Below are 56,717 nucleotides of genomic sequence, written 5' to 3'. Positions count from 1 at the left end.
CTGAGCCTGGCGGTGGCAGTTGCCCAAATTGTCCTTGCCATGAAGATGAAAGAGGGCAAAGAGTGGGCAAGGCTTGCACTGACCGTCTTGGCTGTTGTCTCGTTGCTGCTTGCGATTATCGGATCTGCCAGCGCTGGCGGTTATGGGGCGGGCAGCTTGGGCAGCAACTGGTTCGGATTCCTGGTCAGTGCGGTCGCCGTCGTCCTGATGTGGCTGCCGAACTCGCAGCTCTGGTTCAAGGCAGTGCGGGGTAACGCATAGCGGAACCCGGGCCTCGTCGGAAGCTCGCGACGGAACACCATTCCAAGGCCGCGGCCGTCCCCGGACGGCTGCGGCCTTCATCGTGGAAGTACGCCTTTCATGATGATTTTGCGACGACGGCGGAAAAGGTGCGTGGGATCACGAACACCCTCTGCGCAGGGGGGTACGGTGGAATCAGAACCACGCTGGGGGCAGGGTCGTTTTGCTGATCCCGGCGGCCGAACCAGCAGTCGAACGAGCAAAGGAATGCCATGAGCAACCCGCCCCTCCCGCCCACCAACCCGGGCGACACCAACCACCCCCAGCCACCGGGCGCCCCACAGTACGGTCAGGCGTCCCCGCCCCCTGCCCCGCAGTACGGTCAGGTCTCCCCTCCGCCCGCGCCACAGTACGGCCAGGCTTCCCCGCCGCCCGCCGCGCCGCAATACGGCCAGGCCTCCCCGCCGCCCGCCGCGCCGCAATACGGCCAGGCCTCCCCGCCCCCAGCGCCGCAATACGGCCAGGTCTCCCCGCCCACGGCACCGATGTACAACCAACCGATGAGCTGGCCCAGTGAAGCAGCAGCATCCGCAACGGGCGTGCCCCAGCTGGTCAACGTCTCCTTTTGGATGCTCCTTGGTTGCGCTCTCTTGACGCTGATTTCGCTACCACTCACCATCGTGATGCTCAATTCCAGCGCGGGCCAATCGATGGTGGAACAGGCCATCCAAGCTCAGGGCACGCAGGATCCCGCGGTTACAGTGAGCAACCTCATCAACTTGGCGATTACCTTCCTGGTCATCATTTCGATCATCATGATCGGCCTCTACACTTTGGTTGCCTTCAAGATCCGGCGCGGTAAGAACTGGGCACGCATCCTGGGCACGGTCCTCGCCGCGCTTTCACTGCTGGGGCTTGCGCAGTTGGGCTTGACCACCATCACGATCCTCTTGGGTATCGCCGCCATCGTGTTGCTGTACCTGCCGTCGTCGGCACCGTACTTCCGCAAGGCCAAGCCCTTCAGTGGCGCGTTCCAGAACCCCTACGGCAACTAGGAAGCATCCAGCAACGAACTATCCAGCAACGAACTATCGCGGGCGGAGACCCGGCTCTGGCTAAACGGCCTGGCCCGGCGTCTGCGCCCGCTGTGCGTGGTAGGCCAGAATCTGCAGCTCCGTGGCCATGTCCACCTTGCGCAGGTTGACGTGGGGCGGCACCTGGAGGAGCACCGGGGCGAAGCTGAGGATGCTCCTGATTCCCGCGGCTATCACCCGGTCGCACACTTCCTGGGCAACCGTGGCCGGCAATGCAAGCACCACCATGTTTGTGTGGGTCCGTGCCAGGACACGTTCGAGCTCGGCGGAATCACTGACACGGAGCCAGCCCACCTCGTTACCGATCACCATGGGATCGGCGTCGAAGATCGCCACGACGTCGAAACCCCGGGACTCAAAACCGCCATACCTGGCCAGGGCTTTTCCGAGGTTACCGGCACCGACGATCGCGACCTTCCAGTCGTGTGTCAGTCCGAGCGCAGCCGCAATGTGACGGCTTAAGTACTGGACCTCGTACCCCACACCGCGGGTTCCGTACGAACCTGCGTAGGAGAGGTCCTTGCGGAGGGTGGAGGAGCTGACACCCGAGGCCTCGGCAAGTGCTTCCGAGGATACCCGTTCCACACCTTCAGCCAGCAGGGAATTGAGCGCACGCAAATAGAGGGTCATCCGGGCCACAGCCGCGGGCGGGATCTGCCTCTTGGCAGGATCGTTGCCTTCGGTTGCTGCTCCCGGGGACGGTTCCAGAGCAGTCACGGTACTCTCCATTGCATCGCTTCGTTGTTCCACTCTATGGCTCCGCGGCGAAACTGAACAAAAGCTGCTGCTCCCGGTATCGGAGGGTCAGCGTGCCATGGCCTTCTTGATGGTCCGGGCCAACCTTTGTTCGTCGATCTTCCAGAAATCGCGCTGGATGCCGTCGACCAACACCACGGGAATCTCCTCCGCGTACTGCTCCTGCAAGCCGGCGTCGTCGTCGATCCTTCGCTCCGCCCACGGGACGCCCAGCGCTGCAGTGACACGCTCGACGGCGGTACGCGCCTCGGCGCAAAGGTGGCAGTCAGCTTTGGTGAGGAGAACGACGTCGGGAATGGACATGCCTCAACGGTATCCCCACCACCCTCTTCCACGCCCATCTCATGCACACTGCTCGCGCTCCAGTGCGGCGAAGCACGGGGACCCGGCAATTGACTAGACTCAAGGCATGCCCGAGGAGAAGAACGCCGCTGTGGTCGCAGACGCGCAACTGCAGAAGCACACAGGCGAAGCGGCCTTCTTCGACGTGGACAACACCCTCATGAAGGGCGCGAGCCTTTTCCACGTGGCACGCAAGATGTACGAGCGCAAAGCCTTCACACTCAGCCAGGCAGCCGGTTTCGCGTGGAAACAATTCAAGTTCGTCATGCGCGGCGAGACCTTGCAAGATGTCCATGCCGTGCGCGATTCTGCGCTGACGCTCGCGGCCGGGATCTCGGTGGAAGACATCAAGGCCCTGGGCGAAGAAGTGTACGACGAAATGATCGAATCCCGGATCTGGCCCGGAACCAAGGCACTGGCCGAACAGCACCTCCGAGTGGGCCGGAAGGTGTGGCTTGTGACAGCCACTCCGGTTGAGGTTGCCACTGTCATCGCCACAAGGCTCGGACTCACGGGAGCACTCGGTACCGTGGGCGAAGTCAGTGATGGGATGTACACCGGTAAGCTCGTGGGCGACATCCTGCATGGTCCGGCGAAGGCCGTGGCAGTACAACTAGTGGCGGAGCGCGAAGGACTGGACCTCGATCATTGCTGGGCTTACAGCGATTCCGCCAACGACATCCCCTTGCTCACCATGGTGGGACACCCTGTGGTTATCAACCCCGATGGAAAGCTTCGCCGGCACGCCCGCGACAACAACTGGCCTGTCTACGATTACCGCGCGGGGCGCCGTGCCGCGACCCTGGGACTCAAGGCAGCTACCGTCGGTGGGGCGATCTACGGCTTATGGCGGGGCTTCTCAAGGTTCCGCGGCCCGCGGCCCTAGCCCTCGTTGTCATGACGGGTGGGCGCAAAAATGCCCGCCGCCTCGAAAGGCAACGGGCATTCACGCTTGATGAAGTATCCCTACTTCTTGTTGCGACGCTGGTGGCGTGTCTTGCGAAGCAGCTTGCGGTGCTTCTTCTTGGCCATACGCTTGCGGCGCTTCTTAATAACTGAACCCACGAAAGTTCCTTACAAGCTAGAAGGTCCTGTCTGTTGGAACGCATCCGCGGAAGCAGACAGTACAACTGACAGATTCTTACATTGACGTAAAACGTTCCTTAACAGGGTACCGCTTTCACGGGGCACTCTGTGACCACAGTCCGCGCATCAAAGCCCGGACGGAACATGCAGCGTCAGGCAGTCTCGGATTGCCCGTCCACAACAGCACCCTTGAGGTACTGTGCAACTGCTTCCTCGGGAACACGGAAGGAGCGGCCGAACCTGACGGCGGGCATTTCCCCTGAGTGAACCAATCGATACACGGTCATTTTGGAAACGCGAAGAACGTCGGCGACTTCAGCCACCGTCATGAAACGCGCATTCGAGAAGTTAGTCTCCGCGGACATTTCCCATATTCCTTTGCTCTCAGCCAGTAGGACACCCCAGTTAGACGGTGTGCCGATGCTGAGCCATCAAACAACCCTGTGATAGATACTCTAGAGGCTGCTGGGGCCAATGTGAAAGCATTTCCGACAAGTGGGACACGACTCCGGAACCAGGGCATCCCCGGAACGGGGGGTCGCTGCGGAGAAGGCCGGGCGCACGGCACTTTGCGCAGCGAACCCACGAAACGGGACGCTCGGGCTGGGCTCCAGAGTCCTACTCCGCGGTAGCCTGCCGACGCTTCCGGGCGGAGGCTGCGAGCTGCTCCAACACCGATGCCGTGACGTCCCATTCCATGCAGGCGTCCGTGACACTCTGTCCGTACGTCAGCTCCTGTTCCCCGGCCAACTGCTTGGCGGTATCCAAGTTCTGCGCTCCGCCCACGAGGAAGCTCTCCAGCATGACGCCGGCAATCGGAGAGGTCTCCGCTGCCTCCAGCTGGGCCCCGATTTCCAAGGCAACTTCGGCCTGCCGGTGGTGGCTCTTGCCGCTGTTGGCATGGCTGGCATCCACGATCAGTCGCGGGTTCAGTCCCTTGGCCGCCAGCTTGGATGATGCCGCGGCCACGTCCTCCTGCGAGTAGTTTGGGCCCTTGCGTCCCCCGCGCAGGATCACATGGGTGTCAGGGTTGCCGGAGGTCGCCACCAGGGCTGCTCGGCCGCCGTCGTCGATTCCCAAGAAAGCTTGCTCAGCAGCAGATGCACCGCATGCGTCGATGGCCACTTGGAGGTCGCCGTCGGTACCGTTCTTGAAACCGATGGGCATGGAAAGGCCGGAGGCGAGCTGGCGGTGGATCTGGCTTTCGGTGGTGCGCGCGCCGATGGCGCCCCACGAAACGAGGTCCGCCATGTATTGCGGGCTGATGGGCTCGAGGAACTCGGTGGCCGTGGGCAAGCCCAATGCGGTGACCTGCTTCAGGAAGCCGCGAGCAGCACGCAAGCCGGCGGCAATGTCGTGGCTGCCGTCCAGGTGGGGATCGTTGATCAGGCCCTTCCAGCCGACGGTGGTGCGGGGCTTCTCGAAGTAGGTACGCATCACGATGAGCAGGTCGGCCTTGTGCTTCTCCGCTTGGCTGACCAATCGGCGGGCGTACTCGAGGCCCGCCTTGGGGTCATGGATGGAGCACGGGCCCACGATCACGAGGAGGCGATCGTCCACGCCGTCCATGATGGCGCGGACCTGGTCGCGGCCACGGTCGACGACGGCAGCTGAGTGGGCGTCCAACGGCAGCTCGGCGATGAGGTCCTGGGGTGCCGGAAGCGGTTCGAAACGGGCCACCCGCAGATTGGAGGTGGCGGGCTGCTTTGCCTCTGTGGGCTCGGTGGAATGGAGCGATTCAGGGGATTCGGCGGCGATGCTGGTCATGTCTGGGTCCTGTCCGGTGCGGAGCGGGTCCCGTCTCAGAACCCGCCGGATATGGCGAAGGGCAGAGAATGATCTCTGCCCTGTTGGCTCTGAAGGAAAGTTGGATGCGTGTCAGTTAGACGCGGGCCCCTCCAGAGCCAACGAAAAATACGCATACCAACGGTTAGTCATAGCCACACCATAACCGCGCTTCTTCACACCGGGCAAATCGTGTCCGTCATGATGACAAAAGTTTGCGCAGGAACTGGAGTTGCTTGATCCAGTGGTGCTCCTGGCCGCCCTCGTGGTTGTTGAAGCGATACACCTCGATGTCCTTGTCCGGCGCACTGCCCTTTGCGGAAGAGCCGGTGCCGTAGCTGTTGTAGCTGGCAAAGACCGTTGAGGGCGGGCAAATATCGTCCATTTGCGCGGCGGAGAACAGCGCGGGAACGGTGGCCGCCCGGCCCAGATGCACGCCGTCGAAGTAGTTAAGAACGGCCAGCATAGGCTCGTATTTGTCGCGGTGCCTGCCGAGGAATCCGGCGATTTCCGGGTAGGGACCACGCGGGGCGATGTCGATGGCCCGCGGGAAGTCCTGTAGGAACGGGACGTCGGGCAGTGCGGCGATGACGCCGTCGAGCCTTCCGGCCGTCAGCCCAGCCGTCGCGACCGTGATCCCACCACCTTGGCTCACCCCGGTCAGCACTACTTTGGAGGGGTCGACGGCGGCGTGGCTCTGCGCCGCTTCCACCGCACGGAAGGCATCCACGTAGACCCTGCGGAAGTAGTAATCCTCCTGGTGCCCCGAACCCCGGGTCATGAGTCCGGCGAAGTTGACCTCGCCCGCCGAAGGGTGCGGATCGGGCGTATCGCCTGACACACCGCCGTACCCCTGACCGCGGGTGTCCATGATGAAATGCGCGTAGCCGGCCTGGGCCCAGCGGGTGTTCTGGTTGACCAAGCCCCGTCCGCCGGAGTATCCGATGAATTCGACCACGACAGGAAGTTTCTGGCCCGGCTCGCAATTCGCGGGAATGTGAAGCCAGCCCTTGATGCGGTCGCCGCCGAAGCCGGAGAAGGTGACGTCGAAGGTGTTGATCACTGTGAGGTAGTTATCCACGGGTTCGAAAACGGCGTCGAGCGGGAATGCCCGCGCCGCCGAGATGGTGCCGTCCCAGAAGGCGTCCAAGTCGGCCGGCGGTACTGCCGCGGAAGTGTAATCACGGAGTTGCTCGAGCGGGAGGTCAAAAAGAGGCATGAGGGCATCCTACGTCCTCCGCACGGCCTCGCAAGCGAGCCCTGCAACCGGCCACTGGACAGTTTCGAGTGAACCAAGAAATCGTTTACCGAGGCACTATAAGCTTTCTGTCAACGCCTCTGCGTGCGCAGGCCTCGATTCCGGGACCGCGAGGCTTCATTGGCAGGCTGCTCCGGCAGCGTGCGGCGATAGATGGGAGGGCGGCATGGCACGTAACAACGCCAACAAACGCGTTGGCATTGCCGATGTTGCCCTAAGAGCCGGCGTCTCGCACGCCACTGTCTCCCGCGTCATGAACGGCAATGCCGCGGTGGATGCAGGCATCGCTGAACGGGTCCGTGTAGCAGCCGCAGAACTGAAGTATCAGCCCAATCCAGTGGGCCGGAGCCTGGCCTTGGGCAAAACGGACACCATCGGGATTGTGGTCCCGGACCTTGCCAATCCGACCTTCCAGGCCATCCTCCGCGGCCTCAGCATTGCTGCGGGGACAGACGGATACCGGGTCCTCATCGCCGATTCCTCTGAGGTTGCCAGCGAGGAGGCAATCTTGGCGGGCGAGGCCCGGCGTCGATGCGACGGCGTGGTGCTGTGCGCGCCCAGGATGGGCGACGCCCAGTTGGAGGAACTTGCGCCGAGCCTGCACCCGTTGGTGCTCATCAACCGCACGACGGCGGACAACACCCCCAGCCTGAACGTCGACTACGAACAGGGCATACAGGACTTGGCCCAGCACCTTGTAGCGCTCGGGCACAAGCGACTGGCATTCCTCGCAGGACCGGAACACAGCGCGTCCAACAGGCAGCGCCTTGCCGGCTTGGAAGTTTTCCGGGAGCAGAACCCGGGGATCGAACTGCAGCTGCTTCCCGGGGGCTCAAACTTCGATTCAGGCCATGATTCAACCGAGCTCGTTATTGCCTGCGGTGCCACCGGAATCCTTGCTTTCAACGATCTTGTGGCCATGGGGTTGCTGAGTGGCTTGCATGAGCGTGGACTTCGCGTTCCGGATGACATCTCCGTGGCGGGCTTCGACGATATTCCGTTCGCCCGGTACACCACTCCCCCGCTCACCACGGCCGCCGTACCGATCAACGAAATCGGTAGCCTGGCCTGGCGCAGGATGCGGGAACAGATCCAGCAGCCCGGCGAGGCACCCGAGCCGGTCCGGGACGAGTTCCGGCCACGAATGGAGATCCGGAAAAGCACCGCGGCGCCTTCTGTAAGCCGGCGAGGCGGCACGCCTGATCAGCCCGCGTGATCAGTGTTCCGCGTGATCGGGGGCAACTCCAGCTTCGGCATAGAAACCCGTGATGTGCGAGGCCACGAGCTCAGCCGCCCCAGCGCCGTCGCCAGTGTTCACGGCCGCGAGGATGGCACGGTGCTCGGCCCTTAGCCGCTTGGAGGTAGCCTCCCAGTTGGGCAGGTTCCTGGTGAGCTCGCCCGCGTAATTCTCAATGGCGCCTCGGAGTGAGGCCATCATGGCGCTCACGACGGCGTTTCCCGCCGCTTGTGCCAGGGCGACATGGAAGCGTGAGTTCAAGGCGAGGAACGTACCGACGTCCGGGCCTGCATCCATCTCATCCAAGAGCTTGGCGCCCTCCTCAAGCGCAGGCGTGCCGGCTTTGGCGCGTTTGGCTGCCCACGATTCGAGGAGCACGCGGGTTTCCACAATGTCCGCTACCGGCAGATGACGGGTGGCCACGTGGAGGCGCAGGGTGGAACCCAAAGCAGTTCCGGGCTCGGCAATCACTACCGTTCCCGCATCTTTCCCGGACCCGACGCCGGCCCGGACCACCCCCATGGCCTCCAGGATCCGGACGGCCTCACGGACCGAGGTCCGGGAAACCTGCAGTTGCTCAGCCATGGCCCGCTCGCCGGGTAAACGGCCACCCAAGGTGAGCTCGCCGTCGGAAATCTGCTTTTCGATCCATTGCAGGACCAGCTCGTGCGTGCGCATATCCGAATACTACTTGATGTGGTCAGACCACATGCCCTAGAGTGTGGTTAGACCACATGAACCCTAGGGAGACCCGTATGACCGACACGATTGATCCCAAGATCACCGCTGCGCCAGCCGATGCCGGGAGCGACCAAAACGTAACCCGCGCACCCCAGCCGCCAGCCGCCGTCGTGCGGCCGCCGGCACTGAGGCGACGCATACCGAGTGTCGCGGACCTGGCGCCGCTGATGCAGTTCAAGAAGCCGGAGTTCAGCAAGGCCGCCCGGCTGAAGAGGGCCAGCACCGTTTGGGAACTGCGGGACATGGCCAAGCGCCGCACCCCGCAGGCTCCTTTTGATTACACCGACGGTGCTGCTGAGGAAGAAATCACCCTTCGTCGCGCCCGTCAGGCCTTCCAGGACATCGAATTCCGGCCGGGCATCCTGCGGGACGTTTCAAGAATTGATCTCCGCACGGACATTTTGGGCCAGAAATCACGGCTTCCGTTCGGCATCGCGCCAACCGGCTTTACCCGCATGATGCAGTCCGAGGGCGAATACGCGGGCTCACAGGCAGCCGAAGCCGCCGGGATTCCTTACACCCTCTCCACCATGGGCACCGCCTCGATCGAGGATGTGGCAACCGCTGCCCCGAACGGCCGGAACTGGTTCCAGCTGTACTTGTGGACGGACCGCGAGCGCTCCCTTGGGCTGATCGAAAGGGCCGCAAAGGCCGGTAACGACACCCTAATGGTCACCGTGGACACCGCTGTTGCAGGTGCGCGACTGCGGGACGTCCGAAACGGCATGACCATACCGCCGGCGTTGACACTGAAAACGGTGGTGGACGCGTCCTACCGCCCGGCGTGGTGGTTCAACTTCCTCACCCACGAACCCCTGACGTTTGCCTCACTGTCGCGCTACACCGGGACTGTGGCTGAGCTCATCAACTCCATGTTTGATCCGACACTGACCTACCAGGACTTGGACTGGCTGCGTGAAACTTGGAAGGGCAAGCTCGTGGTCAAAGGCATCCAAACCGTGGAGGACGCCCGGCGCGTGGTGGACCACGGCGTCGATGGCATCGTGTTATCCAACCATGGGGGCCGCCAACTGGACCGCGCACCCATCCCGTTCCACTTGCTTCCGGAGGTCACAACGGCACTGGCGTCGGACAACAGCAAGGCTGCCGTCATGTTGGACACGGGCATCATGAGCGGTGCGGACATCGTGGCCGCACTGGCCTTGGGTGCTGACTTCGCCCTGATTGGCAGGGCGTATCTTTACGGTTTGATGGCGGGCGGCCGCGCGGGTGTGGACCGTGCCATCCAGATCCTCGAGAAAGACATGACCAGGACCATGGCGTTGCTTGGCGTCAGCAAGGTTTCGGACCTGAATCCGGACCACGTGCGGCTGCTGCAGCGCTAGCCTCCACCCAACCAGAGGACAGCACCTGTTCGCTCTGAGCGCTCAGAACGGCATGATCTGTCCCCTGGTTGGGCAGGAACCTCAGTTGGGTAGGAACCTCAGTTGGGCAGGAACCTCAGTTGGGTAGCAACCTCAGTTGGCTAGGAACCTCAGTTGGGTAGCAACCTCAGATGAGGCCTTGGGCGAGCATGGCGTCCGCTACCTTGACGAAGCCGCCGATGTTGGCGCCCACCACGTAGTTTCCAGGCGCACCGTACTCGTCGGCGGTTGCTGCGCAGCGATCGTGGATGCCCACCATGATCTCCGTGAGCCTCTGCTCGGTGTGCTCGAAGGTCCACGAATCACGGCTCGCATTCTGCTGCATCTCCAGCGCGGACGTGGCAACACCACCTGCGTTGGCTGCCTTGCCCGGGCCGAACAGGATGCCTGCCTCCTGGAACACGGACACGGCTTCCCTGGTGGAGGGCATGTTGGCGCCCTCGGCTGCAGCGATCAGTCCGTTGCTGACCAACTTGGCGGCAGCATCGCCGTCGAGCTCGTTCTGCGTGGCGCACGGCAGCGCCACCGTGCCGTTGACGTCCCACACGGAACCACCGGTTACGTGGGTTGCACCCCCGCGGCGAGCGGCGTACTCGGTGAGGCGCCCGCGCTCCACTTCCTTGATGTGGCGCAGAAGCTCGACGTCGATCCCCGCCTCATCCACGACGTATCCGGCGGAGTCGGAACAGGCAACCACGGTGGCCCCCAAGGATTGTGCCTTGGCGATGGCATGGATGGCGACATTGCCTGAGCCCGAAACCACCACCCGCTGCCCATCAAAGGACTGTCCCCGGGTCTTGAGCATCTCTTGAGCAAAGATGACAGTGCCGTAGCCGGTGGCTTCGGGACGAACCAGAGACCCGCCCCATGAGATGCCCTTGCCCGTGAGGACCCCGGATTCGTAGCGGTTGGTGATGCGCTTGTACTGGCCAAAGAGGTAACCGATTTCACGGCCTCCCACCCCGATGTCCCCCGCCGGCACGTCGGTGTACTCGCCAATGTGCCTGTACAGCTCAGTCATGAAGGACTGGCAGAAACGCATGATCTCGGCGTCGGAACGTCCCCGGGGGTCGAAGTCCGAGCCGCCCTTTCCGCCACCGATGGGCATGCCCGTCAATGCGTTCTTGAAGATCTGTTCAAACCCGAGGAACTTCACGATCCCCAAGTAGACGGAGGGGTGGAAACGCAGGCCGCCTTTGTAGGGGCCCAGCGCTGAGTTGAACTCCACACGGAAGCCACGGTTGACATGGACCCGGCCGGCGTCGTCAGTCCACGGAACGCGGAAAATGATCTGGCGCTCAGGTTCGCAGAGACGCTCAAGGACTGCGCCCTCGAGGAATTCGGGGTGCCTGTCATGGACCGGGCCCAGGCTTTCAAAGACCTCGATGACGGCCTGGTGGAATTCCTTTTCACCCGGGTTCCGCGCAAGCACGGTGTCCCGGATACCTTCGAGCCTTGAATCCATGGGGGGGTTCCTATCCTCAGTGCGCCCAGCTGTAGCGGACGGTGTTCAGTCCCGCCCATGGTTGCACTTGCTTCCCCGGCAGCTCCATCCGGGGGGAATGTGACCCAACTCGTCAGCTAGCGCTTCCGGCCGAACTTTGGCAGGTTGGGCAGATTCGGAAGGTTGGCCAGCAGATCAGCGGCTTTGGTGGCGGCCCGGCCCACGGTGCGTCCGATGTGTTGCGGCATGGTGTCATCCGGGGCCTCAAGAATCCCTGATGATTCGGAGGCATGCGCCATCACGGCCTGGCCGACGGCGTCCACCCGGGTAGCAGGCATGTCAGCCGCCGATTCGGTCGTCCCGGATTCGGGCACCGCGCCAGCGGGGGCGGTGACGGCCGCAGGCCCGTTGACGGCGGCTGCTGGCTCCCCTCCGGAAGGCGCGACGACGGCGGGCTTGGCCTGTCCGACGTCGAACGTTTCCAGCCACGAGGCGATGCCCGCGAGCGGCTTGGTGTTCAGGGTGTAGAAGCGCTTCTGGCCCTGTGCGCGCATGGTGACGAGGTCCGCCTCGCGGAGCACCTTCAAGTGCTTGGAAATAGTGGGCTGGCTCGCCGCCAGCTCCGCCACGAGTTCCCCTACAGCCTTATCCCCAGAGCGGAGGGAGACCAGGATGTCGCGTCTGGTTGCCTCAGCTATGACGGCAAATACGTCGTCAGTCACCATGCCTCCCACCCTAGCGACATATACGCCTGTTGGCATCCTGTTTCATGCCGCCCGAGTGCGGGACACGTCAGTCGAACCAGGGATCCAAGCCATACAGCGGGAATATCTGCTTACGCGTAGCGATAACGGTGCGGTCCACCTCGTCTGCGGGATCGTAGCCGACCTCCCAGGAACGCCACCAGATGTCCACGTCGTCTCCCATCAACGCGGGGGTGGGCTCGCCGTAGGTTTCCTGCACATAGCTTCGCCACGCCTCCGGCACGGGTTTTGAGAGCGGTACGGGCCGCTGCGTGACCATACCGATCAGATGGCTCCAAGCGCGCGGCACAACGCCAGTGACCTCGTAGCCGCCTCCCCCGGTGGCGATCCAGCGGTTCTCGCAGTAGCGGGCGGCAAGGCCGGCGACGGCGGCAGCGGCCTCGCGCTGGCAGTCGACGCTGAGGTTGAGGTGCGTCAGGGGGTCAAGCCGGTGGGAATCGCAGCCGTGCTGGCTGACGATGACCTCAGGTGCGAAGGCGGCCACAAGCTGCGGCACCACCGCGTGGAAAGCACGCAACCAGGCCGCATCTCCGGTAAAAGCCGGAAGCGCCACGTTGACAGCGGTCCCGATCGCGTTTGGTCCCCCCGTTTCGTTGGCGAAACCCGTTCCGGGGAATAGCGTGAGGCCGGATTCGTGGAGGGACACTGTCATGACCCTGGGGTCGTCCCAGAAGATGCCCTGCGTCCCGTCGCCGTGATGGGCGTCGACGTCGATGCAGACCACGCGCTGCACACCGCCGTCGAGCAGCCGCTGGATGGCAATGGCGACGTCGTTGTACACGCAAAAGCCGCTGGCCTTCCCACGCGCAGCATGATGCATTCCGCCACTGAAGTTCACCGCGCGCACGGACCTGCCGGAAAGGACGGACTCGGCGGCCAGCAGTGAACCGCCGGCAAGCCGTGCGCTGGCCTCGTGCATTCCTGCGAACGCGGGATCATCTTCGGTCCCCAACCCGCGAGCGTCATCGGGGCGAGAAGGATCCGCACCGACGCGACGCACAGCCTGGATGTACTCCCGGCTGTGAACGGTCAAAAGCTCGACGTCGGTTGCCACCGCCGGCGCCTCCACTGCCACATGGCTGTGGTCAAAAAGTCCGAGAGCCTGGGCCAACCGTGCTGTTAGCTCCAGCCGCCGGGGCGCCATGGGGTGACCCGGGCCGAAGTCGTAAGCCGTCATCGCGGGGTCCCACACCACCGTCGTTGGGAGTGCGGACCGCGTAATGCTGGAAGCTGATATCCCAACTCTGGAGTTCACCCTGAACAGGCTACCGGAGGCTGAAAGGCCACATCGCCCGGTCAGGCCCGGGAATAGTGGTTTACTACTCAGGAAAGCTTGTTCAACCGAGGAAGAGCGCCATGTCCCAAAGCCAGTCGAGGTCCCAGAGCCCGGCCAACTGGCAGCCCACGCACCAGGACCGTCAGGGCCTCTGGATTTTCACCCGCGTCCGCGACTTCATCGACAACGTTGCAAACAGCTCACCGGCCCGTTTGGCCTTGGTCATTTTCGCATCCGTCATCGTGCTGTTCACCGGGTTGTTGTCGCTGCCCGCCGCCTCTGCTTCGGGGGAATCCACTCCGCTGCACCAAGCCTTGTTCACGGCGGTGTCCAGTGTTTGCGTGACCGGCCTGACCGTAGTTTCAACAGCTACGTACTGGTCCTTCTTCGGGCAATTGGTCATCCTGCTCGGCATCTTCGTGGGCGGCCTGGGTACCCTCACCTTGGCTTCGCTCCTGGCGCTGATGGTGAGCAAGCGGCTCGGAGTTCGCGGCAAACTCATCGCCCAGGAAGCGATGAACCACGCCGGCAGGCTTGGCGAAGTGGGTACCCTTCTCCGGATCGTGATCGTCACCTCGGTGGTCATCGAAGGCGCCCTGGCTTTGTCCCTGATTCCCCGTTTCCTGGTGTTGGGCGAGCCTTTCTGGGAGGCCGTGTGGCACGGAATCTTCTATGCCATCTCTTCCTTCAACAACGCGGGGTTCACCCCGCACTCGGACGGCGTAGTCCCCTACGAGACCGATCTCTGGATACTGGTCCCGCTGATGCTTGGCGTCTTCCTTGGAAGCCTGGGTTTCCCCGTGGTGATGGTGCTCCAACAAAACGGGCTCAACTGGAAGAAATGGAACCTCCACACCAAGCTCACCATCCAGGTATCCCTCATTTTGCTGGTTGCCGGTGCGCTGCTGTGGGGCCTCATGGAGTGGGATAACGTACGCACCATCGCCAACATGAACTTCGGCGACAAGGTGATCCACTCCATCTTTGCCTCTGTCATGACACGCTCCGGCGGTTTCAGCCTGGTGGACCAGAACCAGATGGAGCCCACCACCAAACTCCTGAGCGATGCCCTCATGTTCGCCGGCGGCGGTTCAGCCTCGACTGCCGGCGGCATCAAGGTAACCACCATCGCCGTCATGTTCCTTGCAATCATCGCCGAAGCCCGCGGCGATGCCGATGTGAAGGTGTACGGCCGCACCATCCCCCAAGGCACCATGCGGGTGGCCATCTCCGTGATCGTTGCCGGGGCCACCTTTGTTTCCGTGGCCGCGTTCCTGCTGCTCTCCATTAGCGGAGCGTCCCTGGATCGGGTACTTTTTGAAACCATCTCCGCCTTCGCCACTGTGGGCCTGAGCACCAACCTCAGTGGTGAGTTGCCGCCGTCGGGCGTCTACGTCCTGGCCATACTCATGTTCGCCGGCCGGGTGGGCACCGTAACCCTCGCTGCCGGTTTGGCCCTGCGCCAGCGCAGCCAGTTGTACCACTACCCGGAAGAGAGGCCAATCATTGGCTAAGACCACGGGGGCGGCAAACCGCCCCGCCCACAACGCCCCGGTGCTGGTCATCGGCCTTGGCCGCTTCGGGTCCGCCACTGCCGAGCAATTGGTCAAGCAGGGACGCGAAGTCCTCGCCATCGAGCGGGATCGCACCCTGGTCCAGAAATGGGCACCCGTCCTGACCCACGTGGTGGAGGCCGATGCCACCAATATTGATGCGCTGCGCCAACTCGGCGCACAGGAGTTTAGTTCGGCTGTGGTGGGCGTGGGGACATCGATCGAATCCTCCGTGCTGATCACGGTGAACCTGGTTGACCTGGGCATTGAACACCTCTGGGTTAAGGCCATCACGCCCTCGCACGGCAAAATTCTCACCCGAATCGGCGCCAACCACGTGATCTACCCGGAAGCCGACGCCGGGGTCCGCGCGGCACACCTGGTCTCCGGCCGGATGCTTGACTTCATCGAGTTCGACGACGACTTCGCGATCGTCAAGATGTACCCGCCCAAGGAAACCGTGGGCTTTACCCTCGACGAGTCCAAGGTCCGGTCAAAGTACGGCGTGACCATTGTGGGGGTGAAGTCCCCCGGCGAGGACTTCACGTACGCCCGCCCCGAAACCAAGGTGTCCAGCCACGACATGCTGATCGTCTCCGGCCATGTGGACTTGTTGGAACGGTTCGCGGCACGCCCCTAGGCGGCTCCCCGCGGCTGGCCGGAACCTTAGCTGAGCTGCTTCGTGATCTCCGCTGCCCGCGCGGCTGCCGCGCGGGCGCCGTCGGCAATGATCTTGGGAATCCCGGCGTCGTCAAAAACGGCGATGGCGCGCTCGGTGGTGCCGTTGGGACTGGTTACTCCCACACGGAGGGCAGTGGGGTCGGCACCTGGTTCTGCGAGCATGAAACCTGCTCCGGCCACGGTCTCCCGCGCCAACATCACGGACAGCTCAGGATCGAGCCCCAGCTCGGTCCCCGCTGCCGCCATCGCCTCGGCCAGGTAGAAGGCATAGGCAGGCCCTGAGCCGCTGATCGCGGACAACGCATCCACCTGGTCCTCGGGGACCTGCACTACCTTGCCGGCACCGGCCAAAGCGGTCTTCACCATGTCCAGCTGTTCAGGTGTGCAGTGAGTTCCGGGAGAGACAGAAATGACGCCGCGGCCCAACCGTGCCGGCGTATTGGGCATAGTCCTGATGACGGGCTGCCCCTCCGGCAACGCCGCTTCGAGCTGGGCGATGGAAACAGCGGCCGCGACACTGACCACGATGGTGTCCTTAGCCAGCGCCGGGCTGATCTCGCGGGCAAGGTCCGCAATCCCCACGGGCTTGACGCCGAGGATGACCATCCCCGCGCCCTTGGTAGCCAATTGGTTGTTATCCGGCTCCTCATCACCGGCGATCGCCATGACTCCGTGACGGTGGGCAAGCTCCTCCGCGCGGGCAGCCCGCCGGACAGTTGCGACGACGTCGGACGGGTCTTTCCCGGCGGCCAGCAGGCCGCCCAGGATAGCCTCGTTCATGGATCCACAGCCAAGGAATGCGATTCGGTTGCTCATTGGTCCATCATTGCAGTTCGCCAAGGATCGGGTCTAACGGTCTCCGGATCCCGGATTCCCAGCTTGTTCCCAAGGTTATTGCAGGGGACACCCATGCTTGGTCCCTAGCGTTGGTACTACCTCATTGAGGGTGCGAGTGATGAGGCGGGCATGGGGATGTCCGCCAGCAGCACCGGTGGCCGGGCGGGTTTTCCCCCATTTCCCGATTCGGCCGCCGGTGCTTTCGCTTTTTTAACCCGCCACTCGACGCGGGGCCGGGCCGACCCAGGAACGGGCGCGCCCCCTTACTGGTCTGCGCTGCCTCACTGGTCTGCGCTGCCTTACTGGTCTGCGCTGCCTTACTGGTCTGCGCTGCCTTACTGATCTGCGCTGCGCACCAGCGGCACGCTCAAGTGCTGCCGCGCGAAGCGCAAGGTCTCAGCCAGCATCTCCTCGCGTTCCCCGGCTACCTTCGCTTTTCGGGTGGAAATCTCCGCCACTACAACGCCGTCAAAACCGCTCGACGCCAAATGCTGCAGCGCGTCCGCGCACTGCTGGGTGCCGGTACCTGGAACCAGATGCTCATCTTTCCCCGACCCCGAACCATCCGTGAGGTGGACGTGCCGGAGTTTGCTGCCCAGCGACTTGATGGCTTCCAAACTGTTGGCCCCCGCTGTGGCGGCGTGCGAGAAGTCCCATGTGACATCGTCGTAATCCTGGCCCAACGGGTCCCAGTGCGGCAGGTAGGCCACGGCTTCCCGCCCGCGAACGCGCCACGGGTACATGTTCTCCACCGCGATGCGTACTTGGTATGTGTCCGCGAGTTCCTTGACGCCCTCAACGAAGTTTTCGGCGTAGTTGGATTGCCACCTGAACGGCGGGTGCGCCACCACGGTGTCGCACCCGACTTCCACGGCCATCTGGCAGGATTTTTCGATCTTGTTCCACGCCGTACCCCACACTTGTTGCGTCAGCAGCAAAGTGGGTGCGTGGATGGAGACAATCTCCTGATGGTATCGATGGCTAAGTTGAATAAGGGCCTTGGGGTTCTGGCTCACAGCATTGTTGGTGACCATCACCTCCACGCCCTCGTAGCCCAGGTCCTGGGCCACGGCAAAGGCATCGTGGACGCTGAGCGGGTAGACGGAGGCGCTGGACAGCGCCACAGGGATCTGGCGGTCATTCAGTTCGGGTTCGACGTCGTTACTCATCTCAGGAGACCAGCCCGCCTGCAGCAGGGGCTGGGATAGGGGCAAGGGGCGGGGTGTCTGCGGGGGCCGGAAAGTCGAGCGACTCGTGGCGGGATTGGTCGATATCCAATATCTTCTTGGCTTCCTTGGCTGCTTTCTTTTTGGACTTGTCCTTGCGTTTTCCAACGTGCGGGGCGGGGTCCAGCGCTTCTTCGAATACCAATTGATCCAGGCGGCGGAGGATCAAGCCCTCACGCAAAGCCCACGGGCAAATCTCCATCTTCGGGAACTCAAAGAGTTCCAAGGCCGCCTCGGCAACCAGTGCACCGGCCAAGAGCTGGTGGGCGCGGGCGTCCGAAACGCCCGGCAGATATAGCCTGTCCTCCACCCTCATCGCCGAGATCCGTTGCGCCCACAAGCCGAGGTCGGCTGCGTGCAACTCCCGCTTGACGTAGGGTCCAGCGGCACTGGGGGCAGCCCCGGCGATCCGGGCCAGGGAACGGAATGTTTTGGACGTCCCGGCCACCAGGTTTGCCCGTCCAACCTCCTGGAAGCTGCGGGCAACGGGCTTCAACGTAGAGCGGATGTAACGCCGAAGTTCCTTGACGCTCTTGGCCGTGGGCGGGTCATCCTGCAGCCAATCCCTGGTCAAACGGCTCGCACCTAGCGGAACAGAGGTGGCAAACTCAGGAAGCTCGTCGGTTCCGTACGCCATTTCGAAGGAGCCGCCGCCTATGTCGAGGTCCAGGATCGGACCGGCGCCCCAGCCGTACCAACGGCGGACTGCGAAGAAGGTCATGGACGCTTCTTCGCTTCCCGTCAGTTCCTGGAGCGTCACGGTGGTCTCGTGCTTTACCCGGGCCAGGACATCGGCGCCGTTGGTGGCCTCACGGATGGCTGATGTACAGAAAGCCAAGAGGTCCTGGGCTTTGTGGGCGGCCGCGAACTCCCACGCCTCCAACACGAACTCAATGAGCTCATGCTGGCCAGCATCGCTGATATTGCCGTCGCCGTCCAGGTATTGAACCAGCGAGAGTGGCCGTTTGTGCGAAGCGAACGGTACTGGGCGCGCGCCGGGGTGGGCGTCCACCAGCAGGAGGTGGACGGTGTTTGACCCGATGTCGAGAACGCCAAGACGCATTCTGCCATTATTCACCGATTCGAAGCCCGGGAAGTAACTTGCGGCCACGTTTCGCGCCTCCGGTGGCATAGCTGTGCAGGTCCGGGCGGTGGGGGCTGATGCTTGCGCGCCTATTCCGCAGGCTCTCCGGCGTCGTCTGCCCGTTTGAAGTCCCGGCGGATGTTCGCGATGCCCTCGGGGTCGATTTCGAACCCGTACTCGCTGCCCGGGTTGATGACCATGCCCAGCTCATTGCCAATGTTCCCAAGAATGGCCGAACCCAACGTACCCAGGACATGCGGGGCAGCCTCAAGGAACCTCTCGTCCACCCGGCTGGGGTGGCTGAAGACCGCCAGGACCGGCTGCCCGTCCGCGTTGGCAAGAACCAAGGGTTCCACAGAGGAATCCGGACCGTCCACAGCTTCGGAGCTCACCAGGTAGACCTCGTTGTTGAGGAAGGCAAGGATGACCTCCACGGGGTTCGCATCCGGCTGCTCGGCGGCGGCCAGCTTCAGCTCCAGTTCGTTCAGCGGCTGCGCGTCGTGCTGGCCGCCCCCTGTTGCCTCGGTGCCGCCTGCGGGCTCGTTTTCCGGTGAAACGGTCTGTTCAGTCATAGTCCTACTCGACCACGATGCCGGCCGGGACGCAATTCACGGGAACCGGCCCGCCAGCCTCTGGGACCGGGAAATCCTATTTCCGGGCCACGGCTTTCTTGGCCGGAGCCTTCCGGGTGGTGGTGCGCTTGACAGGCCCCTTGGCACGTTTTTCCGCCAAAAGTTCGACGGCGCGTTCCCGGGTCAGCTCCTCCAGCGAGGTGGAACGAGGCACGGTGATATTGGTGACGCCATCGGTGATGTAAGGACCGAAACGGCCTTCCTTGACCACGATGTTCTTCTCGGACACCGGATCAGGCCCAAACTCCGCGAGCGGTGGAACTGCGGCACGCGCGCCACGCTGTTTGGGCTGCGAATAGATCTCCAGCGCTTGTTCCAACGTGATGGTGAAGATCTCTTCTTCGGACCCGATGGAGCGTGAATCGGTGCCCTTCTTCAGGTAGGGACCAAAACGGCCGTTTTGAACCGTGATCGGGTTGCCATCCGCATCTTCGCCCAGGACGCGCGGCAAACTCATGAGCTGGAGCGCCTCGTCAAGGGTCACGGTGTCCACCGTCATGGACTTGAAGAGGGATCCCGTGCGCGGCTTGGCCTTGACGGGCTTCTTGGGCGGTTTGGGCTTGCCGTTCTTGTAATACTCCACCGGCTGGTTGGCCAACTGCTCTTCGGTCATCTCGGGGATGATCTCGGTGACGTAGGCTCCATACCGGCCGTTCTTGGCCACCACCGTGTGTCCTGTGTGCGGATCGGCACCCAAGACGCGCTCCTCCGGGGCAGCGGTCTCCATGAGTTCCTTGGCTTTAGCCGCTGTGAGCTCGTCCGGAGCCAGATCTTCGGGCACGTTGGCCCGGGCCGACTCCACTACCTCGCCGGTCTTCTCATCCAGGGTTGGAATAGAGCTTTCCAGGTAAGGACCGAACTTACCGACGCGCAGCGTGATGCCTTCCGCGATGGGCACGGAGTTAATCTCCCTGGCGTCGATTTCACCGAGGTTGTTCACGATGCTCAACAGGCCGGGGTCCGCGTCTTCGCCGTAATAGAAGTGCTTGAGCCATGCAGTTCCGGCTGCTTGGCCGTTGGCGATCTTATCCAGATCGCCTTCCATATCCGCCGTGAACTCATAATCCACGTAGTCCGTGAAGTGTTGCTCGAGCAAACGGATCACGGAGAAGGCGATCCAGCTGGGAACCAGGGCGGACCCTTGTTTCCGGACGTAACCGCGGTCTTGGATGGTGGAAATGGTTGAAGCGTAAGTGGATGGGCGTCCAATGCCGCGCTTTTCCAGCTCTGCGGTCAGAGATGCTTCCGTGTACCGAGGGGGCGGTGAGGTCTCGTGGCCCACGGCCAGGATTTCCGAGGCCGTCAGTTCATCATCTTTGGCGACGTTCGGCAGGCGCCGTGCTTCGTCGGAATCGTCATCCCCGCGGCTTTCGTCCTTGCCCTCTTCGTAAGCGGCCAAGAACCCCGGGAAAGTGATGACGGTGCCGGACGCGGAGAACTCGGCGTCGCGGCCATCCGCGGCGGTCGCACCGAGACGAATGGTGGCCGTGGAACCCTTGGCGTCTGCCATCTGGGAGGCGACCGTGCGCTTCCAAATGAGTTCGTAGAGCCGGAACTCGTCGCCGCTCAGCTGCTTGGCCACCTGTGCCGGGGTGCGGAAGGAGTCACCGGCGGGGCGGATGGCCTCGTGGGCTTCCTGCGCGTTTGCGGCTTTGTTGGCATAGACGCGGGGGCTCGTGGGGACGTACTCGGGCCCATAAAGCTCAGACGCCTGACGCCTCGCAGCCGTGACGGCTTCATTGCTCAGTGCTGACGAGTCAGTACGCATATAGGTGATGTAACCGTTTTCATACAGGCGCTGCGCTACCTGCATGGTGCTCTTGGACGAGAAGCGAAGCTTGCGCCCGGCCTCCTGTTGCAGCGTGGAGGTGGTGAACGGTGCTGCGGGGCGGCGGGTATACGGCTTGGTATCGACGGACCGGACGCGGAAATCCGAGTTCTCAAGGCCGGCAGCCAAGGACGTTGCCCGTTCCTCGTCGAGGTGTACGGCGTTCGATGAGGTGAGCTGGCCGTTGTCATTGAAGTCACGGCCGCTGGCAACTTTGGCGCCGTCCACGGCCGCAAGCTTGGCCTTGAAGGATCCAGAGTCCGCACCGAACTGCCCGGTCAGGTCCCAGTAGGAGGCTGCCCGGAAGGCCATGCGTTCACGTTCACGGTCCACCACCATGCGGGTGACCACGGACTGAACGCGTCCGGCAGAGAGGCCGCGGGCCACTTTTCGCCAGAGGACCGGGGAAATCTCGTAGCCGTAGAGCCGGTCAAGGATGCGCCGGGTCTCCTGGGCGTCCACCAGTGCGGTGTCGACGTCGCGAAGGTTGTCCATGGCGCGGTGGATTGCTTCCTTGGTGATTTCACCGAAGGTCATCCGGTACACCGGAACCTTGGGCTTCAAAACCTCCAGCAGGTGCCACGCAATGGCTTCACCTTCGCGGTCCCCATCGGTTGCGAGGTAGAGCGCGTCGGCGTCTTTGAGTTGGGCCTTGAGTTCGGCGACCTTTTTCTTCTTGTCCGGCGAGACAACGTAGTAAGGCTTGAAGTCGTTTTCGACATCGACGGCGAACTTGCCCAGCGAGGTCTTCTTCAGTTCTGCAGGAAGGTCCGAGGGTTGGGGAAGGTCCCGGATGTGGCCGATCGAGGCCTCGACAATGAAGCCCTCACCAAGGTACTTGGCGATGGTCTTACTCTTGGCGGGAGACTCCACGATCACGAGTTTCTTGCCGGTTTTTGCCTTGCTGGGCACGGTGCTCCTACAGAAAAAATGTGTGATTGGGCTGGTGCCCATACTGGCCTAGTTCACCATAGATTGCAGAATCCTGCGTTTTCGGCCGGGAACCAGGAGGGTCTTTCAGAGGTCCATCCGGGCAGTTATTGCCCCGGTGCCACGCGGTCATCCGGGATCATCGACCACAGGGTGGCCATGCGCTCGGCGCCCTCAGGTATACGACTGGGATCCTCAAGTTCGTACTCGCGCAAGACCTCACGAATGCGTTCCGAAAGCTCCTTGCGCTGCGCTTTGGTAAGGTACAGCAAATTGCTCGCCAAGACCACCGCCGCCGCTTCCTCGGCCGCTTGTCCCTTTTGCTTACGTTCCCCGCGGGCCTTGGCAAATGCGGATGCCCGACGGCGGAACGCGTCGAGCTCGAGGTCCACAACTGCAATTTCCGGGCTGGCTATGCTGCCTCCCGAAATAGTGAAATCGGTGCCGGCAGCTCTCCAGCGGCGTTCCCGGGCATCACCGGAATTTTCGGCCGGCGCCACGATACCCCACTTCTGGAGTGCACGGAGGTGATAGCTCATGGCGCTGGGGGTGAGTCCCGTCCTCGCTGCCAGTTCCGTGGCGGTATGGCTCACCTGTGTGGCGTAGAGCTCCGAGATCACCTCGAGGCGGGCAGCGTGGGCCAAGGCGCGGATAGCTTTTGGATCAGTGATCTCAACCGTCTTCTCGGCGCGCTTGCCCCGAGGCACCTCGTGGTCCGGCTGGGATGCTGGGTTGTTGGCTATCACTCCCTCAGTGTAGTCAGCGTCACACCGAAGGAGGCGGGTACCTACCGGCAGCGGCGGTGCGTTGCCGGTCATGCCGTGGCCTGAGTCGCGGTGGCCTGAGTCGCGGTGACCTGAGTAGGGGTGACCTGACTCGCCTGATCTGTGTCGGGGAGCAGGAAGCCCTCCAGGACCAGGTTGGTGACGTCCTGCAACAGGCGGTCCCGGAAGCCTTGCTCGTCGAAGTCCTCCGCACCTCCCAGAAGCGCTACCAAGGCCGAGATGATCTGGCCAACGGTGAGCTGACCATCACATGCGGAGACAAATCCGGCGAGTTCGGTGCTGAGCAGGTTGGTCCGGCGCAGGCCGGCGCCTTGGCGCAAAAGGATGACTCCTGGATGCTCCGCCCCGGGCCGTTGATGGCGTTCCTCGGTGACGTCCTCGGCAACCAGCAGATGAGCTTCCGCCAAGACGTTGGCCGCCACCCAATCCGCACGGTGCACAGCTGCTCGAAGATGCGGGCCCACCGGCTGCTCGATCGGATGCGTAATTTCTTCAAAGCGATCAAGGATGGGGACGGAGGACCGGGACGGCCTGCGCAGAAAGATCATGCCGAACCCGATGCCCTGGACACTCCTGGAGGCGAAGTCGTCAAGGTAGGCCGCGTACGACGCCTTATAGTGGCCGTCGTCGCGGTTTTGGGAGGCATCCTGCAACCACGTCTCCGCGTATTGTTCAGGCCCTACCTGCTCCCGTTGGATAAACCAAGCATCCTGGCCGGAGTCCCTTACCCAGTCGGTGGGACGGTCCATCCATCGGTTGCCCGAGGGGATCTCCCAGTTGCCCAGCATCTGGGCGATCCCACCAGGTTCAAGTACGTGGGCCAATGACGTCACAAGGGCAGCCACGATTCCGTCCCCTGCAAGCCCGCCGTCCCGGTACGTGAATTGGTCAGCAACTGATTCGCCGCCCGTACGTGGCGTGATGACAAAAGGAGGGTTGGAGACGACGAGCCCGAAGTGTTCCCCCGCCACTGGTTCCAGAAGAGATCCACGGCGAAGCGTGACACGCCTGTCCAGATGATCCGGATCCAAGCCCAGTTCCCGAGCGTTCAACAACAGGTTGAAGCGCGTGAAAGCAAGGGCCCTCTCCGAGATGTCTGTGGCTGTGACATGTTCGCAGTGATGCAGCAAGTGGAACGTTTGGATGCCGCACCCAGTGCCGACATCCAGTGCGCGCTTGACGTTTTCCCTGATGGTGGCCTGCACGAGGGTGGTGGACGCACGCCCGATCCCCAAGACGTGGTCGTGCCGGAGCACACCCGGTTGCTGATGCGCGGCAAGATCGCTGGCTACCCAGAGATTCGCTCCCCCGCTCCCATCCGAATTGGCGTCCCAGCCATAGGGGCGAAGATCTACCTTGGCGCGCACGATCCCCGAATCCACTGTCGCAAGGCCCAAATCCGCCAGCCCTCGCGTAAGCACGCCCGGGAGCGCAGCATCAACGTCTGCCTCGGATTGAGGGACTGCCAGCAGCCACAACCCCACCAACACCGCGAGGGCGCGGACGGCCGGGTCCTCCGACGTTGAGCGCCGTTCCGTCACCACCAGAGCGGGGACCAATTGATCCCGGCTGAGCGCCTCCGAGGCCGATTCTCCGAGGAACTCGGCGACGCCATCCACCGTGTAAGAAAGGGTGCGAAGGTCCGAAGCCAGAGCGGCCAGAAGGCCCGGCTGGTCGCTGCGGGGGGCATCGGGAGTATTGCCTGAAGTAAACGAGGTGGCTGCGTCAATCACCCTGCAAGTCTAGGGCGGGTACGCCGTGCCCCGGCTCCCGGCCATGGCGTATGTGGACAAAGGACCAGATCCAAAACCGGTAGCGTTAACACATGCTCAAATTCTCCTTGTCCCGGCGGCGCATCGGCCTTGTCGGCATAGCTGCGGCCACCGTGCTGGCTGCCAGCGCGTGCCAAGCACCGGCCACGATCGAAAAGGCCGACGTTGCTGCCTGGAGGGCAAAGGTTCTCCCCACCGTGAGCGGCACCGTAGTAGAGGACGCCGGGAAGATCCTGAACAGGGAACCCTTGACTAAAAAATCTGCCCGCATCCCGGCAGGGACCTACACGTTCACCATGATCTGCGACGGCGGCGGCAAAGCCTTTTTCGCTATTTCGGCAGGCAGCAGCAAAATCGCAGACGCGACCGCGGCCTGCAACGCGAACTCCGACGTTGTGAAAATCAAAGTCCCCAGTGCCTCGGCGCTCACCATTTCGACAACCAGCGTGGACGTGCCGCAAATCTTCGGGTATCGCCTTGTCCCGGCAGCCGGCTAAAGCCGCTTAGCCTTTATGGCAGAGCTGACGCGGGCGTAAAGTCGGTGCATGGGCAGCAACGCAGCTCGCTCGGTAACCATTCAGCGCCTGGTGCGGGCCGCCGTCGGACTCTTAATCGTGGCGTCCATGGTCAGTGCCTGCGAGTATGCCTACGACGAGTCCGGTGGCCCAGGAGCAGCCGTGAGCACTGCTGCTGTTAGCCCTACCGTTCCACCCGACCCGACGCAGGAACAAGCAGTCACCGGTGAAGACTTGGACGCATGGGCTCGGGCCGCGCTGCCGGAATCCCAAGGACAATCGTTCTACGCCAGCAGCGGGTATGTGAACGCCGGGGAATCGGCGTCGGGGCAAACCGTTTCACTGCCTGCGGGCACCTATGCGGTCACCATGGCTTGCCGCGCTACCCGCAGGGTGTCCTTTACTGTCAAGGCCGGTGACTCCACGCTGTTGAACCTCACCTTGAGCTGCGCCTCTGCGAGGGTCAGCGTTGTCCAGGTGGTTAAAGACGGCGTACTTTCGATCACAGTCGCCTCGAAATTCGAGGCGAATTTTGCTTACCGGGTGAGCCGGCTCTAACCGGCCACTTCGACAGCTTTGCAGCCCTCCGGGCAACGAAGAGTTTCCGGACTCGAGGCACAGTCGCCGCAGTACAGGGTCAGGGTCCGGCAACTGGGATTTGAGCAGTTCTCGAACTTGTTGGTCGGCGCCGAGCAACGGACGCACTCCCCGATGGTCTTGGCTTCCTCGCTGAACTCGACATGCATGCGCTTGTCGAAAACGTAGAGCGATCCTTCCCACAGGCCCTTGTCCTTGAACGTCTCGCCATAACGGACGATGCCGCCGTCGAGCTGGTACACCTCTTTGAAGCCGCGATTCACCATCAGGCTTGAAAGTACCTCGCATCGGATCCCGCCGGTGCAGTACGTCACCACGGGCTTGTCCTTCAGGGCGTCGTACTTTCCGGAATCCAGCTCCTTGATGAAATCGTGGGTCGTCTCCACGTCCGGCACTATGGCGTCCTTGAACTTGCCTATTTGGGCCTCGAACGCGTTCCGGCCGTCGAAAAACACCACGTCCTCGCCACCGGACTTTTTTGCTTCCACGAGTGCGTGAAGTTCCTCGGGCTGCAGATGGGTGCCGCCGCCGACGACGCCGTTCTGGTCCACTTTCAGTTCTCCGGGGGCTCCGAACGAGACGATCTCGTCCCGCACTTTGACGCTAAGCCGCGGGAAGTCAGCCGCGCCTCCCTCGGACCACTTGAAGTCGATGTCATGGAAGCCTTTGTACTCCCGCGTCGTCTTGACGTACTGCTTCATGTCCTCCAGACGGCCGCCGACCGTAGCATTAATGCCGTCTTTCGAAATGAGGATGCGGCCCCTCAGTCCCAATTTCTCGCACAGGGCACGCTGCCACAGACGCACAGCGTCCGGGTCGGCGATCGGGGTAAAGCCGTAGAAGAGAACAATCCTGTTTAAAGCCACTATCCAAGGGTACTGGGTGGGCCAAAATCGGCGGCTTCCACGGACTGGTTCCCCAGGCCCCGGGAGGCCGTCAAAAGAAGAAGTCACAATTGCATAAGCAACACTCACTCCGATGACAACGCTCTGTTGATTCCCGGAACGCTGGCATAGTCTCTCTACATGAATCCAGATGCCTTGGTTGAAGACATTGCGCACCTCTTGCAAGTGTGGGTGGCCGGCTGGTCCGGGTGCCGGGGTTACGAAACACGCGCGGAGGGACGCTTCACTGCGGCACTGCGGGCCGACAAAACCGGCGACTGGGAGTACTTCGCCCACGATCCTTCCGATGAAGAATTCGCGGCGTTGGCAACCACGACCGCTGAAGCGAAGAACCGGATACTGACCGTCCTCACCAACGACGTTCAACGCTACAAATACCTGGCCGGGCTTCACGGCCTCAAGGTCACCTCAGCCTCCCAAACGATGATGATCGTGGACATGCAAACCCAGGACGCCGAGGACCCCTGGCTGCCGGACGACGACCTGCAACTGGCCACCTCGGAGGCCAAAGGCGTCCACCACGCAGTGGTCCATGCGGGTGAGCAAGTCGCCGCCAGCGGACGAGTCTTCGTGGTCAATGGAACCGCAGTCTTCGACAAGATCGTCACCGAGCCTGCCTTCCAGCGGCGCGGGCTGGGAACCTTCATCATGAAGGCGCTCGCAGCACAGGCGTATGCGAACGACGTCGAAAACGGGCTCCTCCTCGCCTCCTTGGACGGCCAAAAGCTCTACTCCCACCTGGGTTGGGACGTTGTTTGCCACGTGCTGATGATGTCTGCCGGCACTGATGAGGATTCTGACCTTTCGGGCGCGTAGCCGGTAGCACGCGTGGCCGGTAGGCCCGCAGCCGATAGCGAGTCAGGAGCGCCCGGCGAACGGGTGACTGCCGCCGTCGGCATGGGTTGCCACCGCACAGTGACAGAATGATTCGGTGGCTGCACCTCATTCCCTGATCTCCTTGCTGGGCCGGACCCCGGACCCCGAACAGTTGCGCCATGTCCACACCATTCCGGCCAGGAAGGCCGTGAACGAACCTTGGCCGGGTTGGGTCCACCCCGACGTCGTGGGTTCCTACCAGTCCTTGGGCATCCATGAGCCCTACCGGCACCAGATCCAAGCAGCCGAACTCGCCCATTCCGGTCAACACGTAGTGATCGCCACCGGTACGGCTTCCGGAAAGTCCCTCGCGTACCAACTGCCGGCGCTGGACGCGATCCACCGGTCCGAATTGCGCGTGCTCGCCGATCCGGGGAAGATCCACGACGACGGTGCTGTGACGCTGTACCTCTCCCCTACGAAAGCCTTGGCGGCGGACCAATTGGCCGCGATCCGCGCGTTGAAGTTGCCGACCGTTCGCGCAGAGACTTACGACGGCGACACGGACCCCGCGTCCCGGCGCTGGATTCGTGACCACGCCAATTTCATCCTGGCCAATCCCGACATGCTGCATTTTGGCATCCTTCCCAACCACACCTGGTGGGCACGGTTCTTCCGGCGACTCCGATACGTGATCGTGGACGAGGCACACAGCTACCGAGGAGTTTTCGGCTCCCACGTAGCCAACTTGATGAGGCGGCTCCGCCGGATTTGTGCGTACTACGGGGCTGGCTCGTCCTTCCCTGAGCCCGTATTCATCGCAGCCTCGGCTACGGCCTCCGAGCCCGGTGTTTCCTTCGGCCGCTTGATCGGCGCACCGGTCCGGGAAGTATCGGAGGACTGCTCGCCGCACGGGTCCACCACCGTAGCTTTCTGGGAGCCCGCGCTTACGGAGGTCAAAGGCGAGAATGACGCCAAGCAACGCAGGACGGCAGTGGCAGAAACCGCAGACATCCTTGCCAACCTCGTTTCCTCCCGGGTGAGGACCATTGCGTTCATCAAGTCCAGGCGTGGTGCAGAATCGATAGCGTCCATCACCAAGAGATTGTTGGACGAGGTGGATCCGAGCCTGCCCGGCCGGGTGGCCGCTTACCGTTCCGGCTACCTCCCCGAAGAGCGGCGCGCGTTGGAACAGGCTTTGAGGTCCGGGCAGCTTTTGGGAGTGTCCAGTACCTCGGCCTTGGAACTCGGAATCGACATCTCGGGGCTTGATGCCGTCTTGATTGCCGGTTGGCCGGGCACGCGGGCCTCGTTGTTCCAACAGATCGGACGCGCGGGCCGGGCAGGACAAGATGCCATCGCTGCTTTTGTTGCCAGCGACGATCCCTTGGATACGTACTTGGTAAACCATCCCGAGGCCGTGTTTGACGTCTCGGTGGAGGCCACGGTTTTCGATCCTGGGAATCCTTATGTCTTGGGGCCGCACCTGTGTGCAGCCGCGGCCGAGCTGCCCATCGGTCACGCAGAGCTCAGCCTCTTCGGTCCGTCGGCGGAGGGTCTCCTTGATCGCCTCGTGGACCAGGGGTATTTGCGGAAGCGCCCGGCTGGATGGTTTTGGACCCACCCGGAGAGCGCCGCCGGCATGGTGAACCTCAGGGCCGACGGCGGCGGACCCGTAAGCATCGTGGATGCGGAAACGGGTTCTTTGTTGGGGACGATGGATTCGCCGCAAACCCACTACCAGGCCCACACCGGGGCCATCTACGTCCACCAGGGCGAGAGCTACCTTGTAGAGGAACTCAACGAGGCTGACCACTGTGTCATGGTCAGGCGCGTGAACCCCGACTTCTACACGACGGCACGGGACGTGACCCAGATAGAGGTCCTCGAAACATCCCGATCGGCACAGTGGGGCGACATCACGGTGCATTTCGGTGATGTGAAAGTGACGACGCAAGTGGTTTCCTTTCAACGTAAAGCCCTCATTTCCAATGAGATCCTGGGTGAAGAGCCCTTGGATCTTGGCGCCCGTGACCTTTTCACGAAAGCGGTCTGGTTCGTGGTGGAGAACCGTTCCCTGCACGCTGCAGGCCTTGTGGAGGCACAGTTCCCCGGGGCGCTGCACGCTGCCGAGCACGCCGCAATCGGGCTTCTGCCCCTGGTGGCGTCCAGTGACCGCTGGGACATTGGTGGTGTTTCCACGGCTTTGCATGCCGACACGGGAGTGCCGACGATCTTTGTCTACGACGGCCACCCCGGTGGGGCCGGGTTTGCCGAGCGCGGCTTCGAAAAGGCGAAGACATGGCTAACCGCTACCAAAGACGCGATTAAAGCCTGCGAGTGTGAAGCCGGCTGCCCGTCCTGCGTCCAATCCCCCAAGTGCGGAAACAAGAATAATCCGCTGGACAAGGCAGCCGCCATCACCCTCCTGGATGTCCTGCTCCGGGATGCCAGCTGATCGGAGGCCGTGTAGGTCTAGGGCGGAGGTCCTGCGCGTGCGCGTCCAGTTGCCGGACCCCACAGGAACGATGGCTGGGCGAGTTCTGTCACCACGTCCACCACCTCCTTCCCCGCCACTGAGCACGATGAGAGCTTTGCGCCTTCGTGCTCAGCGACATCCGCGGCGACACTACACGGTTCCCCCGGTGCGAGCCCGCGGGCAGCATCGGCCGCCGCTAGTGCCGCGAGGTCGGCAGCAGACTCCGCCCGGGCTGTCATCACCCCTGCTTGGGCAAGCATCAACAACCCGGCTGTCAGCACCAACACCACCATCCCCAGGACCAAGGCCAGCACAGTTCCCGAGCCACGATCGCCGTGGTCCTGGGCCGCCCCGGCTCTCCGACATGTCATGGGATGGCTGACTCTGCCTTGGCCGAAGCTGCGGCAGTCAAGGTCCACGGGATGATTGGCCCCAATGCACCTCCCACCCGCGCCGAGGCCCTGACCGTCACCCAGCCGGCGTCGTTGGCCACCGCTAAATTCGCACTTTCGCCCGCAAGACGACGAACGGTACCTTCTACTGCCGTGGAGCTGTCACCGCGGGCGGAAGCCCGCGCTCCTGCCCTCACGGCTTCCTCCAGCCGCAGTTGCGTAATGCCCGCAGCTCCACCTGCCAAAAGGAAGGACAACAGCAACACCACCGCGGGCAACGCGACCGCAAACTCCGCTGTGACCGCGCCGAGCTCCTTGGCCGAAATGAGCTGTTGTGCCGGGACCGGCGTCCGGACCGGGCACAACCGTGGCGTCACACCGTCCCCGCTGCTTGCGGCTACCACTGGAATCATGGCAAAGAAAGTGCGGTGCGAACCAGGTTCAGCAGGAAACCACGAACTTCCTCGCTCCGAAGGATGACCACCAAGAGGCCCGCAAATCCAACTGCCGCGAGGGTGGCGATGGCATATTCCGCCGTGGCCATGCCCGCTTCGCCGCACAACAGGTGGCCCCGACGTGGGGCACTCCACGGAGCGAGTACCCTACGAACGGCTGTCAGCTTAGGGATTCTCCGGTGGCCTCCGCCCGCAGCGTGACGCCGGCCGCTGATCCGGCCGAAGAGAATCCTCGATGTGGCGAATAGGATCTTTGCCGAGATTTTCATGGGTTTCCTTTCGTGGTTCTTTCAGTGGTTAGCTCAGGCTTTGTTTTCACGAACTGACTCTCAGTTGCTCGCAGGCTCAACTCTTCCTTTGCTTGCTCATCGTTCACAGAGCCGGCTTTCCGCAAGTGGATAACTGCTGAGATTCGTCGGATGTGGAGGGAAGGAAGAGCGCCTTACTCCGCTCAAGCCGGGGGCAGCATGGCAATCAAGACCGGAACGATGCCCAGGCAGATAAAGGCAGGCAAGGAGCACAAGCCCAAAGGAACCACTAGCTTCACGCCTAGCGCCGCAGCCCGTTTCTCGGCAGCCCGAAACTGCTCACGGCGTTCCCTTGCCGCTTGCGCATACAGGAGTGAGGCGGAAGGTGCCCCTGTGAGCGCCGCAAAAGCCAGGGCATCTTTGAGGCGGGAAACTTCAGGCGTTGGCTGTGTGGGCGTTCGCCAAGCTGTCTCCCAGTCGGCTCCGATGGCGAGGGCTGCTACAACGGGACGCAGCGATCGGCTGACAGGGGGCGAAGCGCACTTGGCCACCAGTTCCAGTGCCCGGCCGATACCCGCGCCGGCGTCGAGCATCGACGCCACGAGTTCCAGCATCATCGCAACATCACTAAGGCCGTCCAAGTCACTAAGGCCGTCGAGGGAAACGTCCAACTCGAGAAGGGCTGCGGAACTGCCCAAACCGGGCGTGCCTTGCCGGGCGGACGGACCACCGGAGCGGGCAATCAACTGCCTTCGAACATGCGACGGCGATGCGAACCACAGGAACGCGGCAACTGCCAAGAGTGCCACCATCGCCGCGGGCAGAAGCATCATGCCGACCCCTGGGCTGCAGATGCCACCAACCGAGTGGACCACACCCGGCCGGCCACAGTCAGCACAAGCCCTGCTGCAAGTGTGGCTGCTCCGAAGATGTTGCCGAGCAGGATTCCCAGAGGGTCCACTCCCAAGGCCATCCCCAGCACCAGTCCCACGACCGGTAGCCATGAGAGCAAGCGCACCGTGGCCTTGGGGCCTGCGAGCGCCGTTTGGCGGGCTGCTTCGGAATCTTCTTCGGCTTCAAGCTGGGCGGCAAACCGTGTCAGCAGGCCGGCGAGTGGGCAACCACTTGTTTCGGCGATATCGAGGCAGGCTACAAGCTCCATCCAAACTCTTCGTTCAAGGCTTCTTCTCCGGGGGTAACCCTTGGCTGCAGCCGCGCGGATCGCTTGGGCCGGAGAGCTTCCCACAGTTGCCGCTGCCCTTGCCGCGGCAAGTACTTTCAATGCTGTCGGGGACAACGCGGCCCTGCTGCAATGCACCTGGTGGTGGTCCTCTTCCGGAGAGGAAGCGTGGACCACCCATAGTTCCTCCCAAAGCCTCGACGATCCACGCCCACCCCGCAGCAAGGCGGCTAATTGTTGAACCAAAACCACCAGGGACAGGGGCTGCGGCGCGCCTGCCGAGAAACGGAGTCGTCGCACCATCCGGATGAAACCTGCCGCTCGTCCACGTTGTGGGAAGTCGACTCCGCGGCTGGCGCTGATATGCCGGAGGTCGATCCGGGGACGGCGGAGCTGCAGCCATGCGGTGAGCGCTACCAGAAGGATTGTTGCTGTCACGGTGCCGCGCCGTCGCCATGGGCCGGGTGCGTTCCACGAGGGGCTCCTTGGGGGAGGTGGAAATCATCGTGAGGCTTATCCAAGGAAAGCCTGGCCGCGAGAACCTCCCACGCGGCTTCGCGAGTGAATCCGTGGGAGCCCCACCGTAGTGCCGCGACCACCGTTTGTTCGCCAGCGGAATCCACGAGAACACCGATCGACGTGATTTTCCGTCCGGACTGTGTCCGATCCACATGAATGACGACCTCCAAGGCACTGGCCACTTGTAGCCGTACTGCTTCAGCATTGAGGCCGGCAAGTGCTCCGAGGGCCACCAGCCGCGCCGGGACCGCTTCAGCAGTGTTGGCATGGATAGTCCCGCCACCACCGGTGTGTCCGGTGTTCAGTGCCGTCAGCAATTCCCGAACTTCCGCGCCTCGACATTCGCCGACTATCAGCCTGTCCGGGCGCATGCGCAAGGCCTGACGGACCAGGTCTCCGAGGTCCAGGGCGCCTCCGCCCTCGAGGTTCCCGTGGCGGGACTCAAGCGTCACCACGTGCGGATGGACGGGGTTAAGTTCTGCGGCATCTTCGATCAGCACGAGCCGCTCGGCCGGGTGGCTCAACCCCAGCATCGTCGATAGCAAGGTGGTCTTTCCGGAGCCGGTTGCACCCGAAATCAGGAAGCTGAGCCTACGGTCAACGATCGCTCGAAGCACAGTTTCAACTTCCTCCGTGAACATGCCCAGCTCCCGCAATTCGGCCAAAGTGAAGACTTCCTCCCGCCGGATTCGGACGGAGAGCAGAGTCCCTGCCGTGGAAATGGGTGGGAGGACGGCATGGACCCGGTATCCGCCCGCGAGCCGTACGTCCACGCAAGGGGAGCCATCGTCCAAGCGACGTCCACCTGCGGCGACCAGGCGGGCAGCAAGAGCCCTGACTTGGTGTTCGTTGTCGAAGCGGATGGATGCCCGTTCCAAGCCATGGCCACGATCCAGCCACACAGAGTCCGGCCCATTCACGAAGATGTCCGTGACCGACCGATCTTGGGCGACCTGCTGCAAGGGTCCCAAGCCGTTCAACTCGGCGTTGATGGACTCCGCAGCTTCCAAGGCACCAGCCGTTCCCAGCAATCTGCCGCTGGCTTGGACCGCGGCGGCGACCACTGATGGCGTCACAGGTCCAGCGCCAGCGAGGATCGACTCCCGCACGGTCTCAAGTAGGCCTGCATCAATCCGGAGGCCCGGTAGGCGACGATCCACTCTCCCCGCGCCCCGACGCCAGTCACTCGGTTCAAGGAGTGCCCGGCCCGCGCGGCGCGGGTTCACTGTGGGACTCACTGCCTTGTACCCTTCAATTCAAGTACGTCCTGAACAAAGCGATTCACCTGTTTACGCCGGCCCAACTCCAAGAGGCGTCCCAACTCTGTTCCGGCCGCGACGCCCCGCACCTCGGGCAGGAGCCCCGACAGCGGTAGCCCCAGGGATTCCGCTATCAGCGGGGCGTCCACGGCCGAAGTGCCAGAGCCACGGACAATCAGCCCGGTATCGACCGGCGGAAGATCGCTCAGGAGGCGAGCCGTGGCAACTGCGGATTTGAGCTGGGGGGTGGACAGAATCAGCATCCTGTCGCATTCCCACGCGAGCGCCATCAGCCCCTCTCCGCTGCGTCCTACATCCACGAGGATCAGTTCGAAACTTCTCCTGGCAGCATCAAGGACGGCGGCCACAGCGCTGGCATCAGCGGTGGTAACGGCTTCGCGCTTTCCCGGCCATGACAGGTAGGCGAATCCTCCGGAGACCGGCAGCGAATCCCGGAACTGGGTGGGATCGAGGCTCCCCCGCGTTTCAAAGAAGTCCGGCCACCGGAGTCCGGGAACGTCCTCCGTGGTGATTGCCAGCTCAATACCTCCGCCCCAAGGGTCCCCGTCGATCAGCAACGTGCTGATTCCTTCTCCAGCGGCACCCTGGGCCAGCCAGATTGCAGCCGTGGTTGCTCCTACCCCGCCGCTACCGCCAATAAGTCCGAGGACCTCCCCTCCGGGTTCGGGGGCGCCAGACATGCTGAGGTGTTCGGCCAGCCACGCTGCAGCTTCCGGGAGAACAGCTACTCTCTCAGCCCCCAAGGCGGTGGCCAGCCGCCAAAGCCCGTCCCCCTCCGAAGCCCTGCCAATCAGCGCGGCCGGGGCCCTGCGTCGTGGGGGAATCTCGCGGATGTCGCTGCCCACCAAGACGACATCAGCGTTATCCCATTCGCGCATGGCAGCTGCCACGTCGGGTGCTGTTCGCAGGCTCCCACCAGCGGCCGCCACAACACGTTCAACCTCTCCCCGCAGATACGGGTCAGCAGTGACCAGGAGTATCTCCGCGTTGCCAGGCGGTGGCCATGACCCGGCCGTGTCCTCTATTGCGGGGTGGTTGCCGGATGGGAAGTGCCGAAGTTCTCGCCTGCTCATGCAGCTACTCTGTCCAAGCCCACGGATGTTGGTAAGTGCCGGCCGGCGCTATGTGCATAAACAGCGTGTCCGGGCTCTTGTTGAGGGAAGGTGGTCCGTCCCCCACCGGGGCACCGCCGGGTGAGCTAGCGGGTGGTCCCCGCTGGCTCGCCCTGCTGCCTGGTCTCGGGCCAAAAAACCCCCATCAACAAGGCAGAATGGAACGCATGTATCTGCTGCTCGCTCCCCACCCTGAAGGGGCAGCCATACAAAGGATCTCCCCCGCCGGGACAGCCACGAATGACGCTCGCGTGGTCACGCTGGGTGAGTTGGCCGGCGTCGTACGTGAATACGAGAACCAACGTCCGCGCTGGGTCTGGCACCGCGCGCAGGACTGGTACCCCGGGCTTGTGGCCGAGGGCGTTGAGCTCGAGCGTTGCCACGACCTGACCCTCTGCGGAGCCATCCTGGCGAACTCGGAATTCACTGCCCATACCGACTATCCACGCCAGGCCGCGCATGCGAGGTTCGACGAGGATATTGTTCCCGCACGGGCCTTGCAACCACCTGCCGTCCCGTCAGAGCAGGGAGCCCTCTTCGAGGAAATCACCCCTTCCCGCCCAACCCTCGGATTGGCGGAACTGAGGGAAGAGTTCGCGGCCCAGCAGCGGGCGGTGGCACAGGTGACAAACGAGGGCCAACGCCGTCAACGCCTGCAGCTATTGCTCGCAGCAGAATCGGCGGGCGGCATGATCGCCGTCGAAATGCAGCACACCGGTGTCCCGTGGCATGAGGACGCGCACCGGCAGATACTTGCGGACGTCCTCGGGCAGCGTCCGCATCCCGGCCACAGGCCACCCGCCTTGGAAGAGCTGTGCAGGGAGTTACGGATCATCCTGAACTCCCCGGCGCTGAACCCGGACTCGCCCCAAGAGCTCATGCGGGCGCTGCATCGGAACGGCATCGAGGTTAAGAGCACCCGGAAATGGGAGCTCCAGGAATCGAACCATCCTGCCATCGCCCCGCTGCTGGCCTACAAGAAGCTCTCCCGCCTGCACACAGCAAACGGGTGGGCGTGGTTGGACGCATGGGTGCACGACGGCCGCTTCCACCCCGAGTACGTGGTGGGCGGCGTCGTCTCTGGCCGCTGGGCCTCCCGCGGCGGCGGGGCCCTCCAGATTCCTCGCAACATCAGGTCGGCGGTGCGGGCCGATCCGGGCCATAAGCTCATCGTTGCCGATGCCTCGCAGCTCGAACCGCGCGTGCTGGTGGCTTTGGCCCAAGACACCAAAATGGCCGAAGCTGCCCGGGACAAGGATCTCTATGCCGGCATCGCCGCCCAAGGTTTTGGTGGCGACCGGGCGAAGGCAAAGGTGGCACTCCTCGGCGCCGTCTACGGCGCCACAACCGGCGAATCCGGCAGGCTCATGCCACAGCTGACGCGCACTTATCCCCGGGCCGTGGCTTTCGTCGAGGAGGCGGCGCGGGAGGGCGAAGTTGGGCGGACTGTCACCACGCGTCTCGGTCGGAGCAGCCCGGCGCCGTCGAAGGGTTGGTTCCTCAGCCAGCAATCCACCACAGCGGAGGAGCAACGGCGCGCGGACAACCTCGCGCGGTCCCGCGGAAGGTTCACCCGAAACTTCGTAGTTCAAGGCTCGGCCGCCGAATGGGCAGCGTGCTGGTTGGCAGAATTACGACGGCGGCTGCGCGCCCTGCGTGCCGACGGCCGCCATGCAGAGCTCGTCTTCTTCCTGCACGACGAAGTAATGGTGCACGCCAGGGAGGACACGGTTGACGCCTGCATCAGTGCGATCGAGGAGGCCGCCGTCGCAGCCAAGGAACTCATGTTCGGCCCGATTCCGGTCGAGTTTCCGGTGAGCATCGCCGTCGTCGACTCTTATGACAAGGCTAAGTAGCCTCCCAGCTACAGGGAGATCTCGTGCGTTCGGTCCTTATCCCACGGAACGGTCCATCCAAGTTCCTCGAACAGTCCGCTGAGCACCATCCCAGTGAAACCCCACACCAGGAGGCCATTGATGGTGAATGCCGGGCTGCTGAAAGTCCGCCCGAACCGCGAAATGGTTGCTGTGACCCTGTTGGCAGGATCGAGCAGGTCCCGCACGGGCACGCGGAACACCTGGGCAGATTCGGCGTAATCCACAACACGGACGGGTGAGGGCGAGTCCCACCACGCCAACACCGGAGTGACCCGGAAATTGCTGCGGACGAGCCCCAGTTCAGGGATCACACCCAACACCCTCACGCCACTGGCATCGAGGCCGGTCTCCTCGACCGCTTCACGAAGGGCGGCGTGGACCACCGATTCATCGCCCGGATCCACGCTCCCTCCCGGAAACGCCACCTGGCCGGGATGCTCACCCAAGGTATGGGCACGCTCCAGCAAAAGTACGTCAAGATCCGTGGGCGCAATCGCTCGGCGCGGATCAGCTGAAGCGCCGTCCAGCATGCCGAAAAGCATCAAGACCGCGGCGGGCCGGGTGGTTTCCGGGCTGACTGCCAGTTGCGCCCAATGGGAGGAGACATGGTCCTCGCCCAGCTCGAAGCGCGTCACGAGTCCGGCCAGGTCCTCAAGGGCGCTCACTCGGGCCTCCTTTGTGATTCCATCCGAATATCCGCCGCACGATGGGTTTCCGCCAAAAACTTCTCAAGCAATGCCTCGTTGCCGGGGGCGAGCTCGTACTTCAGGAGCTTGGCTGCCTTCACGGGATCCGTTTCACCGTCCCCGTAGCTGGGACAGAGGCTTGCTACCGGGCAGGCCCCGCACGCTGGTTTCCGGGCGTGGCAGACCCTGCGCCCATGGAACACCACGCGGTGGGAAAGCATGGTCCAGTCCCTGGCCTCGAAGAGCTCGGCGACGTCGAATTCGATCTTCACGGGATCATCGGATTCGGTCCAACCGAATCGACGGGCCAAACGGCCAAAGTGGGTATCCACCGTAATTCCCGGCACGCCGAACGCGTTACCCAGCACCACATTGGCGGTTTTGCGCCCGACGCCGGGAAGCGTCACCAGATCTTCCAGACGACCCGGGACCTCGCCGTCGTACTCATCAACCAATCGGTTGCTCAGTGCCAGAACGTTGCGGGCCTTCGCGCGGAAGAAACCCGTGGGCTGGAGGATTGCCTCCAACTCCGCCGTGTCTGCCTCAGCCAAGGCACGCGCATCGGGGTATCGGGCGAACAGGATTTTTGTGACCTGGTTGACCAACACGTCCGTGGTTTGTGCCGAGAGGACAGTGGCTACAACCAGCTCAAACGGATTCCTGAAATCCAGCTCCGCATGCGCGTACGGGTACTTGTCCGCAAGAATCCTGTTGATCTTGCGGGCCCGGCGCTTGAGGGCGAGCACCGAACCAGCTTGGGCAGCGGCCATGGCGTCCCTGCTTAACCGCGCTCGATGTTGCTGAGTTCGCGAAGAACCCCAACCTTGCCGTCGGTGTCCTGGACCAGGAATTCATGGCCGCGGTCCTCCAAGGCGAGCACCCAACCTCCTGGGTCGATGGTGAATGCGGGCGCCCCGGAACGCTCATCGTAGGCCGTGCGTGGTTGGGCAACAGCGAACCAAAACGCCTCGTAGGCCGCCGGAGCGGACTCGTCCGGGCGGTTGGCGGGATCAACGGTGGCGCCGATGGAATCCGCCACGGCGGCGGTGCTGCCCGACACGATGGGAGTCGCCATGGTGGCCGCCCAAGGACGCTCACCGGGCGCCTGGGGAACTGTTGGTTGCGGAACCATCGGTTGTGGAACTACAGGCTGCGGCGGTGCAGCTTGACCTGAAGCGGACGCCTTGGCGGCTGGCGACGCCCCTGAAGTAACGCTGGGAGCGGGCGGCGCCGACGTCGGGTTGGCGCCCCGTTCTGCCGTTCCTGAAACAACGGCCGCCGCAGGCGCGGATGACGCAGGCGCCGATGACACAGGTGCGGAGGGTGAAACAACGGTAGCAGCGGGCGCGGAGTACGCAGCCGCGGCGGCCGGTTTCGGTGTCTTTGGTGCTTTCGGCGGACGCGGCGATACCGGCTTTCGGCTCGGTGTGGCGGCTTCACGTGCCACGAGGTGCGCAGGCACTTCCACACGGCCCCTGAAATCGGTGGAAAGCAAGGGCAGGTGGGGAGCCAGCACCGTAGCGACAAGCAAGCCGACAGAACCCACCAGGCCCACCAGGACCCCGGTGTTATAGGAATTGGCGATAGTCAGGAAAAACAACGGAACCGCGAAAGACGCCGTGACCGAGGCAAATTGATCGATCGAGAGCGAACCGATCCGCAGGTGCACATTGGGTCGCAGCCGGCGTGCCACAAAGAGGGCCACCACCACCAACGGCAGGATGATTCCCAACAGCAAGAAGAAGAGGTTGCCCACGTTCCAGAGGTTGTAGACACCAGCGAACATAGGCAGCAAGGACGCGACAAACATCAGGAGTGCGGAACCAAAAACCGTCACGTCGCGGACGGTGAAGGGGCCCACAACGGCGTCGTACTTCTGTCCACTACCGGCCGTGGAATGGGGCGTGCCAGCCGTGGTGTCCGGTCCCGTCGGCTGTGAGTCGTTCGGGTCAGGGCTCAGCTGGGTCATGTATTTCTCCTTCGTACGGCGACGCCTTGGACAGTCAGGTCCAGTAATCCCGCCGAATTGCGCGGGCGGACAGGACACTCCTCTGATGAGTCCCAAGACCACTTCAGCCTATGCCACCCCTCAGACACTGTTCCAGCGCAAACCCCTCCGATGGCCTCGCCCACAGCAAACTCCAAGCTGGCGCACAGACCGGCTTCGCGGAAGGACACTGCGACTCCGCCCGCCTTTGTGACGACGCACACGTGCGATGTCCCCCAAAGCGATAGTGTTGATGACGGACAGAGCACTACGGAACGTCCTCTGACCGCACGACGCCGGACGCCGGCCCGGGTGCGGGCGCAGGGCAGCGTCCGTGGCAGCAAAGATCGATGAATGATGAGGTTCACCATGTCTCAGGACACCACCGGATCCACGGCCACCGCTGCAGCTTCCACCGCTCAAGGCCAAGCCCCCCACGTCGATGCCTTCGAAAACCTCCTCCACGAAAACCGCCACTTCGCGCCATCGGCTGAGTTCGCAGCGAATGCGGTGGTCTCGGCCGGGATTTACGCAGAAGCAGACGCCGACCGTCCCGCGTTTTGGGCCAAGCAGGCCCGCGAGCTGCTGAGCTGGGACAAGGACTTCACTGAAACCCTGGATTGGTCCAACCCGCCCTTTGCCAAGTGGTTCGTCGGTGGTGAGGTTAACGCGGCCTACAACGCGCTGGACCGTCACGTCGAGAACGGCCTCGGTGACCGGGTAGCGATCTACTTTGAGGGCGAACCCGGCGATACCCGCACGTACACATACGCGCAGCTCACCGAAGAAGTAAAGAAGGCCGCCAACGCCTTCGAAACCCTCGGAGTCGCAAAGGGCGACCGCGTGGCCGTGTACCTGCCGATGATTCCCGAGGCAGTCATCACCCTGCTTGCCTGCGCCAGGATCGGCGCTGTGCCCTCAGTGGTGTTCGGCGGTTTCTCCGCGGACGCCCTGCGTTCCCGCATCGAGGACGCCGAAGCCAAACTCGTAGTCACCGCGGACGGCACGTACCGCCGAGGCAAGCCCAGCGCCCTGAAGCCGGCCGTGGACGAGGCGTTGTCCTCCATGGAAAACACCGGCGAACACTCTGTGAACCACGTCGTGGTGGTCAAGCGCAACGGCGAGGACGTCAACTGGGTGGAAGGCCGGGACCTGTGGTGGAGCGATACTGTGGGCAAGGCATCAAGCGAGCACACGGCCGTCGCGCATGATTCCGAGCACCCACTCTTCATCCTGTACACCTCCGGCACCACCGGCAAGCCCAAGGGCATCCTGCACACCACCGGCGGGTACCTCACCCAGACCGCATTCACCCACAAGGCGGTGTTCGACCTCCACCCGGAAACGGACGTGTACTGGTGCACGGCCGACGTCGGCTGGGTCACCGGGCACTCCTACGTCACCTACGCACCGCTCATCAACGGCGCCACCCAAGTCATGTACGAGGGAACCCCGGACTCCCCGCACCAGGGCCGCTGGTGGGAAATCGTGGAGAAGTACAAGGTTTCCATCCTCTACACCGCCCCCACCGCGATCCGGACGTTCATGAAGTGGGGCCGGGAAATCCCCGCCAAGTACGATCTCTCTTCCATCCGCGTGCTGGGGTCCGTGGGCGAACCCATCAACCCTGAGGCGTGGATGTGGTACCGCGAGGTCATCGGCGGCAACGCCGGCAAGAACGGCGAACGCAAGGAAAACCCTGCCCCGATCGTGGACACCTGGTGGCAGACCGAAACGGGCGCACAAATGATCGCGCCGCTGCCCGGCATCACGGCCACCAAGCCCGGCTCCGCGCAGGTGCCGCTGCCCGGAATCGCCGTGGACGTGGTGGACGAAGCCGGCGAGTCGGTGGCCAACGGTGAAGGCGGCTACCTGGTGGTTCGCGAACCGTGGCCCTCCATGCTCCGCGGTATTTGGGGCGACCCCGAGCGCTTCAAGGACACCTACTGGTCCCGCTTCGAGGCCATGTACTTCGCAGGTGACGGGGCCAAGAAGGACGACGACGGCGACGTCTGGCTGCTGGGGCGGGTGGATGACGTCATGAACGTCTCCGGGCACCGCCTCTCCACCACCGAAATCGAATCCGCGCTGGTCTCGCACCCGTCCGTCGCTGAAGCGGCGGTGGTGGGCGCCGCCGACGACACCACCGGGCAGGCCATCGTCGCCTTCGTCATCCTCCGCGGTGACGCCGTGAACAACGGCGACGAAACCGTCCTGGAACTGCGCAACCACGTGGGCAAGGAAATCGGCCCGATCGCCAAGCCCAAGCAATTGCTGATCGTGCCCGAACTGCCTAAAACACGCTCCGGAAAGATCGTCCGACGCCTCCTCAAGGACATCGCAGAAGGCCGCGACACCGGCGACGCCACCACTTTGGCCGACCCCGGCATCATGGCCCAGATCGCCGAATCGCTCCGCAAGTAGCGTCCGGCGCTTTCCGCCAAGCCAAGAACGTTCGACGACGACGCCGCTCGCCACCCGTGGTGGGCGGCGTCGTCGTGCGTTCGGTCCTAGACTGATGCCAGAGTCAAGCAAGTGTCTGACGAACTGTCCAGAAAGGACCCGATGCTCCAAGCAGCCCGCCATTCGGCCATCATCGACGCCGTCCAACGCGAACGCGTGGTCCGGGTCTCGGACTTGGCGCTGATGCTGGGTGTCTCCGCCATGACGGTGCGCCGGGACATCGAGGCCCTGGAGGAATCCGGGCGTGTGGAGCGCATCCACGGTGGTGCCAAGCTGCCTGGCGATTCGAGCACCCACGAGCCCGGCTTCGAGCTCAAGTCGACTCAGCTGACCGAGGAAAAGCACGCGATCGCCGTTGAGGCCGCTCGGATAGTGCAGGAAGGCATGGCCATTGGCCTGGGCGCCGGCACCACCACATGGGCCCTGGCCAAGGAACTGGTCCATGGTCCACGCATCACGGTGGTAACCAACTCCGTGCGGATCGCGGATCTCTTCCACCACGGCGCGTCGTCGGGCGCGGGCCGTTTCGGATCCACAGTCATCCTGATCGGCGGTGAGCGAACGCCGTCGGATGCGTTGGTTGGACCTATTGCGACGTCCGCGTTGAAGCAGCTCCATTTGGACGCCTTATTCTTGGGGGTTCACGGCATGGACACCCAGGCCGGTTTCACCACCCCGAACCTCTTGGAGGCTGAAACCGATCGCGCCTTCATGGCCTCCGCCCGGAGCACCATCGTCCTGGCCGACCACAGCAAGTGGGGCGTGACCGGCATTGCTTCGATCGCGCAGCTGGAGGAGGCAGACGAGCTCATCACGGATTCATTGCTTGGCGAGGACGCCCGGCGGGTGCTGGCTGAGAACGTTGCCAAGCTGACGATCGCGGGAAAGCCGTCGCCGCCAGACGGGCGTCAGGCCGTTTCCGCCAGGTAATCGATGGCGAGCTTATATCCCAGCACGCCTGCTCCGACGATGATCGCGCTGCAGACCCCCGACAAGTAGGAATGGTGGCGGAACTCTTCGCGCTGGTGCACGTTGGTGATGTGGACCTCGACGGCGGGCAACTGCGCTGCCGCCAGCGCATCACGCAGCGCCACCGAGGTATGGGTGAAGGCCCCGGCGTTGATCACGATTCCGACGGCGGTCCCCCGCGCCGCGTGGATGGCGTCCAGAAGGTCACCTTCATGGTTGGACTGAACGCAATCCACGGTGAACCCATGGGAAGCGGCGGCCGCCATGGCAAGCTGCTCGACGTCGGCCAAGGTGGAGGTGCCGTACTTCTCGGGCTCGCGGTTGCCGAGAAGGTTCAGGTTGGGTCCGTTGATCACGAGGATGGTACCGCGACCGGCTTCAGTGGCGGGGGTGGCTTCAGTCATGACTCCCAATCTATACGGTGCAGGAACTTACTTCCGGGTGCGGGGAATTTACTTCCGGGTGCACTGGCCGGCCGATACCGGGCTGCTGAGCCCGGCCGCCTTTTCCGCAACCGGTTCCAGGTCAGACATCGTCAGCGCGAAACCCAGGGCTGCGTTGGTGGTGGTCTTGGCAAAAACCAAACCCGCCACTTGGCCTTGGGCTGTCAGCAGTGGGCCACCCGAATTACCCGGCTGGACATCGCCCGCCAGCTTGTAGACGGACTCCAACGACGGGTTGTTTCCATAGATATCGGGGACCAGGACTGGTGAGATTCCTTGGACGGTGGCCGGTTTTGATTGGAACGGGCCACCGTGCGGATATCCGGCGAAGGCCGCGTTGCTGCCGTCCGGCAAGTCAGAACTCAGGGGCAGAGGCGATGAGGCCAGCCCGTTCACTGCGAGGACTGCGAGGTCCCGCTGCGGATCGAAATACACCACGCTGCCCGGCAGCGCACCGCCGTCGGGAATCTCAACAACCGGCTGCGACACGCCCGCGACGACGTGCGCATTGGTGACGACGCGCCCGGGGGAAACAACGAATCCGGATCCGGTCTGGTTTTGGCCGCATTCGAACGCCGTCCCCGTAATTTTGAGGACCGACTTTGCGGCTTGGTTCAGCGCGGGGGTGTCAGTGGATTCATTGGGCACCTGCACGGGAGCCGAGGGGCTGATGCCCTCAAAGAGCTGGGGTATGCCATCGCCGATGACCGTGGAGCGCAACTGCGCCATGGTGCTCTTGACGGGGGTGGGCGTCACCGAATCGATGTAGCGGATCACCCGCGATTCAGCCAGTTGCTGTGACACGAACGGAACACCCAGCGAGCTGATGCTGAAAGCGAGCATGGACATCACCAACGCCGCAACCACCACGCTGACCACGCCACCAATTAACCGGTCCACCGTGTGCAGGGGCTTGATCCGCACGGCATGGCGGACTCTGCGGCCAATCATGGTGCCCAAGCCATGGCCCAAAGCGATCAGCACGACGGCGGCCCCCACCGTGGCGGCAAGCCTCCAGCCGCTGTCAGTCACCCAGCCGCTGACGAGCGGAACTGCGACGAAGGCCGCAATGGCACCCACCACGAAGCCTGCAATTCCGCCCAAGGTGACAACGAAGCCATTGCGCAGCCCGTAAATCAGGTAGGACAGCAGCATCAAGATCAGAGCCAAATCCAATATCGTCAAGCCAAACACCAATGCTCCTCTATGCCGCCTTGCGCCAATTGTAGTTGGGCACCCTGACAAGCAACCGCCAGGAAGGCTCGCTGGCAGCCGGTGATTCGTGGCCCTCGCAATTCAGCCTGCGGTGATTTCAGGTTGCTGTTTCAGCATGCTGATACGGTGTTGAACGCCCGGAACCCGCGCCGTTTCAGCGTTTCGCATGCCAACTACGTCACAGAAGCCCAAAAATTCTGAAACAATGGCTGGAGCGCCACGACCGAAACTTATACTCAGGAGACTTCATGGACATCGAGGTACTGCGCCGCGCACCCCTCTTCGCCACCCTTGACGACGACGCATTCCGCCTGCTGACGGACGAACTCACAGAGGTGGACCTTTCACGTGGAGCCTCGGTGTTCCGCGAAGGCGACCAGGGTGACCAGCTCTACTTCATCGTTTCCGGAAAGGTGAAGCTCGGCCGCACCTCCCCGGACGGCCGCGAATCCCTGCTTGCTATCCTCGGCCCGGGCGAGCTCTTCGGCGAGATGGCACTGTTCGACCCCAGCCCGCGCACTGCCACGGCTACAGCCGTTTCGGAAACCCGCCTGGCTGGCCTCAAGAATGAGAGCCTCAACGCTTTGCTCCGGACCCGTCCGGAGGTTTCCGCCCAGCTGCTGCAGGCCCTCGCCCGCCGTCTCCGCCGCACGAACGACTCGCTATCGGACCTCGTCTTCTCAGACGTTCCGGGCCGCGTTGCCAAGGCCCTACTGGACTTGGCGGATCGCTTTGGCCGCCCGGCTACCGACGGCGTGCTGGTCGCCCATGAGCTGACCCAGGAAGAACTGGCCCAACTGGTGGGCGCTTCCCGCGAAACCGTCAACAAAGCCCTGGCCGAATTCGTCCAGCGCGGATGGCTCCGGCTGGAAGCCCGCGCCGTGGTCATCCTGGACATGCAGCGCCTCCGCCAGCGTTCGCGATAACCAAAGCTCAACAAAAAAGAGCCGCCCCGTTCCCTGTAATCCAGGGAACGGGGCGGCTCTTTTTGTTGAGTGTTTAGCGTTCGCGCTGCGGTTCACCGGCAACGGTCCGGGCAGCGGCAACCTCAAGCATCAGTTCGCCGTCCTCATTGACGAGACGGGATTGGTAAACGTGGGCTTTCCGCTTGTAACTGAGGTAGGCGATGCAACCATTGGCTGCAGCCATTTTCTCCAGCATGATTTCGGACCCGGGCACCAACAACTGTCCCAGCGTGAGCCCCACGGTGTTTTCCTGGTTCACTTCGTCGCCCAAGGCCGTGGTGTCCCGCAAGGCAATGGCATCGGCCACGCACACCCAACGCCCCCACACACCCTTGCTCGCCAGAATGCTCGGCTGCTGATTCACGGGAACAGTAGCCGCGAAGTAGCGCGTGTTGAACCGGGTATGCGCAAAGTCAGGGCTGACCCAGTTCACCAAGGATTTCAGGAGGTCCGTGCGCAACGACAGTCCGCGCTTGGTCAGGATGTCTGTGAACGATTTCTCCTGTGCCGCGACGGCTTCGCGGGCCTTCATCCACTCCACGGTGGAGTTGGCCTCCACTGTGGATGAGGCATCAGGACCGGCCAGCAGCACGCCGGTTTCCTCAAAGAGCTCCCGGATAGCGCCTACGACGTGGCGGCGAGCCAGTCCGACGTCGTCCGTTCCCAATACCTCGGCCCAATGCTGGGGCGAGGGCCCCAGCCAGCCGACGGCATTGTCATCGGACGGCTCCAGGGACCCGCCCGGAAACGAGATAACTCCCAACGGGGAGGAGCCTGGCCGGTACCCGAGCCAGGTCTCCAAACCGGTCGGGGAATCCCGAAGAAGGACCACGGACGATGCATAACGGGCGGCCCTGGGGGTCCGCTCGCCCAAATCAAGCCAGTTCCGTGCTGCCCCTTCGAGGTGAGGAGGAAGTGCAAACAGACGGCGGGAAAGCTGAGGCAATTGGGTGAACCGGTTCCTTAGCTGAATTCAGCAATGAGTTCGACCTCAACAGGAGAGTCGAGGGGGAGGACGGACACGCCGACGGCGGAACGTGCGTGCTTGCCGGCGTCGCCCAAAACCTGGCCGAGAAGCTCGGATGCACCGTTGATGACTCCGGGCTGGCCAGTGAACGTGGGTTCTGAAGACACGAAGCCCACCACCTTGACGATTCTGGTGATGCGGTCGAGGTCACCGATGACGCTCTTGACCGCTGCCAGGGCGTTGATGGCACAGACGGCGGCGTAGCGCTTGGCCTCTTCCGGATCCACAGTCGGTTCATCCGAGGTACCCAACTGGCCAACGGAGACCTTGCCGGTAGCTTCGAGTTTGCCGTTAATAAACGGCAGCTGCCCGGAGGTGTAGACGTAGTTACCGGACACGACGGCGGGAACGTAGTCGGCGACTGGTGCGGCGACCTCGGGGAGGGTCAGGCCGAGCTCTGCAAGGCGCTGCTCCACGGCCGAGGCAGGGGCGCCCGAATCCGCGGGAGATGTGGTTTCTGCGGGGGTTGTCATGATTACTGCTTCTCCCTCTTCAGGTATGCGACAAGGCCTTTGCCATCGGGGCCGCCGACGACCTGGACAAGCTCCCAGCCGTCCTCACCCCACTGATCCAGGATCTGTTTCGTGGCGTGGATAATGAGCGGAATCGTGGCGTACTCCCATTTGGTCATGACAGAAAGCCTAGCCCTTGCCGGTAAAGTGGAAAACATGGCGACTCGCACGAACCCGTTTTTCGACACTGCCACCACCCTCGGAAAGATTCTAGGCTTCCTTGGCGTGAGTGCGATTTGTGGCGTCCTGGTGGCCGGCCTTTTGGTCCCCGCCGCGGCCGTCTCCGGCAGTGCCGCAAGTGGTTCCATCCAGTTCTTTGATACCCTCCCGGCCGAACTCCAGGTAGATCCGCCCAGCCAGAACACCACGATTCTGGCGAAGGACGGCTCCCCGATCGCGTCCATCTATGAGGAGAACCGGACCAAGATCCCCTTGAACCAGATGAGCCCGTATGTCAAAGATGCGGTCATCGCCATCGAAGACAACCGGTTCTACGAGCATGGCGGAATCGACACCACCGGTATCTTGCGGGCACTGGTGAGCACCGCTCAAGGTAACAAACAAGGCGCGTCAACCATCACGCAGCAGTACGTCAACAACGTGATCAACGAGTCACTGGTCGCCTCCGGCCAGAGCAGCGACGTCAAGCTGAACGGTGTCAACAAAGGCATCGGAGACAAGCTCCGCGAGATGAAGCTTGCCATCGCTTTGGAGAAGAAATTCACCAAAGACCAGATTCTTGAGGGCTACCTCAACATTGTGTTCTTCAACAGGGACGCCTACGGCATCGAAGCCGCATCGAAGCTGTTCTTCAGCACCAGCGCCAAGGACCTGACGCTTCCACAAGCCGCCCTCCTGGCAGGCCTCGTGAACAGCCCGGCAGCCTTTGATCCGGTGGTCCACCCGGACGCGTCCAAGCAGCGCCGCGACCTGGTGCTCACGGCCATGTATAACCAAAAGAAGATCACCAAGGCCGAGTACGACCAAGCTGTGGCTACTCCCATCACCACCAAGGTCACTCCGGCCCGCCAAGGTTGTGCATACGCTTCCACCGCGCCGTACTTCTGTGATTACGTGCTGCACTTGCTCTTCAACAACCCGGCGTATGGGCAGACGCCGACGGATCGCCAGAACACTGTCATGCGGGGTGGGTTGACTATCAAGACCACCCTGGACCCTACCGCGCAGAACGTCGCCCAGCAGCAGGTTGACGCCACGGCCGGCGCGAACCCTGACAAGTGGGGGGCTTCCATCATCTCCGTCCAGCCGGGTACAGGCCAGATTGTCAGCATGGCCCAGAACACCGTGATGCTGCCCCAACCCGGTAAGTTCGACCAGACCCAGAACTTCAACGTCGATGTCCTGGACGCCAAGGGCAATGACCTCAATGGCATTGGCGGCTTCCAGCCGGGTTCCACCATGAAACCGTTCACATTCGCGGAATGGCTCAATGAGGGCAAATCGATGACCACGACGATCAACGCGTCGGTCAGGAAATATCGGCAGGGGTTCCCTTGGCGAAACACCTGCCCAACTCCGGAGGACGGTTTCTACGATTCATCAGTACCGGGGAGCTTCGATCTGCAGAACTCGGACGAAGGCTACTACCGCCCCATGACGGTCCTCTACGGCCTCATGAACTCCATCAACACCGCCACCTTCGCCTCCGCTTCCCAACTGGACCTCTGCGGCATCCAGGGCATCGTTAACGCGACAGGAGTGCACAGCGGCCTGCCGACGCGGGACCAAGCTGGAAACGTCACTGATCCGAATCCCAAGGTCTCCATGACCACCCTGGGTAACCTCATCGGATCCACACAAACCGCTCCCTTGACCATGGCCAGCGCCTTCGCGACCTTTGCAGCTGACGGTAAGTACTGTGAACCCATCGCCATCACCTCCGTCAAGGACCAAGCGGGGAAGGACTTGCCTGCCCAGTCGTCCTCCTGCAAGGACGCCATCAAGCCTGAGGTTGCCCGTGGCGTTGCCTACGCAATGCAGGAAGTACTGAACCATGGTTCAGGCTCCCTGATCCGGCCCGCGCTGAACACCAACAACAACTTCCCGGTGGCAGCGAAGACCGGTACGAACGATATGAACAGCTCAACTTGGGTGGTCGGATACACGTCCGGACTGGCAACGGCATCATGGTTCGGTGACCCGCTGGATGCCCAGCAGCGGCCAGGACGGAACATCACGGTCAACGGCAAGTTCTACCCGTCCATTGACGGTTACATGATCGCCGGTCCGCAGTTCACCAACTACATGCTCTCGGTTGCTCCCGCCTACGGAACCAACCCCTTCCCCACGCCGCCGTCGAACCTGCTCGGCAGTGCCCCTCCCCAGCGGAGCCCGAGCACCCCCAACAGCAGCGGTGCGAGCAACAGCGGAACGCCCGGTCACGACTAATGGCGTCCATGATTGACTCGTTGGCAGACCGCGCCCGTACCCTCGGGCGCGGTCTTGCCGCAACCACCGCCATCGGCGCAGCAGCAGGTGTAGCGGCGGCAGCTTACGGCTGGTGGGAGAAGGACCAGTTCGAAGTCCGGCGCGAGACGCTGCCTATCCTCCCCGAAGGCTCCGCGCCGTTCCGGATCCTGCACCTCAGTGACATCCATTTCGTCCCGGGTCAGGACAAGAAGGCTCGGTGGTTGCAGTCCTTGGCTGAACTGAAGCCGGACCTTGTGGTCAACACTGGCGACAACCTCAGCCACACCCAGGCCATCGATCCGCTGATCCAAGCGCTTGAACCGTTGATGGACTTTCCCGGCGTGTTCGTTCCGGGCTCCAACGACTATTTCGCGCCCAGGTTCAAGAACCCGGCGGGCTATTTCCGCGGACCTTCCCGGCCGAAAACAGAGCCGATCAAGCTCGACTGGCCCAAGTTGCGCACGGCATTTGGGATGGGCGGCTGGATCGACCTCACCAACCGTGCCCAGTCCATCACGCTTAACGGCCTGCGCTTTGATTTCTCCGGGGTGGACGATCCCCATTTGAAGCGGGAACGGTACGCAGACTGGCATCGCGGCACGGCCAACCAGGACACGCGTCCGCATGTCCGGGTCGCCGTCGTCCACGCCCCGTACCAGCGCGTGCTGGATCATTTCACGCAAGCCCAAGCCCACCTGATTCTTGCCGGGCACACCCACGGCGGCCAGATCTGCATCCCCGGCTACGGCGCTTTGGTCTCCAATTGCGACCTCCCCACCTGGCGTGCCAAAGGCCTCCACGATTGGGAAAGCAACGGACTGACGACGCCGGTCAACGTCTCCGGCGGAATCGGCACCTCACGCTTCTCCCCGGTCCGCATCGCCTGCCGGCCGGAAGCGGTACTGCTCACCCTCACGCCCCGCACATAGGCCCCCAGCTACAGGCCTGCAGGGGCATGGCATAGGGTAGTTGCTACGGGAAACTATCTCCGCACCATCTGAAGATCCAGCTGTTGAGAAGCGGGCATGTCCAAGCAAACGTCATTCTTTAACTCCATCCGCCGCCTGTACCCCCATGTACGGCCCATCCTCCCCCGCCTATTCATGGGCTTGGTGTCTGCTTTGCTGGCGAGCATTGTGGCACTCACCATCCCGCAGGTTTTCCGGGTGCTGGTCAACAACTCCTTGCAGCGCGGCGGTGACCCGGCCGCGGTGTGGACCGCCGCCGTCGTCATCCTTGCTTTAGGCGTGGCGGAGGCTGGACTGGTAGCCCTGCGGCGGCAGTTCGTGATCAATCCGGCCACCACGGTGGAGACCAGGATGCGTGTCACTTTGTATGGGCATCTTCAGGAGCTCACGGTGGCGTTCCACGATCGTTGGGGTTCGGGGCAGCTGCTTTCCAGGGCCATGACCGATCTCAGCTTCCTCCGGCGCTGGATGGCGTTCGGAGCGATCATGCTCGTTGTCACTACCTTGACGGTGATCATCGGCGTGGGCGTGATGTTCTCCATGAGCTGGCAATTGGCGCTCATTTTCCTGGCCGCCGCCGTGCCGATCATGGTCAACTCCTTCCGCTTCCGGCGCCGTTTCAGCCGGGTGACCCGGCTCAGCCAGGACCAGGCCGGGGACCTTGCCACCACCGTGGAAGAGTCCGTCCACGGCATCCGGGTATTGAAGGCTTTCGGCCGCAGCCGCGAGGCCTTGGAAAATTTCAACGGCCAAGCCGAGGAGCTCCGGCAGACGGAGATCATGAAAGCCAAGCAACAGGCCGGTTTCACCCTGGTGGTGACGCTCCTGCCTGAACTTGCCTTGGGCTTTGGGTTGGTGACGGGGGTGCTGCTCGTCGCCAGCGGGCAGCTGAGCATCGGATCTTTGGTGGCCTTTTTCGCCACGGCCGCCGTGGTGGCAACTCCAGTGGAGTTCTCCGGGACCTTGCTCGCGATGGCGCTGACCGCCAAGACCGCAGTGGACCGGCACTTCGAAGTCATGGATACCCGGAACACGATCACCTCTCCCGAAGAGCCCGTGTTCCCGGAAAACGGCAAGGGCGCCTTGCGCTTTGAGCAGGCCGGATTCGGGTTCGACGACGGCGGTTCGCTCCTGCGCGATGTCTCCCTGGAGATCCGTCCGGGCGAAACGATGGCCCTCGTGGGGATCACCGGCAGCGGCAAGAGTGCGTTGCTCCAACTCGTCCCCCGGCTCTACGACGTGACCGAGGGCGCTGTGACCATCGACGGCATAGACGTCCGGAATTACGACCTCCATGAACTTCGCAGGATCGTCTCCGTTGCATTCGAGGACACCACACTGTTCTCCAGTTCAGTGCGGGACAACGTCCTGCTCGGCGCCCCTGATCCCAGCGAAGCAGCCCTGGACGAGGCACTCGATGTAGCCCAGGCGCAGTTCGCCTATTCCCTGCCTGACGGTGTGGACACACTTATTGGTGAGGAAGGCCTCAGCCTGTCCGGTGGCCAGCGTCAGAGGATCGCCTTGGCACGCGCCATCGCCGCCAGGCCAAAGGTCTTGGTGCTGGACGATCCGCTCTCCGCCCTCGATGTCAACACCGAGGAACGCGTTGAAGCCCGCCTGCGCGACGTCCTGCGCGAGACCACCACGTTGATCGTGGCGCACCGACCCTCCACCGTTGCCTTGGCGGACCGTGTGGCCTTGCTCGAAAACGGAACCATCACCGCCGTCGGAACCCATACGGAACTGTTGGCGGGCAACGATCATTACCGCTACGTCATCGCAAGCCTCGATTCCGGTCCGAAGGACCTCGATAGCGAACTGGACGAGCTCGAAGAAGCCGAGGAGGCCCGCCGGTGAGTGCCACAACCTTTGGAACGGCCAACGAGGACAACGCGCTCCTCACCAAAGCAGACAGTAAAGCCGTACGACGCCGGTCCCTCGCCTTGCTTGCCTCGCTGATCCGTCCGGTCAGGTTGCGTTTCTGGATGACGATCGTGATGGTGGTGGTCTCCCAACTCACCCGTGTAGCCGGGCCCGCGTTGATCGCGTTCGGCATCGACCATGCCCTGCCTACGCTCAAAGCCGGCAACAACGGTCCCTTGATGCTTGCCGGTGTCTTGTACCTCGCGGCCGCCATTGCCACGGCGTCAATGACGGCCCTCTATGTCACTTCGACAGCCCAACTCAGCCAGTCCATGCTGCTGGACCTCCGGGTCCGCGTCTTTAGGCACACCCAGCGGTTGAGCTTGGAGTTCCATGAGAAGTACACGTCCGGACGCATCATTGCCCGTCAAACCTCGGACCTCGAGGCACTGCGGGACCTGTTGGATTCGGGTGTGAGTTCCTTGGCCTCCGGTCTGTTGTTCATGGTCTTTACGGCCTTCACCGTATTTGCGCTGGACTGGCGGACTGGCGTCATCATGCTCGCCGCGGGCGTACCGATGTTCCTTCTGTCCCGCTGGTACCAGAAGCACTCGCAGGTGGCTTACCGTGAATCGCGCGTGGTCTCGGCGCGGTTGATTGTGCACTTTGTGGAAACCATGACCGGAATCCGCGCCGTCAAGGCGTTCCGCAAGGAGAAGGAGAACGCGGCACAGTACGGCGAACTGGCTGAGGAATACCGGAAAAACAGTGTCCGCTCCATCAATCTGAACGGCATCTTCCAACCGGGCCTGGTGTTGATCGGAAACGTTTGCGTCGCCGTCGTCCTGCTCATGGGAGGCTTCCGCGTGCTCAGCGGCGAGCTCGCGGTCGGTGTCCTGTTGGCCCTGATTCTTTCCACCAAGCGTTTCTTCCAGCCGGTGGACCAGATGGCGATGTTTTACAACTCCTTCCAAAGCGCCCAAGCTGCGCTGGAGAAGGTGTCAGGACTCCTTGAAGAGGTCCCAACAGTCCGCCCGCCCAAGAATCCTGTTCCGTTGAAAAGCTCACGCGGGGAGATCGATTTCGCAGGAGTGGAGTTCGGCTACGGAAGCGGGACAATCGTTGTTCCCCCCATGGACCTGCACATCCCTGCAGGCCAGACCGTGGCCTTGGTAGGCCAAACCGGGGCCGGAAAGTCCACGCTGGCCAAGCTCATTGCCCGCTTTTACGATGTCACCTCAGGCGCCATCACCTTGGACGGCATCGATCTGAGGGACCTCTCCACCACCGACCTCCGCCGGGCCGTGGTGATGGTTACACAGGAGGCATTCCTCTTCAGCGGTTCGGTCGCCGATAACATCGCCCTGGGCCGACCCGAAGCATCCCGCGAAGACATCGAAAAAGCGGCGAAGGCCGTTGGTGCGCACGAATTCATCTCGGGGCTGCCCGAGGGATATGACACCGACGTCAATAAGCGTGGTGGTCGCGTTTCCTCGGGTCAACGCCAACTCATCGGATTTGCCCGCGCTTTCCTGGCTGCCCCTGCCGTCCTGATCCTGGACGAGGCGACCTCGTCCTTGGACATACCTTCCGAACGCATGGTCCAGCAGGGCCTGGCCAATCTGCTCGAAGGGGTGGCCGGCAAGAATTCGGCACGGACGGCCATCATCATCGCACACCGCCTCTCCACCGTGGAGACCGCGGACAGGGTCCTCGTGGTTCACGACGGACGCATCGTGGAGGACGGCTCACCGGCGGAACTGATCAGCGGTGGGGGACGCTTTGCGCAACTGCACGGGGCCTGGAAAGACTCATTGGTCTAGCGTTTCTGTGGCTGGTCGCTGGGAGCAGCGACCACCGCCCGTCGATTTCGCATCAGGAAGCGATTCAGCTATCCTTGAACAGTTGCTTTCGCAGCGGATCGGGATGTAGCGCAGCTTGGTAGCGCGCTTCGTTCGGGACGAAGAGGTCGCAGGTTCAAATCCTGTCATCCCGACCAGAGTCGCTTTATTCGAACCATGGTTTGAATAGACCGACTTCAGTTTGAACAACAGAGATGGCGTCGAGAAATCGACGCCATTTTTGGTTCCCCGGAATTGCGCGGCAAGTACGCCTGAATCGCCCGAAAACGGCCCTGTTTGGGACGATTGGGACGATCCTGGACCAGGAACCGCGTGCGGCGTCCTGGACGCGCGGAAGGCCATCTGGGCGGCGAAGATGTCATCAAACGGTTCATTGAGATCCGCGCCAACCGCGCCGTCGTGATGGACAAAGAATCGCAAGAAGAAGGATTCGTTTAGGAGCCTCCGGACCTTGTCTGTCGCCTTCTCGTAGTACGCCTTCGGATCGGCAATCTGGTCGAGCGCCTTGGTTAGCAGCTGGCCACCTACGGCAATCTCCTCACCGATATTGGCGAGACTGTCTTCAATACGCGATCGCTGCACACGCAGCTCGTGCATCTTCTCGCGAACCTTCGACACAGGCAGGATGCCGTCAGCGGCAACGTCGACGAGGCGACTCTCCTTGGCTTCGACTTCCTTCAGTTGATTGGTGTACCGCGCATACATCTCCTTGATATCCTTCTGCTCACCGAGGAGGGCCTCTTCCAGTCGCCTGCGCACATCCTGCTTGAAGTCCTCGTCGAGAACGAGCCGGCTGTAAGAGTCGGCCACACTGTCCTCGACCAGATAAGCCGGGAGATAGGGAAGGTCGCACTTGCCCTCCTGACGAGCTCGGCAAAAGAAGTATTCGTGAGGGGTGCCTCCTCTCCCCTTCACCTCTGTGTAGATGACGCGGCTCTGTTGGCCGCGCTTGAAGCACTTGCCGCAGTAGAGCATGCCCTTGAGGAAGTGGTTGTGGATACGGTCACGCGAGCCTGCACCACTTCGGGAGCTCAAAATATCTTGCACTTGATCGAACAGGTCTTGGCCAATGATTGGTTCATGCCGTCCGGGATAAGCATCGCCCTTATAGACGACGTACCCGACGTAATACGGGTCCTTCAGCATCTGGTGCAGCTTGCTGGCCGAGACGGGGCCTTCGGGGAATCGTGCGGTCTGGCGATTAGTTAGGCCGAGATCCGCCATGGTCGCTTCTAGCTGCTCAATTGAGTAGAGGTTGGTGGCGTACAGCTCGAAGGCCTTGAGGACGAGCGGTGCCCTGACCTCGTCGAGCCCGACGCTGTTGATCATGCGCCCATCGATGTCCTTGCGGATATTGAGGTATCCGAGCCGAGCCTTACCCAACGTGCCGCCATTGATGGCTTTGTTACGCATCTTGATGCTGATATCTTCACCGCTGAGCTGGTTCTGTACCTGGTTCATGATGTCGGTGACGGCTTCCATCGCGACGGCGTAGGTACCCTCGCCAAAGTCCTCACGAGCAGACAGTAGGCGCACGCCGAGCTTATCGAGATGACGCCGCGTAATCGCTGCGTCGGTGAAATTACGGAAGGCACGCGAGCGGGCGTAGACGATCACGTAGTCAACGTCGCGGTGGTTTTGCAGGAACCTGAGAAGGGCTTGAAATACCGGGCGCTTTTCGATGGTCTGAGCGGAGACGCCCGGCTCAACGAATTCCTCGATGATGTCCGCGTTGACGGCTTCGGCCTTCTGTTCGCAGATGTCACGCTGCGTGGCGATGGAGTTGCCATCCTTATCGATATCACTGGCAGTTTGTGTTTGCTTCTTACTTGAGACGCGCAGATAGAGAACTGCCTTACGCGGTCTCAGTGCTTCGACTTCTTCAATAGTCATCATCAAACTCCTTGTGTTTGGGTGCGGCGATTCATGCGGTACTGCCATGAACGGGAGAACGGGGTGCTTTGTGGCGTGCAGCGAGGCGCAGGTTCGACGATGCCCGTCTGACGTAGGCGTACAGTCATCGCGGCCTCGGAAACCTGGAAGTAGGCGGCGAGATCAGCTGGACGCTGCATACCGCCGTAGTATGCGCGCTTCAGTAGCTTCTTGGGAACCAGCAGACAGCCGGCGAAGTAGTCGGCAGGGACTGCTGAAGGTTTGATTGACACTTTGCCTGTGAGGATTTGATCCTTGCGGGTGGAAGGATGTTCATCATGCCC

Annotated in this window: 54 protein-coding genes, 1 tRNA gene and 1 pseudogene (1 of these 56 running past the window's edge); 21 read left to right on the top strand and 35 right to left on the bottom strand. The window is 62.7% G+C overall.

Annotation, left to right across the window (positions count from 1 at the left end):
- Positions 1-261, top strand: the 3' portion of a protein-coding gene (locus tag SB659_RS14325; protein WP_410550836.1) for a hypothetical protein. Its footprint begins 465 nt before the window's first position; only the last 261 of its 726 coding nucleotides appear in the window; its start codon lies off the left edge, out of view; the stop codon is at positions 259-261.
- Positions 262-512: 251 nt separating this feature from the next.
- Positions 513-1,295, top strand: coding sequence for a hypothetical protein (locus tag SB659_RS14320; RefSeq protein ID WP_284980141.1), 783 nt, complete (start codon positions 513-515; stop codon positions 1,293-1,295).
- Between the two features lie 60 nt (positions 1,296-1,355).
- Here SB659_RS14320 and SB659_RS14315 read toward each other — a convergent pair whose 3' ends face one another.
- Together SB659_RS14315 and SB659_RS14310 are read right to left on the bottom strand one after the other, a co-directional pair.
- The gene (locus tag SB659_RS14315) at positions 1,356-2,063 is read right to left on the bottom strand and encodes a redox-sensing transcriptional repressor Rex (RefSeq protein WP_410550835.1); all 708 of its coding nucleotides are present in this window, start codon (positions 2,061-2,063) and stop codon (positions 1,356-1,358) included.
- A gap of 75 nt (positions 2,064-2,138) precedes the next feature.
- Complete coding sequence (locus SB659_RS14310) at positions 2,139-2,393, bottom strand: glutaredoxin family protein (protein ID WP_284980139.1); 255 nt, start codon at positions 2,391-2,393, stop codon at positions 2,139-2,141.
- A gap of 106 nt (positions 2,394-2,499) precedes the next feature.
- On the opposite strand from SB659_RS14310, the gene SB659_RS14305 reads away from it, so the two are divergent.
- Entirely contained in the window at positions 2,500-3,318 is an 819-nt protein-coding gene (locus tag SB659_RS14305; protein ID WP_284980138.1) for an HAD family hydrolase, read from the top strand.
- 80 nt (positions 3,319-3,398) lie between these two features.
- On the opposite strand, the gene SB659_RS14300 is transcribed toward SB659_RS14305, so the two are convergent.
- From SB659_RS14300 to SB659_RS14285, 4 genes are all read right to left on the bottom strand, one after another.
- A complete protein-coding gene (locus tag SB659_RS14300) occupies positions 3,399-3,497 on the bottom strand; it encodes a 30S ribosomal protein bS22 (RefSeq protein WP_003792170.1) in 99 nt (32 codons plus the stop codon).
- A gap of 173 nt (positions 3,498-3,670) precedes the next feature.
- Positions 3,671-3,883 carry a helix-turn-helix domain-containing protein gene (locus SB659_RS14295; protein ID WP_017199160.1) on the bottom strand — a complete coding sequence of 71 codons (213 nt, stop codon included), beginning with the start codon at positions 3,881-3,883 and terminating at the stop codon, positions 3,671-3,673.
- Positions 3,884-4,136: 253 nt separating this feature from the next.
- Entirely contained in the window at positions 4,137-5,285 is a 1,149-nt protein-coding gene (locus SB659_RS14290; protein WP_410550834.1) for a 3-deoxy-7-phosphoheptulonate synthase, read from the bottom strand.
- A gap of 217 nt (positions 5,286-5,502) precedes the next feature.
- Positions 5,503-6,522, bottom strand: a complete 1,020-nt coding sequence (locus SB659_RS14285; RefSeq protein ID WP_410550833.1) for an acetylxylan esterase — start codon at positions 6,520-6,522, stop codon at positions 5,503-5,505.
- A 205-nt stretch (positions 6,523-6,727) separates the two neighbouring features.
- On the opposite strand from SB659_RS14285, the gene SB659_RS14280 reads away from it, so the two are divergent.
- Positions 6,728-7,777 (top strand): LacI family DNA-binding transcriptional regulator, encoded by a 1,050-nt coding sequence (locus tag SB659_RS14280; RefSeq protein WP_410550832.1) that lies wholly within the window; start codon positions 6,728-6,730, stop codon positions 7,775-7,777.
- Here the strand turns inward: SB659_RS14280 and SB659_RS14275 are convergent, their stop codons facing one another.
- Entirely contained in the window at positions 7,778-8,476 is a 699-nt protein-coding gene (locus SB659_RS14275; RefSeq protein ID WP_410550831.1) for a FadR/GntR family transcriptional regulator, read from the bottom strand.
- A gap of 77 nt (positions 8,477-8,553) precedes the next feature.
- On the opposite strand from SB659_RS14275, the gene SB659_RS14270 reads away from it, so the two are divergent.
- Positions 8,554-9,885, top strand: a complete 1,332-nt coding sequence (locus SB659_RS14270) for an alpha-hydroxy-acid oxidizing protein (RefSeq protein ID WP_410550830.1) — start codon at positions 8,554-8,556, stop codon at positions 9,883-9,885.
- Between the two features lie 166 nt (positions 9,886-10,051).
- Here the strand turns inward: SB659_RS14270 and gdhA are convergent, their stop codons facing one another.
- The 3 genes from gdhA to SB659_RS14255 form a co-directional block, all read right to left on the bottom strand.
- A complete protein-coding gene (gene gdhA / locus SB659_RS14265) occupies positions 10,052-11,389 on the bottom strand; it encodes an NADP-specific glutamate dehydrogenase (RefSeq protein ID WP_410550829.1) in 1,338 nt (445 codons plus the stop codon).
- 116 nt (positions 11,390-11,505) lie between these two features.
- Positions 11,506-12,093 carry a metalloregulator ArsR/SmtB family transcription factor gene (locus SB659_RS14260; protein WP_410550828.1) on the bottom strand — a complete coding sequence of 196 codons (588 nt, stop codon included), beginning with the start codon at positions 12,091-12,093 and terminating at the stop codon, positions 11,506-11,508.
- A gap of 67 nt (positions 12,094-12,160) precedes the next feature.
- Positions 12,161-13,387, bottom strand: coding sequence for an acetoin utilization protein AcuC (locus tag SB659_RS14255; RefSeq protein ID WP_410550827.1), 1,227 nt, complete (start codon positions 13,385-13,387; stop codon positions 12,161-12,163).
- Between the two features lie 101 nt (positions 13,388-13,488).
- Here SB659_RS14255 and SB659_RS14250 point away from each other — a divergent pair, with 101 nt between their 5' ends.
- Entirely contained in the window at positions 13,489-14,922 is a 1,434-nt protein-coding gene (locus SB659_RS14250; RefSeq protein WP_284975553.1) for a TrkH family potassium uptake protein, read from the top strand.
- Between the two features lie 40 nt (positions 14,923-14,962).
- On the top strand, positions 14,963-15,601 hold the full coding sequence (locus SB659_RS14245) for a potassium channel family protein (RefSeq protein ID WP_410550918.1): 639 nt from the start codon (positions 14,963-14,965) through the stop codon (positions 15,599-15,601).
- 26 nt (positions 15,602-15,627) lie between these two features.
- Here the strand turns inward: SB659_RS14245 and proC are convergent, their stop codons facing one another.
- The 7 genes from proC to SB659_RS14210 all read right to left on the bottom strand — a co-directional run bounded on the left by proC (position 15,628) and on the right by SB659_RS14210 (position 24,697).
- The gene (gene proC, locus SB659_RS14240; RefSeq protein ID WP_410550826.1) at positions 15,628-16,458 is read right to left on the bottom strand and encodes a pyrroline-5-carboxylate reductase; all 831 of its coding nucleotides are present in this window, start codon (positions 16,456-16,458) and stop codon (positions 15,628-15,630) included.
- A gap of 356 nt (positions 16,459-16,814) precedes the next feature.
- Positions 16,815-17,648 carry a sugar phosphate isomerase/epimerase family protein gene (locus SB659_RS14235; RefSeq protein ID WP_284980127.1) on the bottom strand — a complete coding sequence of 278 codons (834 nt, stop codon included), beginning with the start codon at positions 17,646-17,648 and terminating at the stop codon, positions 16,815-16,817.
- 1 nt (position 17,649) lies between these two features.
- Positions 17,650-18,768, bottom strand: coding sequence for a Ppx/GppA phosphatase family protein (locus SB659_RS14230; protein WP_284980126.1), 1,119 nt, complete (start codon positions 18,766-18,768; stop codon positions 17,650-17,652).
- Between the two features lie 110 nt (positions 18,769-18,878).
- Positions 18,879-19,361 (bottom strand): SseB family protein, encoded by a 483-nt coding sequence (locus SB659_RS14225; protein WP_284980125.1) that lies wholly within the window; start codon positions 19,359-19,361, stop codon positions 18,879-18,881.
- A 76-nt stretch (positions 19,362-19,437) separates the two neighbouring features.
- On the bottom strand, positions 19,438-22,161 hold the full coding sequence (topA, locus tag SB659_RS14220) for a type I DNA topoisomerase (protein ID WP_410550825.1): 2,724 nt from the start codon (positions 22,159-22,161) through the stop codon (positions 19,438-19,440).
- Positions 22,162-22,286: 125 nt separating this feature from the next.
- Positions 22,287-22,997, bottom strand: a complete 711-nt coding sequence (locus SB659_RS14215; RefSeq protein ID WP_284980123.1) for an ArsR/SmtB family transcription factor — start codon at positions 22,995-22,997, stop codon at positions 22,287-22,289.
- A complete protein-coding gene (locus SB659_RS14210; protein WP_410550824.1) occupies positions 22,994-24,697 on the bottom strand; it encodes a methyltransferase in 1,704 nt (567 codons plus the stop codon). Before SB659_RS14210 ends, SB659_RS14215 begins: the two co-directional genes overlap by 4 nt.
- 92 nt (positions 24,698-24,789) lie before the next feature.
- Here SB659_RS14210 and SB659_RS14205 point away from each other — a divergent pair, with 92 nt between their 5' ends.
- Together SB659_RS14205 and SB659_RS14200 are read left to right on the top strand one after the other, a co-directional pair.
- Positions 24,790-25,233, top strand: a complete 444-nt coding sequence (locus SB659_RS14205; RefSeq protein ID WP_410550823.1) for a DUF6023 family protein — start codon at positions 24,790-24,792, stop codon at positions 25,231-25,233.
- A gap of 48 nt (positions 25,234-25,281) precedes the next feature.
- Positions 25,282-25,809, top strand: a complete 528-nt coding sequence (locus tag SB659_RS14200; RefSeq protein ID WP_410550822.1) for a hypothetical protein — start codon at positions 25,282-25,284, stop codon at positions 25,807-25,809.
- Here SB659_RS14200 and SB659_RS14195 read toward each other — a convergent pair.
- Positions 25,806-26,714, bottom strand: coding sequence for a rhodanese-related sulfurtransferase (locus tag SB659_RS14195; protein ID WP_284980119.1), 909 nt, complete (start codon positions 26,712-26,714; stop codon positions 25,806-25,808). The genes SB659_RS14200 and SB659_RS14195 overlap by 4 nt on opposite strands.
- A gap of 159 nt (positions 26,715-26,873) precedes the next feature.
- Here SB659_RS14195 and SB659_RS14190 point away from each other — a divergent pair, with 159 nt between their 5' ends.
- Positions 26,874-27,569, top strand: a complete 696-nt coding sequence (locus SB659_RS14190; protein ID WP_410550821.1) for a GNAT family N-acetyltransferase — start codon at positions 26,874-26,876, stop codon at positions 27,567-27,569.
- A gap of 115 nt (positions 27,570-27,684) precedes the next feature.
- A complete protein-coding gene (locus SB659_RS14185; protein ID WP_410550820.1) occupies positions 27,685-30,027 on the top strand; it encodes a DEAD/DEAH box helicase in 2,343 nt (780 codons plus the stop codon).
- Between the two features lie 17 nt (positions 30,028-30,044).
- Here SB659_RS14185 and SB659_RS14180 read toward each other — a convergent pair whose 3' ends face one another.
- The 7 genes from SB659_RS14180 to ssd all read right to left on the bottom strand — a co-directional run bounded on the left by SB659_RS14180 (position 30,045) and on the right by ssd (position 35,195).
- Positions 30,045-30,419 (bottom strand): Rv3654c family TadE-like protein, encoded by a 375-nt coding sequence (locus SB659_RS14180; protein ID WP_284980116.1) that lies wholly within the window; start codon positions 30,417-30,419, stop codon positions 30,045-30,047.
- A complete protein-coding gene (locus SB659_RS14175; protein WP_284980115.1) occupies positions 30,416-30,853 on the bottom strand; it encodes a TadE family protein in 438 nt (145 codons plus the stop codon). Before SB659_RS14175 ends, SB659_RS14180 begins: the two co-directional genes overlap by 4 nt.
- Positions 30,850-31,164, bottom strand: coding sequence for a DUF4244 domain-containing protein (locus tag SB659_RS14170; RefSeq protein ID WP_410550819.1), 315 nt, complete (start codon positions 31,162-31,164; stop codon positions 30,850-30,852). The genes SB659_RS14175 and SB659_RS14170 overlap by 4 nt, the downstream gene beginning before the upstream one ends.
- Positions 31,165-31,346: 182 nt before the next feature.
- Complete coding sequence (locus SB659_RS14165) at positions 31,347-31,973, bottom strand: type II secretion system F family protein (protein WP_410550917.1); 627 nt, start codon at positions 31,971-31,973, stop codon at positions 31,347-31,349.
- Entirely contained in the window at positions 31,973-32,761 is a 789-nt protein-coding gene (locus SB659_RS14160; RefSeq protein ID WP_410550818.1) for a hypothetical protein, read from the bottom strand. The genes SB659_RS14165 and SB659_RS14160 overlap by 1 nt, the downstream gene beginning before the upstream one ends.
- Positions 32,758-34,002 (bottom strand): TadA family conjugal transfer-associated ATPase, encoded by a 1,245-nt coding sequence (locus tag SB659_RS14155; protein WP_410550916.1) that lies wholly within the window; start codon positions 34,000-34,002, stop codon positions 32,758-32,760. The genes SB659_RS14160 and SB659_RS14155 overlap by 4 nt, the downstream gene beginning before the upstream one ends.
- 74 nt (positions 34,003-34,076) lie before the next feature.
- On the bottom strand, positions 34,077-35,195 hold the full coding sequence (gene ssd, locus SB659_RS14150; protein WP_410550817.1) for a septum site-determining protein Ssd: 1,119 nt from the start codon (positions 35,193-35,195) through the stop codon (positions 34,077-34,079).
- Positions 35,196-35,401: 206 nt separating this feature from the next.
- Between ssd and SB659_RS14145 the strand changes: the two genes are divergently transcribed.
- Positions 35,402-37,090: a bifunctional 3'-5' exonuclease/DNA polymerase gene (locus SB659_RS14145; protein WP_410550915.1), complete on the top strand. Its 1,689-nt coding sequence runs from the start codon at positions 35,402-35,404 to the stop codon at positions 37,088-37,090.
- An 8-nt stretch (positions 37,091-37,098) separates the two neighbouring features.
- Here SB659_RS14145 and SB659_RS14140 read toward each other — a convergent pair whose 3' ends face one another.
- The 3 genes from SB659_RS14140 to SB659_RS14130 are packed head-to-tail and all read right to left on the bottom strand — an operon-like array spanning position 37,099 to position 39,766.
- Complete coding sequence (locus SB659_RS14140; protein WP_410550816.1) at positions 37,099-37,776, bottom strand: NUDIX hydrolase; 678 nt, start codon at positions 37,774-37,776, stop codon at positions 37,099-37,101.
- Entirely contained in the window at positions 37,773-38,567 is a 795-nt protein-coding gene (nth, locus tag SB659_RS14135; protein ID WP_410550815.1) for an endonuclease III, read from the bottom strand. Before nth ends, SB659_RS14140 begins: the two co-directional genes overlap by 4 nt.
- Before the next feature lie 11 nt (positions 38,568-38,578).
- Entirely contained in the window at positions 38,579-39,766 is a 1,188-nt protein-coding gene (locus tag SB659_RS14130) for a hypothetical protein (protein ID WP_410550814.1), read from the bottom strand.
- A gap of 387 nt (positions 39,767-40,153) precedes the next feature.
- On the opposite strand from SB659_RS14130, the gene acs reads away from it, so the two are divergent.
- Positions 40,154-42,208: an acetate--CoA ligase gene (gene acs / locus SB659_RS14125; protein WP_410550813.1), complete on the top strand. Its 2,055-nt coding sequence runs from the start codon at positions 40,154-40,156 to the stop codon at positions 42,206-42,208.
- A gap of 141 nt (positions 42,209-42,349) precedes the next feature.
- Positions 42,350-43,177, top strand: coding sequence for a DeoR/GlpR family DNA-binding transcription regulator (locus SB659_RS14120; RefSeq protein ID WP_410550914.1), 828 nt, complete (start codon positions 42,350-42,352; stop codon positions 43,175-43,177).
- Here SB659_RS14120 and aroQ read toward each other — a convergent pair.
- Together aroQ and SB659_RS14110 are read right to left on the bottom strand one after the other, a co-directional pair.
- Entirely contained in the window at positions 43,156-43,620 is a 465-nt protein-coding gene (gene aroQ / locus SB659_RS14115) for a type II 3-dehydroquinate dehydratase (protein ID WP_410550812.1), read from the bottom strand. The genes SB659_RS14120 and aroQ overlap by 22 nt on opposite strands.
- A gap of 48 nt (positions 43,621-43,668) precedes the next feature.
- Positions 43,669-44,853 (bottom strand): MarP family serine protease, encoded by a 1,185-nt coding sequence (locus SB659_RS14110; RefSeq protein ID WP_284975579.1) that lies wholly within the window; start codon positions 44,851-44,853, stop codon positions 43,669-43,671.
- 269 nt (positions 44,854-45,122) lie between these two features.
- On the opposite strand from SB659_RS14110, the gene SB659_RS14105 reads away from it, so the two are divergent.
- Complete coding sequence (locus tag SB659_RS14105; RefSeq protein ID WP_011775987.1) at positions 45,123-45,800, top strand: Crp/Fnr family transcriptional regulator; 678 nt, start codon at positions 45,123-45,125, stop codon at positions 45,798-45,800.
- A 73-nt stretch (positions 45,801-45,873) separates the two neighbouring features.
- Here the strand turns inward: SB659_RS14105 and SB659_RS14100 are convergent, their stop codons facing one another.
- From SB659_RS14100 to SB659_RS14090, 3 genes are read right to left on the bottom strand one after another with little or no spacing between them, the layout of a single operon-like run.
- Positions 45,874-46,785 carry an NUDIX hydrolase gene (locus SB659_RS14100; RefSeq protein WP_284980105.1) on the bottom strand — a complete coding sequence of 304 codons (912 nt, stop codon included), beginning with the start codon at positions 46,783-46,785 and terminating at the stop codon, positions 45,874-45,876.
- 17 nt (positions 46,786-46,802) lie between these two features.
- The gene (locus SB659_RS14095; RefSeq protein ID WP_284980104.1) at positions 46,803-47,339 is read right to left on the bottom strand and encodes a RidA family protein; all 537 of its coding nucleotides are present in this window, start codon (positions 47,337-47,339) and stop codon (positions 46,803-46,805) included.
- Between the two features lie 2 nt (positions 47,340-47,341).
- Entirely contained in the window at positions 47,342-47,497 is a 156-nt protein-coding gene (locus SB659_RS14090) for a DUF4177 domain-containing protein (RefSeq protein WP_011775990.1), read from the bottom strand.
- Between the two features lie 37 nt (positions 47,498-47,534).
- Here SB659_RS14090 and SB659_RS14085 point away from each other — a divergent pair, with 37 nt between their 5' ends.
- The 6 genes from SB659_RS14085 to SB659_RS14060 all read left to right on the top strand — a co-directional run bounded on the left by SB659_RS14085 (position 47,535) and on the right by SB659_RS14060 (position 54,939).
- Entirely contained in the window at positions 47,535-49,787 is a 2,253-nt protein-coding gene (locus SB659_RS14085; protein ID WP_284980103.1) for a transglycosylase domain-containing protein, read from the top strand.
- Between the two features lie 8 nt (positions 49,788-49,795).
- Entirely contained in the window at positions 49,796-50,737 is a 942-nt protein-coding gene (locus SB659_RS14080; protein ID WP_284980102.1) for a metallophosphoesterase, read from the top strand.
- Between the two features lie 96 nt (positions 50,738-50,833).
- Positions 50,834-52,633, top strand: coding sequence for an ABC transporter ATP-binding protein (locus SB659_RS14075; protein WP_284980101.1), 1,800 nt, complete (start codon positions 50,834-50,836; stop codon positions 52,631-52,633).
- A complete protein-coding gene (locus SB659_RS14070) occupies positions 52,630-54,462 on the top strand; it encodes an ABC transporter ATP-binding protein (protein WP_410550811.1) in 1,833 nt (610 codons plus the stop codon). Before SB659_RS14075 ends, SB659_RS14070 begins: the two co-directional genes overlap by 4 nt.
- A 99-nt stretch (positions 54,463-54,561) precedes the next feature.
- Positions 54,562-54,638, top strand: a tRNA-Pro gene (locus tag SB659_RS14065).
- A 175-nt stretch (positions 54,639-54,813) separates the two neighbouring features.
- Complete coding sequence (locus SB659_RS14060) at positions 54,814-54,939, top strand: hypothetical protein (protein ID WP_410550810.1); 126 nt, start codon at positions 54,814-54,816, stop codon at positions 54,937-54,939.
- 645 nt (positions 54,940-55,584) lie between these two features.
- Here the strand turns inward: SB659_RS14060 and SB659_RS14055 are convergent.
- Both SB659_RS14055 and SB659_RS14050 read right to left on the bottom strand, forming a co-directional pair.
- Positions 55,585-56,394 (bottom strand): annotated as a pseudogene (locus SB659_RS14055) (recombinase family protein); the annotation flags it as partial.
- Between the two features lie 2 nt (positions 56,395-56,396).
- Positions 56,397-56,717 (bottom strand): ImmA/IrrE family metallo-endopeptidase (locus SB659_RS14050; protein ID WP_410550809.1); only part of this gene is annotated, 321 nt, incomplete at its 5' end.

This window comes from Arthrobacter sp. SIMBA_036 (assembly GCF_046535135.1).
GTDB lineage: Bacteria > Actinomycetota > Actinomycetes > Actinomycetales > Micrococcaceae > Arthrobacter.
The sequence above is the reverse complement of the archived record's forward strand: the minus strand, read 5'-3'. Positions and strand labels throughout refer to the sequence as shown.

Bases quoted from the DNA above. Each gene is read 5' to 3' on its own strand.
- gdhA (WP_410550829.1), bottom strand. From the start codon at position 11,389: ATGGATTCAAGGCTCGAAGGTATCCGGGACACCGTGCTTGCGCGGAAC.
- SB659_RS14285 (WP_410550833.1), bottom strand. From the start codon at position 6,522: ATGCCTCTTTTTGACCTCCCGCTCGAGCAACTCCGTGATTACACTTCC.
- nth (WP_410550815.1), bottom strand. From the start codon at position 38,567: ATGGCCGCTGCCCAAGCTGGTTCGGTGCTCGCCCTCAAGCGCCGGGCC.
- SB659_RS14235 (WP_284980127.1), bottom strand. From the start codon at position 17,648: ATGAGTAACGACGTCGAACCCGAACTGAATGACCGCCAGATCCCTGTG.
- SB659_RS14270 (WP_410550830.1), top strand. From the start codon at position 8,554: ATGACCGACACGATTGATCCCAAGATCACCGCTGCGCCAGCCGATGCC.
- SB659_RS14190 (WP_410550821.1), top strand. From the start codon at position 26,874: ATGAATCCAGATGCCTTGGTTGAAGACATTGCGCACCTCTTGCAAGTG.
- SB659_RS14280 (WP_410550832.1), top strand. From the start codon at position 6,728: ATGGCACGTAACAACGCCAACAAACGCGTTGGCATTGCCGATGTTGCC.
- SB659_RS14095 (WP_284980104.1), bottom strand. From the start codon at position 47,339: ATGACAACCCCCGCAGAAACCACATCTCCCGCGGATTCGGGCGCCCCT.
- SB659_RS14215 (WP_284980123.1), bottom strand. From the start codon at position 22,997: ATGACCGGCAACGCACCGCCGCTGCCGGTAGGTACCCGCCTCCTTCGG.
- SB659_RS14320 (WP_284980141.1), top strand. From the start codon at position 513: ATGAGCAACCCGCCCCTCCCGCCCACCAACCCGGGCGACACCAACCAC.
- SB659_RS14205 (WP_410550823.1), top strand. From the start codon at position 24,790: ATGCTCAAATTCTCCTTGTCCCGGCGGCGCATCGGCCTTGTCGGCATA.
- SB659_RS14090 (WP_011775990.1), bottom strand. From the start codon at position 47,497: ATGACCAAATGGGAGTACGCCACGATTCCGCTCATTATCCACGCCACG.
- SB659_RS14080 (WP_284980102.1), top strand. From the start codon at position 49,796: ATGATTGACTCGTTGGCAGACCGCGCCCGTACCCTCGGGCGCGGTCTT.
- SB659_RS14175 (WP_284980115.1), bottom strand. From the start codon at position 30,853: ATGATTCCAGTGGTAGCCGCAAGCAGCGGGGACGGTGTGACGCCACGG.
- SB659_RS14305 (WP_284980138.1), top strand. From the start codon at position 2,500: ATGCCCGAGGAGAAGAACGCCGCTGTGGTCGCAGACGCGCAACTGCAG.
- SB659_RS14200 (WP_410550822.1), top strand. From the start codon at position 25,282: ATGGGCAGCAACGCAGCTCGCTCGGTAACCATTCAGCGCCTGGTGCGG.
- SB659_RS14275 (WP_410550831.1), bottom strand. From the start codon at position 8,476: ATGCGCACGCACGAGCTGGTCCTGCAATGGATCGAAAAGCAGATTTCC.
- SB659_RS14315 (WP_410550835.1), bottom strand. From the start codon at position 2,063: ATGGAGAGTACCGTGACTGCTCTGGAACCGTCCCCGGGAGCAGCAACC.
- aroQ (WP_410550812.1), bottom strand. From the start codon at position 43,620: ATGACTGAAGCCACCCCCGCCACTGAAGCCGGTCGCGGTACCATCCTC.
- SB659_RS14170 (WP_410550819.1), bottom strand. From the start codon at position 31,164: ATGAAAATCTCGGCAAAGATCCTATTCGCCACATCGAGGATTCTCTTC.
- SB659_RS14260 (WP_410550828.1), bottom strand. From the start codon at position 12,093: ATGGTGACTGACGACGTATTTGCCGTCATAGCTGAGGCAACCAGACGC.
- SB659_RS14120 (WP_410550914.1), top strand. From the start codon at position 42,350: ATGCTCCAAGCAGCCCGCCATTCGGCCATCATCGACGCCGTCCAACGC.
- ssd (WP_410550817.1), bottom strand. From the start codon at position 35,195: ATGAGCAGGCGAGAACTTCGGCACTTCCCATCCGGCAACCACCCCGCA.
- SB659_RS14085 (WP_284980103.1), top strand. From the start codon at position 47,535: ATGGCGACTCGCACGAACCCGTTTTTCGACACTGCCACCACCCTCGGA.
- SB659_RS14130 (WP_410550814.1), bottom strand. From the start codon at position 39,766: ATGACCCAGCTGAGCCCTGACCCGAACGACTCACAGCCGACGGGACCG.
- SB659_RS14230 (WP_284980126.1), bottom strand. From the start codon at position 18,768: ATGCGTCTTGGCGTTCTCGACATCGGGTCAAACACCGTCCACCTCCTG.
- SB659_RS14295 (WP_017199160.1), bottom strand. From the start codon at position 3,883: ATGTCCGCGGAGACTAACTTCTCGAATGCGCGTTTCATGACGGTGGCT.
- SB659_RS14225 (WP_284980125.1), bottom strand. From the start codon at position 19,361: ATGACTGAACAGACCGTTTCACCGGAAAACGAGCCCGCAGGCGGCACC.
- proC (WP_410550826.1), bottom strand. From the start codon at position 16,458: ATGAGCAACCGAATCGCATTCCTTGGCTGTGGATCCATGAACGAGGCT.
- SB659_RS14290 (WP_410550834.1), bottom strand. From the start codon at position 5,285: ATGACCAGCATCGCCGCCGAATCCCCTGAATCGCTCCATTCCACCGAG.
- SB659_RS14250 (WP_284975553.1), top strand. From the start codon at position 13,489: ATGTCCCAAAGCCAGTCGAGGTCCCAGAGCCCGGCCAACTGGCAGCCC.
- SB659_RS14310 (WP_284980139.1), bottom strand. From the start codon at position 2,393: ATGTCCATTCCCGACGTCGTTCTCCTCACCAAAGCTGACTGCCACCTT.
- SB659_RS14145 (WP_410550915.1), top strand. From the start codon at position 35,402: ATGTATCTGCTGCTCGCTCCCCACCCTGAAGGGGCAGCCATACAAAGG.
- acs (WP_410550813.1), top strand. From the start codon at position 40,154: ATGTCTCAGGACACCACCGGATCCACGGCCACCGCTGCAGCTTCCACC.
- SB659_RS14165 (WP_410550917.1), bottom strand. From the start codon at position 31,973: ATGCTTCTGCCCGCGGCGATGGTGGCACTCTTGGCAGTTGCCGCGTTC.
- SB659_RS14105 (WP_011775987.1), top strand. From the start codon at position 45,123: ATGGACATCGAGGTACTGCGCCGCGCACCCCTCTTCGCCACCCTTGAC.
- SB659_RS14180 (WP_284980116.1), bottom strand. From the start codon at position 30,419: ATGACATGTCGGAGAGCCGGGGCGGCCCAGGACCACGGCGATCGTGGC.
- SB659_RS14075 (WP_284980101.1), top strand. From the start codon at position 50,834: ATGTCCAAGCAAACGTCATTCTTTAACTCCATCCGCCGCCTGTACCCC.